At 69.9% G+C, this 56,255-nt stretch carries 50 protein-coding genes (1 of these 50 running past the window's edge); 21 read left to right on the plus strand and 29 right to left on the minus strand.

What is annotated here, in order from left to right; all coding sequences use genetic code 11:
• The 13 genes from tagF to RISW2_RS03195 all read right to left on the minus strand — a co-directional run.
• Positions 1-246, minus strand: a 246-nt coding sequence (tagF, locus tag RISW2_RS24465) for a type VI secretion system-associated protein TagF (protein ID WP_156943772.1), incomplete at its 3' end; no start/stop codon positions are given.
• A 10-nt stretch (positions 247-256) separates the two neighbouring features.
• Positions 257-3,808: a type VI secretion system membrane subunit TssM gene (tssM, locus tag RISW2_RS03140; RefSeq protein WP_043766534.1), complete on the minus strand. Its 3,552-nt coding sequence runs from the start codon at positions 3,806-3,808 to the stop codon at positions 257-259.
• A 6-nt stretch (positions 3,809-3,814) separates the two neighbouring features.
• Positions 3,815-5,179, minus strand: a complete 1,365-nt coding sequence (icmH, locus tag RISW2_RS03145) for a type IVB secretion system protein IcmH/DotU (protein WP_043766537.1) — start codon at positions 5,177-5,179, stop codon at positions 3,815-3,817.
• A 1-nt stretch (position 5,180) separates the two neighbouring features.
• Positions 5,181-6,515, minus strand: coding sequence for a type VI secretion system baseplate subunit TssK (tssK, locus tag RISW2_RS03150; RefSeq protein WP_043766540.1), 1,335 nt, complete (start codon positions 6,513-6,515; stop codon positions 5,181-5,183).
• A gap of 13 nt (positions 6,516-6,528) precedes the next feature.
• Positions 6,529-6,984 (minus strand): type VI secretion system lipoprotein TssJ, encoded by a 456-nt coding sequence (tssJ, locus tag RISW2_RS03155; protein ID WP_084615230.1) that lies wholly within the window; start codon positions 6,982-6,984, stop codon positions 6,529-6,531.
• Between the two features lies 1 nt (position 6,985).
• Complete coding sequence (gene tagH / locus RISW2_RS03160; protein WP_043766542.1) at positions 6,986-8,476, minus strand: type VI secretion system-associated FHA domain protein TagH; 1,491 nt, start codon at positions 8,474-8,476, stop codon at positions 6,986-6,988.
• Complete coding sequence (gene tssG, locus RISW2_RS03165; RefSeq protein ID WP_051491765.1) at positions 8,473-9,543, minus strand: type VI secretion system baseplate subunit TssG; 1,071 nt, start codon at positions 9,541-9,543, stop codon at positions 8,473-8,475. The genes tagH and tssG overlap by 4 nt, the downstream gene beginning before the upstream one ends.
• Entirely contained in the window at positions 9,507-11,384 is a 1,878-nt protein-coding gene (tssF, locus tag RISW2_RS03170; RefSeq protein ID WP_043766545.1) for a type VI secretion system baseplate subunit TssF, read from the minus strand. The genes tssG and tssF overlap by 37 nt, the downstream gene beginning before the upstream one ends.
• Positions 11,384-12,061, minus strand: a complete 678-nt coding sequence (gene tssE / locus RISW2_RS03175; RefSeq protein ID WP_244437497.1) for a type VI secretion system baseplate subunit TssE — start codon at positions 12,059-12,061, stop codon at positions 11,384-11,386. Before tssE ends, tssF begins: the two co-directional genes overlap by 1 nt.
• 65 nt (positions 12,062-12,126) lie before the next feature.
• On the minus strand, positions 12,127-12,636 hold the full coding sequence (locus RISW2_RS03180; protein ID WP_043766550.1) for an Hcp family type VI secretion system effector: 510 nt from the start codon (positions 12,634-12,636) through the stop codon (positions 12,127-12,129).
• Between the two features lie 34 nt (positions 12,637-12,670).
• Positions 12,671-14,176: a type VI secretion system contractile sheath large subunit gene (gene tssC / locus RISW2_RS03185; RefSeq protein WP_043766552.1), complete on the minus strand. Its 1,506-nt coding sequence runs from the start codon at positions 14,174-14,176 to the stop codon at positions 12,671-12,673.
• A gap of 3 nt (positions 14,177-14,179) precedes the next feature.
• Positions 14,180-14,719, minus strand: coding sequence for a type VI secretion system contractile sheath small subunit (gene tssB, locus RISW2_RS03190; RefSeq protein WP_043766554.1), 540 nt, complete (start codon positions 14,717-14,719; stop codon positions 14,180-14,182).
• 14 nt (positions 14,720-14,733) lie between these two features.
• On the minus strand, positions 14,734-15,888 hold the full coding sequence (locus RISW2_RS03195; RefSeq protein WP_043766557.1) for a type VI secretion system protein TssA: 1,155 nt from the start codon (positions 15,886-15,888) through the stop codon (positions 14,734-14,736).
• Between the two features lie 194 nt (positions 15,889-16,082).
• Between RISW2_RS03195 and RISW2_RS03200 the strand changes: the two genes are divergently transcribed.
• A complete protein-coding gene (locus tag RISW2_RS03200; RefSeq protein ID WP_043766560.1) occupies positions 16,083-16,505 on the plus strand; it encodes a DUF6484 domain-containing protein in 423 nt (140 codons plus the stop codon).
• A gap of 8 nt (positions 16,506-16,513) precedes the next feature.
• A complete protein-coding gene (locus RISW2_RS03205) occupies positions 16,514-16,864 on the plus strand; it encodes a hypothetical protein (protein ID WP_043766563.1) in 351 nt (116 codons plus the stop codon).
• 4 nt (positions 16,865-16,868) lie between these two features.
• Here RISW2_RS03205 and RISW2_RS03210 read toward each other — a convergent pair whose 3' ends face one another.
• From RISW2_RS03210 to tssH, 5 genes are read right to left on the minus strand one after another with little or no spacing between them, the layout of a single operon-like run.
• The gene (locus RISW2_RS03210; protein ID WP_043766567.1) at positions 16,869-17,777 is read right to left on the minus strand and encodes a hypothetical protein; all 909 of its coding nucleotides are present in this window, start codon (positions 17,775-17,777) and stop codon (positions 16,869-16,871) included.
• A 37-nt stretch (positions 17,778-17,814) separates the two neighbouring features.
• On the minus strand, positions 17,815-19,173 hold the full coding sequence (locus RISW2_RS23875; protein ID WP_084615231.1) for a PAAR-like domain-containing protein: 1,359 nt from the start codon (positions 19,171-19,173) through the stop codon (positions 17,815-17,817).
• The gene (locus tag RISW2_RS03220) at positions 19,170-20,204 is read right to left on the minus strand and encodes a beta-ketoacyl synthase N-terminal-like domain-containing protein (RefSeq protein ID WP_043766570.1); all 1,035 of its coding nucleotides are present in this window, start codon (positions 20,202-20,204) and stop codon (positions 19,170-19,172) included. The genes RISW2_RS23875 and RISW2_RS03220 overlap by 4 nt, the downstream gene beginning before the upstream one ends.
• Positions 20,201-21,301 carry a DUF2169 family type VI secretion system accessory protein gene (locus RISW2_RS03225; RefSeq protein ID WP_043766572.1) on the minus strand — a complete coding sequence of 367 codons (1,101 nt, stop codon included), beginning with the start codon at positions 21,299-21,301 and terminating at the stop codon, positions 20,201-20,203. The genes RISW2_RS03220 and RISW2_RS03225 overlap by 4 nt, the downstream gene beginning before the upstream one ends.
• Positions 21,302-21,310: 9 nt before the next feature.
• Positions 21,311-24,088, minus strand: coding sequence for a type VI secretion system ATPase TssH (gene tssH, locus RISW2_RS03230; protein ID WP_043766575.1), 2,778 nt, complete (start codon positions 24,086-24,088; stop codon positions 21,311-21,313).
• A 130-nt stretch (positions 24,089-24,218) separates the two neighbouring features.
• Here tssH and RISW2_RS03235 point away from each other — a divergent pair, with 130 nt between their 5' ends.
• Positions 24,219-26,297 (plus strand): serine/threonine protein kinase, encoded by a 2,079-nt coding sequence (locus tag RISW2_RS03235; RefSeq protein ID WP_043766579.1) that lies wholly within the window; start codon positions 24,219-24,221, stop codon positions 26,295-26,297.
• Positions 26,298-26,444: 147 nt separating this feature from the next.
• Here RISW2_RS03235 and RISW2_RS03240 read toward each other — a convergent pair whose 3' ends face one another.
• Positions 26,445-27,503, minus strand: coding sequence for a ParB/RepB/Spo0J family partition protein (locus RISW2_RS03240; protein WP_043766581.1), 1,059 nt, complete (start codon positions 27,501-27,503; stop codon positions 26,445-26,447).
• Positions 27,500-28,810, minus strand: coding sequence for an AAA family ATPase (locus tag RISW2_RS03245; RefSeq protein ID WP_156943773.1), 1,311 nt, complete (start codon positions 28,808-28,810; stop codon positions 27,500-27,502). Before RISW2_RS03245 ends, RISW2_RS03240 begins: the two co-directional genes overlap by 4 nt.
• 371 nt (positions 28,811-29,181) lie before the next feature.
• Between RISW2_RS03245 and RISW2_RS03250 the strand changes: the two genes are divergently transcribed.
• The 6 genes from RISW2_RS03250 to RISW2_RS03275 all read left to right on the plus strand — a co-directional run bounded on the left by RISW2_RS03250 (position 29,182) and on the right by RISW2_RS03275 (position 36,320).
• Positions 29,182-29,877: a hypothetical protein gene (locus RISW2_RS03250; RefSeq protein ID WP_043766583.1), complete on the plus strand. Its 696-nt coding sequence runs from the start codon at positions 29,182-29,184 to the stop codon at positions 29,875-29,877.
• Between the two features lie 78 nt (positions 29,878-29,955).
• Entirely contained in the window at positions 29,956-31,104 is a 1,149-nt protein-coding gene (locus tag RISW2_RS03255) for a helix-turn-helix domain-containing protein (protein ID WP_043766587.1), read from the plus strand.
• Between the two features lie 74 nt (positions 31,105-31,178).
• A complete protein-coding gene (locus tag RISW2_RS03260) occupies positions 31,179-31,967 on the plus strand; it encodes a cyclase family protein (RefSeq protein ID WP_043766590.1) in 789 nt (262 codons plus the stop codon).
• 40 nt (positions 31,968-32,007) lie between these two features.
• Positions 32,008-32,505, plus strand: a complete 498-nt coding sequence (locus RISW2_RS03265; RefSeq protein ID WP_051491766.1) for a MarR family winged helix-turn-helix transcriptional regulator — start codon at positions 32,008-32,010, stop codon at positions 32,503-32,505.
• Between the two features lie 99 nt (positions 32,506-32,604).
• A complete protein-coding gene (locus RISW2_RS03270; RefSeq protein WP_043766594.1) occupies positions 32,605-34,749 on the plus strand; it encodes a thiamine pyrophosphate-dependent enzyme in 2,145 nt (714 codons plus the stop codon).
• Positions 34,746-36,320: an indolepyruvate oxidoreductase subunit beta family protein gene (locus tag RISW2_RS03275; RefSeq protein WP_043766597.1), complete on the plus strand. Its 1,575-nt coding sequence runs from the start codon at positions 34,746-34,748 to the stop codon at positions 36,318-36,320. The genes RISW2_RS03270 and RISW2_RS03275 overlap by 4 nt, the downstream gene beginning before the upstream one ends.
• Positions 36,321-36,324: 4 nt before the next feature.
• On the opposite strand, the gene RISW2_RS03280 is transcribed toward RISW2_RS03275, so the two are convergent.
• Genes RISW2_RS03280 through RISW2_RS03290 form a run of 3 tightly spaced genes read right to left on the minus strand, consistent with a single transcriptional unit; the run spans position 36,325 to position 39,001 of the window.
• Positions 36,325-36,969, minus strand: coding sequence for a class I SAM-dependent methyltransferase (locus tag RISW2_RS03280; protein WP_043766599.1), 645 nt, complete (start codon positions 36,967-36,969; stop codon positions 36,325-36,327).
• The gene (locus tag RISW2_RS03285; protein WP_043766602.1) at positions 36,966-38,195 is read right to left on the minus strand and encodes a BtaA family protein; all 1,230 of its coding nucleotides are present in this window, start codon (positions 38,193-38,195) and stop codon (positions 36,966-36,968) included. Before RISW2_RS03285 ends, RISW2_RS03280 begins: the two co-directional genes overlap by 4 nt.
• Positions 38,192-39,001, minus strand: coding sequence for a UDP-2,3-diacylglucosamine diphosphatase (locus RISW2_RS03290; RefSeq protein ID WP_084615232.1), 810 nt, complete (start codon positions 38,999-39,001; stop codon positions 38,192-38,194). Before RISW2_RS03290 ends, RISW2_RS03285 begins: the two co-directional genes overlap by 4 nt.
• A 276-nt stretch (positions 39,002-39,277) precedes the next feature.
• Here RISW2_RS03290 and RISW2_RS03295 point away from each other — a divergent pair, with 276 nt between their 5' ends.
• The 6 genes from RISW2_RS03295 to RISW2_RS03320 are packed head-to-tail and all read left to right on the plus strand — an operon-like array spanning position 39,278 to position 45,039.
• Positions 39,278-40,357 carry an NAD/NADP-dependent octopine/nopaline dehydrogenase family protein gene (locus tag RISW2_RS03295; RefSeq protein ID WP_043766608.1) on the plus strand — a complete coding sequence of 360 codons (1,080 nt, stop codon included), beginning with the start codon at positions 39,278-39,280 and terminating at the stop codon, positions 40,355-40,357.
• The gene (locus RISW2_RS03300) at positions 40,354-41,385 is read left to right on the plus strand and encodes a 3-hydroxybutyryl-CoA dehydrogenase (protein WP_051491768.1); all 1,032 of its coding nucleotides are present in this window, start codon (positions 40,354-40,356) and stop codon (positions 41,383-41,385) included. The genes RISW2_RS03295 and RISW2_RS03300 overlap by 4 nt, the downstream gene beginning before the upstream one ends.
• On the plus strand, positions 41,382-42,362 hold the full coding sequence (gene dctP / locus RISW2_RS03305; protein ID WP_043766611.1) for a TRAP transporter substrate-binding protein DctP: 981 nt from the start codon (positions 41,382-41,384) through the stop codon (positions 42,360-42,362). The genes RISW2_RS03300 and dctP overlap by 4 nt, the downstream gene beginning before the upstream one ends.
• A gap of 52 nt (positions 42,363-42,414) precedes the next feature.
• Positions 42,415-42,909 (plus strand): TRAP transporter small permease, encoded by a 495-nt coding sequence (locus tag RISW2_RS03310; RefSeq protein WP_043766614.1) that lies wholly within the window; start codon positions 42,415-42,417, stop codon positions 42,907-42,909.
• Between the two features lie 13 nt (positions 42,910-42,922).
• A complete protein-coding gene (locus RISW2_RS03315) occupies positions 42,923-44,236 on the plus strand; it encodes a TRAP transporter large permease (RefSeq protein WP_341872002.1) in 1,314 nt (437 codons plus the stop codon).
• Positions 44,237-44,250: 14 nt separating this feature from the next.
• Positions 44,251-45,039 (plus strand): aspartate/glutamate racemase family protein, encoded by a 789-nt coding sequence (locus RISW2_RS03320; RefSeq protein WP_043766617.1) that lies wholly within the window; start codon positions 44,251-44,253, stop codon positions 45,037-45,039.
• Between the two features lie 41 nt (positions 45,040-45,080).
• Here RISW2_RS03320 and RISW2_RS03325 read toward each other — a convergent pair whose 3' ends face one another.
• From RISW2_RS03325 to RISW2_RS03350, 6 genes are read right to left on the minus strand one after another with little or no spacing between them, the layout of a single operon-like run.
• Positions 45,081-46,706: an AMP-binding protein gene (locus RISW2_RS03325; protein WP_043766620.1), complete on the minus strand. Its 1,626-nt coding sequence runs from the start codon at positions 46,704-46,706 to the stop codon at positions 45,081-45,083.
• On the minus strand, positions 46,703-47,149 hold the full coding sequence (locus RISW2_RS03330; protein WP_043766622.1) for a cupin domain-containing protein: 447 nt from the start codon (positions 47,147-47,149) through the stop codon (positions 46,703-46,705). The genes RISW2_RS03325 and RISW2_RS03330 overlap by 4 nt, the downstream gene beginning before the upstream one ends.
• Positions 47,150-47,173: 24 nt before the next feature.
• Positions 47,174-48,001, minus strand: coding sequence for a tryptophan 2,3-dioxygenase (gene kynA / locus RISW2_RS03335; RefSeq protein ID WP_043766625.1), 828 nt, complete (start codon positions 47,999-48,001; stop codon positions 47,174-47,176).
• The gene (locus RISW2_RS03340; protein WP_043766628.1) at positions 47,998-49,155 is read right to left on the minus strand and encodes an acyl-CoA dehydrogenase family protein; all 1,158 of its coding nucleotides are present in this window, start codon (positions 49,153-49,155) and stop codon (positions 47,998-48,000) included. Before RISW2_RS03340 ends, kynA begins: the two co-directional genes overlap by 4 nt.
• Positions 49,155-49,949, minus strand: a complete 795-nt coding sequence (locus RISW2_RS03345; RefSeq protein ID WP_043766631.1) for an enoyl-CoA hydratase family protein — start codon at positions 49,947-49,949, stop codon at positions 49,155-49,157. Before RISW2_RS03345 ends, RISW2_RS03340 begins: the two co-directional genes overlap by 1 nt.
• Complete coding sequence (locus tag RISW2_RS03350; protein ID WP_043766634.1) at positions 49,946-50,413, minus strand: MarR family winged helix-turn-helix transcriptional regulator; 468 nt, start codon at positions 50,411-50,413, stop codon at positions 49,946-49,948. The genes RISW2_RS03345 and RISW2_RS03350 overlap by 4 nt, the downstream gene beginning before the upstream one ends.
• Before the next feature lie 314 nt (positions 50,414-50,727).
• Here RISW2_RS03350 and RISW2_RS03355 point away from each other — a divergent pair, with 314 nt between their 5' ends.
• The 6 genes from RISW2_RS03355 to RISW2_RS03380 form a co-directional block, all read left to right on the plus strand.
• Positions 50,728-51,558: an alpha/beta hydrolase gene (locus RISW2_RS03355; protein ID WP_043766637.1), complete on the plus strand. Its 831-nt coding sequence runs from the start codon at positions 50,728-50,730 to the stop codon at positions 51,556-51,558.
• 162 nt (positions 51,559-51,720) lie between these two features.
• Positions 51,721-52,905: an ABC transporter substrate-binding protein gene (locus RISW2_RS03360; RefSeq protein WP_043766640.1), complete on the plus strand. Its 1,185-nt coding sequence runs from the start codon at positions 51,721-51,723 to the stop codon at positions 52,903-52,905.
• Between the two features lie 28 nt (positions 52,906-52,933).
• Positions 52,934-53,851 carry a branched-chain amino acid ABC transporter permease gene (locus RISW2_RS03365; protein WP_043766642.1) on the plus strand — a complete coding sequence of 306 codons (918 nt, stop codon included), beginning with the start codon at positions 52,934-52,936 and terminating at the stop codon, positions 53,849-53,851.
• Positions 53,851-54,834: a branched-chain amino acid ABC transporter permease gene (locus tag RISW2_RS03370; protein WP_043766644.1), complete on the plus strand. Its 984-nt coding sequence runs from the start codon at positions 53,851-53,853 to the stop codon at positions 54,832-54,834. The genes RISW2_RS03365 and RISW2_RS03370 overlap by 1 nt, the downstream gene beginning before the upstream one ends.
• Complete coding sequence (locus RISW2_RS03375) at positions 54,831-55,583, plus strand: ABC transporter ATP-binding protein (protein WP_043766646.1); 753 nt, start codon at positions 54,831-54,833, stop codon at positions 55,581-55,583. The genes RISW2_RS03370 and RISW2_RS03375 overlap by 4 nt, the downstream gene beginning before the upstream one ends.
• Positions 55,584-55,686: 103 nt before the next feature.
• Positions 55,687-56,255, plus strand: partial view of an ABC transporter ATP-binding protein gene (locus RISW2_RS03380; RefSeq protein ID WP_043766649.1) — the 5' portion only. It continues 157 nt past the right edge of the window; the window shows 569 of its 726 coding nt (coding positions 1-569); the start codon lies at positions 55,687-55,689; its stop codon lies off the right edge, out of view.

Consider the following 56,255-nt stretch of genomic DNA (forward strand, 5'->3'; position numbering starts at 1 on the left):
GACCGCGGCGAGCGGGAACGCCCGCCCGGCCGCATCGCGGCTCGGCAGCGCCGCCACGAGGAGCGTTCCCTGCCCCGCCCGCATCACGGCGAGGAGCCCCGCACCGGGCCACGCCGCGGGCCGCGCCGCCGCCTCGCCCAGCATCTGCGTGAGCCAGCGGTCGAGCGGCGCCCGCGCGCCCGGCGGCAGGCCGCGCGCCACGAAATCGCCCGCCGCCGGCAGCTTGCCGAAGAAGCCGGTCGTCACGCGGGCGCGCCTAGAAGCCGCGCGGGCAGGAGAAGCCCGAGAACATGGTCAGGTCGAACGGGTTCTCCACCGAATTGGCGCGCAGGTTGAAGCTGGCGGAATAGCCGCCAGCGGACAGCCTGAGCCCGAACACCTCGGGCAGCGCGGTCTCGCTCAACGCGCCCTTCCGCACGAGCCGCAGGAAGGCCCAGCTGCCGGTCTCGGAGGTGATGAGCTCGCCCGTGCCGTCCACGGGCGTGAAGGACAGCGTGATCATGTTGGTGCCGTCCGGGCCCGGCCAAGTCATCGGCGTGGGGCGCGCGGCGGCGTTGAAGTAGCTCAGCACCTGCCCGTCGACGTTCAGCGTGACCCGGCTGGCATTGCCCGACAGGTCCCGCGGTTCGAGATTGAAGGCCATGATCGGCCCCGCGCCGCCCGGGAAAAGCGCGTCGCGCATGGCGCGCGCGTTCTCGAACGGCTGCAGCAGTTCCGCCTCGAGCCCGAAATCCGCCCGCCAGCGCCACGGCCGCACGGTCGTGTCGACATAGGCCTGCAGGTTGTCGTTGATGTAGTTGTCGACGAGGCCGCCCGGCCCGAAGAGCCGCGCGAAGTCGAGGATGTTGACGTCGATCGCCGAGGACTGGTCGAACGGGTAGCGGCCGGCGGTCGCCGAGGTGCAGAACGGCAGGATGTCGGCCCGCCAGCGCGCGTTCAGCTGCGCGATGACCGCCTCGCGGGTGACCGAGATGGCGTCGCCGGCGATCCCGGCGATCCACTGGTCGATCGGGTCGGGCAGGATGCCCGCCTCGTTGGCGATGGCACCGGTCAGCTGCGGCAGGCCGCCGCGGGCGAGAAGCGCCGCCTCCGGGTCGGGGCTCGCCGCCACCGTCTGCAGTTCGTTCGACAGCGCGGTCAGCGCGGCGACCGCGTCGTTGAGGAGCGGTGGCTGGCCGTCGACTTCCTCGACCGCGGCGCGCAGGGGCTGGAAGTGTTCGGAGACCGGCGAGCCCGGCGGCACCGGCGGCGGCGCGTCCTCGCCCGACGCGCTGGCGATGCGCGCACCGGTCTTGACCAGCCGGCCGAGCTTGCCGAGCTTGTTCACCGCCTTCAGGCCGGCCTTCTGCGCCTCGGCCTGCGCGGCGTCGGTGCCGACGCCGTCCTCCTCGACCCGGGCGAGGTGCGTTTCGGCTACCACGGCGGTCAGGAGGCGCGTCAACGCGCTGTCGGTCGTCGACAGGTCCTTGAGGTTCTGCCGCGCCTGGACGAGGTCGCCGATCGGGGCGAGCCGCACGTCGCGCAGGAAGCTGTCCCATTGCGCGATGAAATCGTCGTAGTAGAGCTTGAGGATGTCCGCCTCGAGCGTGTCGACCGAGGCCTCGGCGCTCTCGTTGCATCCCCCCGCGAAGACGGCGCGGTCGAGCTGCGCCTGCGCGGCCACCTCGGGCACGCGCGGCAGCACGGCGTCGTGGAAGGCGTCGTAGGTGAAGGCGCCGGGCAGGCCCACGCGCAGCGACTGCTCGGAGAGCCGGGTCAGCACCCGCGGCCCGTTCGGCCCAGCAACCTCGGCCGGGATCCAGTCGGGCAGGCCCGCGACTGCCGGATCGGACCGGAGCGCCCGGTAGGCGCGCACCGCGAGCGGGATGGTGCAGATGCTCTCGAGCGCGGTGGCGATCAACCCTGCATCGGGCGCGATCTTGTCCTCCTCGGTGCCCATCCGCACGATGGCGGCGAGCTGGTGGTCGATCGCCTCCTCGGTCGGGAACACGTCGATGGGCGCGAAGTCGGGCAGGACGGTCTGCCACCAGACGTTCAGGAAGGCCGCGTCGTAGGGCGCCTGCCCGGTCAGCATCTGGTAGGCCTTGAGCGCGTCGAGCAGGAATTCCGGATCCCGCGCGTGCCGCCACATGGTCGCCTCGAGGAGCGCCACCATCCGCGGCTCGAGCACGTTGCGCAGCGTGTGGTCATAGGCGATGCGATGGATCTGCGCGAGTTCCGGCGCCGCGGTAGGCCCGAGGAAGGTGAGCGGCGTGGGCGCCATCCCGGTCTGCGCGTTCACCGTCTCGACCGCCGCCTCGAGCGCGAGGTCGAGGTCGAGCGGATCGGTCGGCGCCTGCCGCGCCGCCACGTTGGAAAGCCGCGCCGAAAGCCGCGCGAGCTGGCGCTCCTGTTCCGCGAGCGCGCCGTTGTTGCGCAGGAACGAGAACAGGAAGAGCGTGCCGAGGACCGCGACCGCCAGCGCGGTCGCGGCGACCGCCCCCCGCCAGGCCCAGCGGCGGCGATCCTCGGCGCGGGGATCGAACCGGCCGAGCCCCGCCTCGGGGAAGACGAGGTCGGTCAGCAGGTTGCGCAGGAAGAACGACCGCTTCTCGCCGTGCAGCCGCCGCTCCGGCAGCGGGGCCGACAGGCCCAGCGACTGCGCGATGCCCGTCACCAGCCGGTCGATGGGCGAGCCTTCCTGCGTCGCGGAGGTGAAGTAGATGCCGCGCAGCCACGGGCTGTCCTCGTAGCGGCTTTCGCCGAAGGCCGCCTCGACCAGCACCTTGATCGGCTGGGTCAGCTGTTCCATCTGCGCGGGAAAGCGGAAGATCTCGGCGCGTTGCGCGAGCGGCAGGTCCTCGGAGATGCGCCCGACGAGCCGTGCCTCCATCGCCTCCTGCAGCGTCTTCATCTCGCGCTCGACGGTGACGCCGTCGACGCGGTCCTGGGTGCCGAGCGTCGCGCCCCAGACCTGTTCGCGCTGGCGCGAGTTCAGGTCGCCGAAGAACGCCTCGAAGCCCGGCACGAGGTCGACCTTGGTGATCATCAGGTAGACCGGCAGCTTGAGCCCGGTCTGCTGCTGCAGCTCCGACAGCCGCTTGCGGATCTCGCGGCCATGTTCGCGGATCGAGGCGGCGTCGCCCGCAAGTTCCTGCGTCGACAGGGTCAGGATCACGCCGTTCAGCGCGCGCCGGCCGCGATGCCTGACGAGCAGCTTGAGGAACCCCGTCCACTCGGCGGCATCGGCGTCCGGGTCGCTCTGCTGCTGGACGTAGCGGCCGGCGGTGTCGATCAGCACCGCGTCCTCGGTGAAGAACCAGTCGCAGTTGCGCGTGCCGCCGATGCCCTTGAGATCGTCGGCGAGGTCGATGGGGAAATGCAGGCCCGATTGCCGCAGCGCCGTGGTCTTGCCGGTGCCGGGCGGTCCGATGATGACGTACCACGGCATGTCGCGCAGGAACTTGCGGCCGCCGAGCTTCGAGCGCTTCATCTGCTCCATCACGCCGCGGAACTTGGCGTGCACCTCGGCGAGGTTCTCCTCTCCCGGACCGGCGCGCGCCTCCTCGGGGGGCGCGGCCAGTTCGGACACGAAGGCGCGGTTGGCGCGCGCGGCCCGCATCTGCCGGATCAGCATCGACAGGAGCCAGAAGATCAGGATCAGCCCGATGACGACGACGCGGGTCAGTTCCCCGGCCAGCGGCTCTGCGGTGCCGATGCTCACGAGCGGGCCGTAGATCCAGATCAGCGCGCAGAGGATGGCGATGCCGATCGCCGTCCACAGGAGGCGGGAGAACAGGAAGCCGAGGATCTTCTTCAGGAACGACATGCCGGCTCAGACCTTCTTCTGCAGCACGATCTCGACGCGGCGGTTGCGCGCGCGGCCCTCGCCGGTGCCGTTGTCGGCGATGGGCTCGGTCGCGGCCTTGCCCTCGTAGGTCACGAGGCCCGCGGGCACGCCCGCCGCGACCAGCATGTCGGCGATGGTCCTGGCGCGGCCCTCGCTCAGCCCCTGGTTCGACCGGAACGGGTTCGTGCGCTGGACGGGCACGCTGTCGGTGTGGCCCACCACGCGCACCGAGCCCACGAAGTCGACATTGTCGCGGATCACCTGCGCGATGCTCTCGATCAGCGGCGCGTAGACGTCGTTGATGTCGGCCTTGGCGGAACGGAACACCTCGGGCGTCGTCGCCTGCACGACGACCACCGCCAGCGCCACGTCCTCGCGGCCCGTGAGCGCGTTGGCGGTGTCCGGGGGCGCGGCCTCGGCGAAGAGCGGCAGGAGTTCGAGGACCAGCGGTTCGGGCGTCGCCGGCTGCTCGACCGTCGTGATCACGGGGCGAAAGATCTCGGCCCGCTCGGAGGGCGGCAGGAGCGCCGCGACCTCGTAAAGCGCCTCGCCCCGGTTCGACAGGCGCATCCCGAGCGCGACGTAGATGCCGGCGATGAGCGCGACGGCGATGAGCGCCACCGACCAGAGCGGCACGGTGAAGCGGCGTTCGTCGTCGGCCACCGCCACGCCCTGCCAGTTGGGCGAGAGGTCCGCATCCTCGGCGTCGCGGTCCCGCAGGACCCGGGCCATCTGGCTGCGAAGCTGCGCCAGCGCACCCTCCCCGCCGGTGCCGCGCACCCGGTGCTTGCCGCGGAAGCCGAGCGAGAGGCACATGAAGGCGAGCTCGAGCAGTTCCGGATCGCGCTCGGGATGGCGCAGCAGGTCCTCGGAGAGGTCGAAGAACCGCTCGCCCGCGTCGACGTCCCCGTAGAGCTGCACGACGATCGGGTGCCGCGGCCATCCGCTCGCCCCGCCCCAGGGCGTGTTGAGCGCGATGTCGTCGAGCAGCGCCGCGACGAACCATGCCGCCTGGTCCGCACGGGTCAGCGGCACCCCCGCGGTCACCGCGGCGTCGCGCGAATAGGTCAGACCGTCGAGCAGGCTGTTGCGCAGCAGGTCGGGCGCGTTCGGCGGGGTCGCGCGCTCGAGTTCCGGCGCGAGCCCGAGGAGCGGCGCGAAGGCATTGACCAGGGGGTTCCCGCTCGCCCGCCCGCCGCGCAGGCGCACCGAGCGCCCGGGGGCGTCGGTCGCGCCGCCCCAGTGCGCGGCGACCGCCGGCTGCGGCTGCGCGGGGCGGTCCTGCACGCGCGGACGGATCCGGGTGCGGGCGGCATCTGTTTCCAGACCGAACGGGTCGTCCTTGGTCATGTCATCGGCTCACGGCATAGCAGTCGATCTCGGGTTCGCGCTCGAGCGTGCCGGCGACGCCGACGACAAAGCCCGGCGCATCTGCGAGCGCTGCCCAATGTTCGGACGTCCGGTCGAGCTCGAGGCAGAGCCGGTCGCCGTCATAGGGGATCTCGCGCGGCTGGGAATTGAGCGGCTTCAGCGGGATGCCGGTCAGGCGCGACTTCCACAGCGCGTCGAAATCGCCCGCGGCCCCCACCGTCGCCTGGTCGACGAAGATCTTGCGCAGGAATGCCTCGGACAGCGCGCCGCCCACGCGCAGGACGATCCGGCTCGACCGCACGATGTCGGGGTTGTCGATGCGCACGGTCCAGATGTTCTCGGAATGGCGCGCGACGCGCAGCGCCCGCGACTTGGGCTCCACGTGCCGGAGCGACAAGACGAGCGAGCGCAGCGTGTCGGCAAGCTGGCCGAAGGCCGCCTGCGGGTCCCGGTGGTCGTAGGGCGCGATCTCTCCGAGCCGCCGCGCAGACGCGCCGTAGGTGGCGAAGCGCCCGGCGACCGAGGCCAGTTCGAGGAAGAGCTGCGAGGGGTGGAAATCGTTCTGCGCCATGAGGTGCGCGAGCCGCTGGCGCGCGGCGTTCGCCGCCTCGAGGATCAGGAGGTTCTCCATCGACGCGCCGGTGCCGCCGAGGACCATCGCGCCGTGCGCCTCGGCGATGCGGTCGATGCCGGTCACGAGTTCCTTGAGCAGGAGCCCGTACCACGGCACGGCCGCGATCGTCAGCGCCGGCGCGAGGAACCCCTTGTCGAGCGCCACGGCACCTTCGGCGTTCAGCCCCTCGAGCCGCGCTATGGGCAGCGTGACGTAACCGCGCGTCTCCTCCTCGGGCAGCAGGATCTTGGGCGCGAGGCGGGCGACCTCGATCTCGACCGGGTCGGCGCCGCCGCGGATCGCGTCGCGCACCGTCACGATCTGCCCGCGGTAGCGGGCGCCCGACGGGTCCGCGTGCGCCGGGTCGATCAGCGCCGCGCCCGCCGCCTCGGCCGGGACCGCGAGATGCACGAGGCCCGCGTCCGACTTTGCCGTCACGCCGACCGGGGCAAGGTCCGCCACCCCGTCCGGGATCGCGAAGAACGTGCCGTCGGGCAGCACGCCCTCCGCCTCGGACAGCGCGATCTGGCCCGCGTCGAGGGCGACGGGGTCGAGCGCGAGACGGGTGAAGCCGTAGCTCTGCAGGGGAGTCGCGCCGAAGGCCTGGCGCACCAGTGCCTCGGCGAACCTGTCCTGCTGTTGAAGGTGCTGGGTCCGGAGGAAAAGCCCCTCGGACCAGACCACCCTGTTGCGGTCGGTCATGACTGCGTCCTGTTCAGCCCGTGGCCACCGTCAGGCCGCCCGGACCGACGGTGACGATGAGGGCGGCGTCCTCGGTGGGCGCCGCGACGGTGCGGCGCACCTGCTTGCCGGCGGGGTCGCGAAATCCGGCGGTCACGCCGATGAGCGTGGTGCCGGGCTGGATGGTGATCGGCCGCGTGGTCGCACCGCCCGGCGCCAGCACCAGCTGGTCGGCCTTCACGAGGTCCGCGCCAAGCGCCGTCGCCGGGTCCTGCAGCGCGAAATACTCGGCCGTGTTGAAGGCCCCGGCACCTGCCAGCTGCAGCACCTGCACCGTCACCGGGCGGTCGCTGCCGTCGGGGCCGCGGTTCATGCCGGGCTGGCCGCTGGCGCGGACGGTCATCACCGGGGGCGGCGCCTCGCCGCCGCACCCCGCAAGGCCAAGCGCCGCGGCGCCGGAGACCAGGAACAGGCGTCTCTCGATGATCATCTCACACTCTCCTCTGCGTTTCGTAGGCATTCCTGAAATCCGCGCCGACCTCGCCCAGGAACTGCTCCTCGGCGGCGCGCGCGATCTCGCGATAACGATCCTCGTAGAGCTGCCACAGCTTTGCGCTGCGGCCGCCGGCCATGAGGCTCTCGATCAGGCCGACCTCCTCCATCTCCTTGGCGATCTCGGCGGGGTCGAACTTGTCGACCATGCGCCGGAGCGCCGTCTGCAGCGCGCTCCACGTGCGGACCTGGTGATCGGCCAGGTCGCGGAACGCGCCGCTCAGCGCCGCCTCGGGGTCGAGATAGCCGCGCCCGCGGGCCCGGATCACCGCCTCGAGCGCCTCCTCGGTCGTGGCGAGGAACTTGAGCGGGTTCACGTCACTGCTCGAGATGATGGTCTGCGCCACGCGGACCTTCTGGCGCTCCTGCGCGCGTGTCCGCAGAAGCATCATGGTCCCCTCGACGAGCGCGCGCAGGGACCGCCCGATCTGTTCCATCTCGGCCTCGGGGTCGCCGCGCGCGGCGTCGGGGTCGATCCCCATGCCGCGGAAGAGCGCGACCCGGAGCCGCGCCGCCTCCGCATCGGAAAACCCGGGCGCCGCCGGGGCGACCGGCGGCGAGGCGTCGACCGGCGGGGCCGGCATGTCCGGCGCCGGGTCGGGCGGCGCGGCGCGCACGCGGGCACGCTCCGGCGAGGCTCCGAGCTCACCGAAGGGATCGCGCGCGGCGGGTGCCTCGGGCGTCGCGGGATCCCCGGCGTCGGGCGCTTCCGCCGGCGTGGGCGCGGGGTCGCGCGGCGGCGGCCAGCTCGCGAAGATGTCGGGCTTCGGCGCCGGGGCGGCAGGCGCAGACGGCGGCGGGGCCGGCGCGTCCTCGACCGGGTCGTCGAAATATCCCCTGCCCGTCCGCGCGGTCGGCGTCTCGGGCTCGGGGCGCGGCGGTTCGGCCGCCGGGCGGCGCAGGTCGAGGCCGAACGGATCGGACTCGTCGAGCGGGCGCGGCGGCGGCTTCTCCTCGCGCTCCCAGTTCAGCGCGTCGCCGCGATCGCTGCGGATGCCGAACGGGTCGGGCAGCGTGTCGGGGCGCTCGGGCGGCGGTGGCGGCGGCACCTCGGACGGCCCGAAGTCGAAGGCCGCGGGCATGCCCGCGCGTGGCGCCGGCCCCGACGCGCCGGGCGCCGCGCTGTCCACCCGGAAGGTGAAGTCGCCGATCCTGAGCCGCATGCCGGGCTCGACCGGCACCGAGTTCCCGGTCCCGAGCGGGTGCGCCGCGTTGTCGATGTAGAGCCCGCCGCTCGAGGCGTCGGTGACCATCACGCGGCCGTCCTCCTCGGACAGGATGGCGTGACGGCGCGACACGAACATGTCGGGGTCGTCGATCTGCCAGTCGGCATCCGCGCTGCGACCGATCACAAGCTGCCCGCCGTCGAACAGCCGGTCGCCGTCGGGCTGCGGATAGGGTGCGGATTCGAGGACGATGCGCAGTTTCATGACGGTCCTTCCCGCGCAGGCGCGTGCGGCTCGGCGATGCGGGTGAAGCACAGGTCGTCCGCGTCCCGTCCCGGTACCGGGTCGAGCCAGATGCTCCGCCCGAGCCGGCCCGAGCCGAGGCGCGCCTCGGGAACCTCGTCGGCGGCGAGCACCATGCGCAGCACGATGTCGAGCTCCTTGCCCATGGCGAAGACGACGGCGTGGCGCAGCCGCTCCCAGGCGGCGGCGTCGTCGAGGAAATCGAGGAACTGCGCACGGGTTAGCGGGCCGAGGCGCAGTTCCGCCCGCGACTGCCGGTCGAAGACGCGCGCGCCCGCCACGGCGCCGGTGCCGAGCCCGCAATGCGCGACGCCGAGGCGCGTCTGCAGCGGCTCGGGGATCTCGATCCAGCGGCCGACGAATTCCTCGACCGCGACCGGCACCCGCAGCACCGTCTCGAGGAAGCGCGACAGCCGCTCGGGGCTGCGCGGCGCGAGGTCGAGCGAGGTCGCGTGGTGCAGCTTGGCCCCGTCGATGCGCTGGTCGCCCGTCAGCGTCTCGGGCAGGCCGATGCCCGCGATGGCGCGCATCATCGCCGTGATGCGGTCGCCATCGGCGCGGGTCACGTGGATCTCCGGCCGCGCATCGGCCCACGCGCGCCAGTAGAGCCCGATCTGGCGATGCTGCAGCATGTTGACGAAGTCGAGGAACGAGGTGTCCGCCGTCGCGCCCGACGTGTCGCCCGCGAACCAGCGCTGCGACAGCCGCTGCATGATCCAGCGCGTCATGTGCAGGGGCATCGGTCCCTCGGGACCGATGAGGCCGATCACGTTCACGGCGACGTTCGGCGGCAGGCCCTCCTGCCCCGGTGTCACCGCGGCGACGTCGGAGGCCGCGAAGGCGAGCCGCGCCGTCTGGCCGAGCCGTGCGGGTTCGCGCTCCGCACCGCCCGCGCGGCCGAAGCGACGCTCGCGCGTCTCGAGCCGCCGGAGCAGGTCGAAGAAATCCGTCTCCACCGCCGGGGGATCGTCTGCACCCGCGACCGGGCCGCTCAGATCAGGGCGCGCGTGCCTGGCGTCATCGGCCATGTCACCTCCGCCTGTTGCTGGGTCAGCCGGGTCTTCGTCCGGACAAAGGAATTGATCGCCGCGTGACGGGCGAAGAGGCGCGAGAGGATCGCCGACAGCAGCAGCGCGCTGCCGCCCGACAGGATCGTCTCGTTGACGTCGAGCGTGATCTCGGTGCCGTGGCCGAAGCAGATCGGCCCGCCGAGCTGCAGCCGCTCGACCACCTGGCGCGAGGACACGCCGGCAATGCTCTGGCCGTGGCGCCGCAGGTTCGGGTCGCCGCGATCGGCGTAGAGCGCGATCATCGTCCGCAGCGGTTCGCTGCCGGCCGAGCCGTCGGCGAGCGACAGGTGGTTCAGCCCGAGCTGCGCGATCCAGCGCCAGGTCAGCTCGTCGATCCGCCCCTCCCCCGCCGCACCCGAGGGCAGCGTTGCCCTAAGCGACGGGCGCGGGCGGTGCATGCCGCGGAGCGGGCGCACCTCCTGCACCGGGTCGCCCGCCTCGAGCGTGAGCCGCGGCATGTCGTCGAGGATCGGCAGGTCGCGATTCGTGCAGAGCGCGCGGATGTCGAGCCGGCGCAGCGGCTTGGTCGGCGTCTTCCCGTCGGGCTGCCCGATCGAGATATGGAAGTCGTCGCCCGAATAGCGGCTGCGGGTCTGCCCCCGGCGCACCTCCTCGGTGTCGGGCAGGCGCGGGCGACGTTCGGCGGAATAGACAAAGCCACTGTCCGCGGTCGCCTCGGTGGAGAAAAGCGGCTTAACCCTCGCCTGCGGACCCTCGACCTCGGCGTCCTCGACCCGAAGGAGCCGGTAGATCTCGAAATCCTTGGGCCGCGTGCGGTCGGCGTGCACGATGTGCGAGGCGCGGCCGGGGCGCAGCTCGACCACGTTGCATTCGTGTTCGAAGAGGTTCGCGACGGGCGTCACGAAGAGGTGGAAATCCTCGGTGCCCACCGAGACGAGGTCCGGCCGCTGCTCGGTGAACAGCACGACGATCTCGAGGGGGTGCGCGCTGCAGGCCCGGATGACCGGCGCGAGGCCCCCGAGGCGCATGTAGTGGAACCGCTCGGGCATCAGGAAGTATTCGCGCAGAAGTCCGTAGCCCTCGAAGGACGGGCGTACCCGGGGCAACAGCGCATCGTCCGCGCCCATGCCCACCATCTGCGCGTCCGCGACGCGCCGGAACGGCGTGCGGCCATCCGCGGGCCGCGCGGCGACCCCCGCGCCGAAGCCGAACACCGCGTCGAAGATCCCGCCGCCCCGCACGCCCGCGCCGAAGAAGAGGTCGAGCACGTCGAGCGAGAGTTCCGCCAGGCTGCCCGCGCCGGTGCGCTCGAGCCGGATGTGCAGCCCCGCCGCCGCATCGCGCGTCAGGGCCTGCGACACGCCCGCCTGCGCCAGCGCCCCGCGGTCCTGGAGCAGCCGGACGGCGCCGAGCCTGACCGGCCAGAGCGCGACCTCCTGCCGCGTCGTGTAGGTGCAGCGCGTCTGCTGGCCCTCGCGCAGGCCCGAGACCAGCCGCGTGCCGCGCGCGACGCGATGCCCGTCGGTCATCCGCTCGACCTGCGGTCCGGGCGAAAGCGCCGCCATGGTCATCGCGGGCGAGGGCCCCGCCAGGTCGGGATAGAGCATGTCGAGCAGGTTGCGGACGTAGCGGCTCGCCTCCCCGTCGACCTTGAGGCGGGTGCGCGCGGCGAGGTAGGCCACGCCCTCGAGCAGGCGTTCCACGTAGGGGTCGGGACAGGGCACGGATTCGAGCGAGAGGTTGCGCGCGACGTTCGGGTGAAGCGCGCCGAATTCCTCCGCGAGGCCGCGGATATGCGACAGCTCCTCCTCGAAATATTCCAGGAATGCCGCGTCCATCAGGCGTCCTCCAGGACCGTGCGCGCCTGCCCGTTCTCGAGGTCGATCCGGGTCGAGAGGCGCAGCCGTTCGGGCACCGGCGACAGCATCAGGATGCCGTCGACCTCGATCCTGAGGCCGGCGCGGTCCGAGGGGCGCACCTTGACCCGGACGCTGTCGCGCCGGAGCCGCGGCTCGAACGTGTTCACGACAAGCGTCAGCTCGCGCGCCAGTGCATCTGGGTCGATGTCGCTGCCGGTGAGGCCGGCAAAGCAGGGCACGCCGTAGTTCACAACGCTGCGCCGCACCTCGGGGAAGGCCGCCAAAAGGTCGGACGGGCTCTTGTGCAGGAAGGCGTCGCGCTCGGGCAGCAGGAAGGTCGCCTCGAGCCGCTCGGTGTTGAAGAGCATCTCCATGTCGCGGCGCACCGCCTCGCGCAGGACATCCGCCGTCACCACGACGCCGCCATCCTCGAGCCTGCGCCGCGCCGCGAGCAGCCGCAGCAGCCGGTGGGCCAAAAGGCGCGTGTCGTCATCGAGATCGGTGCGGCGCTCGATCTCGCGGGTGCCGCCGGCCACGAGCGCATCGGCCGAGGCCGCGTCGCCCAGGGCGCGCGCAAGGTCGCGCCGCAGCGCCTCGGTCTCCGCGACAAGTCCCGGCAGGTCGTCGGTCAGCCTGTCCCACAGGGATGGCTGCACCGCTTCCTGCCGGGAAACGGTCCGCGTGTCGGCCTTGTCAGACACCGGACTGTGCCATGGGCGCCTCAGGCGCCCTTCGCGATGTCGAACTCGATCTCGTGCTCGTCGCCGGCGGAGTGGTCCTCTTCCTGCACGATGTACTTGATCTTGACGTTCTCGAAGGCGAACGCGATCTCCTCCTGCAGCTCCTGTCCCTCGCGCTCGATCCCCTCGGAATCCGTGATCCGGCCCTTTCCCGTGATCTCGTATTTCGAGATGATCGTGTTCTGCATGGTGATGGTGAGGTAATCGAGGTGGGCGTCGCCGGAATCCCGGCGGATCGTCACCACGACCTCGTCGAAGGACGTCGCCTTCATGGCGCTGAGCGCGATGTAGGGCGAGGACGCGTCGTAGGTCTTCTTGCAATGGAGCGACGACACGTCGGCGCGGGCGCGTGCACGGCCGCGGCCGATCTGCGCGGTGGACGCCTGTTCGATCATCCAGGACACGTCGGAGATGTCGATCTCGTCCTCGTGGTCCGCGCGCTGCGATTCACCCGGGATGTCGGGAATCTTGAGATAGCCGGTAAATGCCATTCTGAACTTCTCCTCTTTTGGTCAATGAATTCAGTTAAGACTTGACCGAGGGCAGCTCGGACACGAGCCGCAGGCTCGCGTTGATGCCCTCGAGTTGGTAATGCGGGCGCAGGAAGAACCGGGCGTTGTAATATCCCGGGCGGCCCTCGACGCTGTCCACCTGCACTTCGGCGGCCGCGAGCGGGCGCTTTGCCTTGGCCTTGTCGTCGGCCATTGCGGGGTTCGACAGGACGTAGCGGTTGATCCACTCGCTGAGCCAGACCTGCATGTCCTTCCGTTCCTTGAAGGTGCCGACCTTGTCGCGCGCGATCGCCTTCAGGTAATGCGCGAACCGGCTGACCGGGAAGAGGTAGGGAAGGTTCGCCGACAACCGCTCGTTGGCCTGCGCGTCCGGGTCCACCAGCCGGCCGGCGCGGGTCTCGTCGTCCTGCAGCGAATGCGCGCCGATGAAGGCCGCGACGTCGGTGTTCTTGCGATGCAGGATCGGCATCATCCCGAGCTTGGCGAGCTCCGCCTCGCGGCGGTCGTCGATGGCGATCTCGGTCGGGCACTTCATCGCGGTCGAGCCGTCGTCGGTCGGGAAGGTGTGCACCGGCAGGTTCATCACCGTGCCGCCCGATTCAACGCCGCGGATCTGCGTGCCCCAGCCCGACAGCTTGTGGCTGCGGTTGATGTTCACGCCCATGGCGAAGGCCGCGTTCATCCAGACGTAATGGTCGTGCTTGCCGTCGATCTGTTCCTCGAAGTCGAAGCCCTTCACCGGCACGGTGTCCGACCCGTAGGGCAGGCGCGCCAGCACCCGCGGCATGGTCAGGCCGATGTAGCGGCTGTCCTCGCTTTCGCGCAGGGACTGCCACGAGGCGTATTCGGGCGAGGACACGATCTGCTGCAGGTCCTGCGGGTTCGGCAGCTCCTGCCAGCTCTCCATGCGGAAGAGCTGCGGCGCGGCGGCGGCGATGAACGGCGCGTGCGCCGAGGCGCAGATGCCCGACAGGTTGCGCAGGAGGCCGACGTCCTTGGGCTTGTGGCTGAACTCGTAGGCGCCGACGATGGCGCCGAAGGGTTCGCCCCCGAACATCGAGTACTCGTCGGAATAGATCTTCTTGAACACCGCCGACTGGTCCCACATCTGGCCCTCGTAATCCTCGAGGTGGTCGGCCAGTTCGTCCTTCTTCATGTTCATGACACGGATCTTGAGCTTCTGATCCGTCTCGGTGTTGTTCACGAGGTAATGCAGGCCCCGCCAGGTGCCCTCGATCTCGCGCACTTCGGGAGCGTGCAGGATTTCGTTCATCTGCTGGGTCAGCATCTGGTCGATGCCGGCGATGAGCGACTTGATCGACTTGACCGCGTTGCCCGAGATGGTCGCGGTGCCGGACCGCTCCTTGGCGGCGAGCGCGAGGTTCGACACGAGCGACTTCAGCTTGTCGCTCTCGTCCTCCCTGACGCGGAAATCCTTCTCGAGGAGGTCCGAGAACTCGCCCAGGTCGAGCGCCTCCGCCTCGGCCGCGCCGCCTGCAACCTGCTTTTCTTCAGCCATGGATCAGCCCTCCGCCTTGTCCTTGCCGGCGGACACGGCCTGTTCGGCAGCCTGCGCAAGAAGGGGTTCGTTGTTCAGGAGCTGCGCGATGCGCTTCTCGGCATCGACCTTGCCGTCCATGTAGCTCAGCAGCTCGACGAGCTGGCGGCGCATCTTCAGAAGCTCGGAAAGCGCCGGCACCTGCTCGGCCACCTTGTCGGGGGCGAAGTCGCTCATGCTTTTGAAGGTCAGGTCGACGAAGAGCTCCTCGTCCTTGTCGGCGCCGTCGGCGGCGGGCAGCGTGTTCTTGACGCGAGCCTTCACCCGCGGCGCGAGCGCCTCCATGAACTTGTTGAACCGGCCCGCGTCGGTCTCGACGAAGTTGCGGTCGCCGACGGCCTTCTTGGCCTCAGGCGTCTCCGACGCCCCCGACAGGTCGGCCATGACGCCCATGACGAAGGGAAGCTCGATGGTCGTCGGGCTGCCGTAATGTTCCACGTCATAGGCGATCTGGACGCGCGGCGCCCGGTTTCGCTCGATGACCTTCTGCTTGCTGTCGCTCATGCTACCTTCCCTTGCTATCTCTTCTTCGTTTCCTCGACGCCCGCGATGTTTCGGAACTCCTTGAGTCCCGAGGGCGCGATCTCTTCCATGAGTTCGAGGAAATCCATCGACACCATGCGGCGCATGCGGCGGGCGAGGTGGGGGATCGGGCTCGACGGTTCGGTCCGCTCGTAGAAGTCGACGATCCGGTCGAGGCACGCCTCGACATCGGCACGGGACGTGATGCCTGCGGGCGCGGCCGCCGCACCATGTGCCCCGTTGAGGGCCGGCGCCGCCATGACCGGCGCAGGCGCGGCCGAGGGGGACGGCGCCGCGGCGCCGTTCGTCGCCGGCACGGGCCGGGGCGGCGCGCCGGCCCCCTGCCCCGCCTCGAGCGACAGCCGGCAGGCCGCGAGGAAATCGGACAGTTCGGGCAGGACGAGGCCAGTGCCCGCGTCGAGCCCCGCCGCGGCGTCGAAGGCCTTGCAGAGCGCCGCGATGCCGGCCTCGGCGGCACGCAGGTCCGCGACCATGGCGCCCGCGCGCTCGGGCTCCTCGGCAAAGAGCGCGCGGCAGGCGGCGGTGACCCGCGTCACGCGGCGGCCATGCGCGGCGACGAGCGCGTCCTTCTCGGCCTGCCCGAGCCCCGAGGCCGCGCGGTTCAGCATCTCGAAATCGCTGAGCCGTCCCGCGGCCAGGTCGTCGCCCGAGATCGGGCCGATGCCGCGCGGCGTCAGCACGTAGCGGAACCGCAGGTCGCCGAGCAGGCCGTTGTCGTCGTTCTCGAGCTGGCGCAGGGCGTTCGACCGCGGCAGCACCGCGGCCTTGGGATCGGGCCGGTCGCGCAGCGCGGGGTGCAGGCTGTACCAGTGCGCCTCGAGCGTCCGGGTCAAGAGCGCGAGCCCCCGCGCGAGCCCGGCAAAGCCATCGTCGGCATGCAGCGCCCGCACCACGACGACAAGGACGCGCAGGTCCCGTCCCTCGCCGCAGAGCGCGACCGCCTCGTCGCGAATCTGCGCCCAGTCGACGCTCGGGGCCGATTCGTTGATGGTTCCGTCGGGGTTCAGGCGCTCCGCGCGCCGCGCCGGCTCGAGCAGCCGCTCGATGCCATGGAACCGGGGATCGTTTCTGAGCTCCACCCCGGACGGTGAGTCGCCGTCCAAGGGAGCGAGAAAGGAATCGATGTCCATCGTGGGACCGCCCGGAAAGAATAAATCAACTTGACCCAACGTTACAGAAGCCAGCGATTCGGGCAATGTCCAGACGGGTATGGAAAACCTTAGGACTCGCTCCATCCGTGCTTGGCCCCGCGTCGAGCGTGCTTGGTGAATCGGCCGGTCCGTGAAATAGTTGAAACATTGATTCAGTCGTTTCGGAGACCTCCATGAACGTGACCGGTCATGTGGACGGCGTGGTGATCGGGCTGTTCCTCGGGTTCGAGGACGGCGCGCCGCTGGTGGTCTTTCCCGGAAACACCCGCGACCACGCGATTCCCGCGCGCAGCCTGACGGCGCTCGGACCAGAGGATTCGGGCAGCGAGGTGGCGCTGCTCTTCGAGGACGGCGCCGTGGACCGGCCGCTCATCGTCGGCCGAATCGTCGAGCCCGTGCGCCGCGATCCGCAACCGCAGGTGGTCCGCGACGGCGAATCGGTGCGGATCACGGCGCAGGATCGGATCGAGCTGCGCGTCGGCAAGGCTGCGATCATCCTCGAGAAGGACGGACACGTCACGATCCGGGGCACGCACCTGGTCAGCCAGGCCTCGGGATCGAACCGCATCCGCGGCGCATCGATCAACCTGAACTGACCGTGCGCATGCGTGTGCCGGTCCTCGAGCACATCGTGCGGCAGCATGCCGAAGAGGCGGCGCACCTGTGGGTCGTCTACGACTGGCACCTGCTGCATCCGGACGAGAACCCGGACATGGACGCCGAGCGCATGGACCGCCTGATCGACCGGCTCGACGCCCATCTCGACGGGCTGCGCATCGCGGGCGCGGACGGCATCCGCATCGCGCAGGACCGCTACGACGACTTCCCCGAGGCGGGCGAACTGTTCGTCCTGCGCATGCTGCAGCCGGGCGCGGCCCGCATGCGCGTACGCGATCTCGACCTGGCCCAGGTCCGCGACTACCTCGCGGCCAAGCTGCCCGACCCGCTCGGGTGAGACGTCAGGCGACGCCGATCTCGTCGATCCGGCTCCAGGTGCCGTCCTCGAACACCATGACGTCCTTCATGCCGAAGCTCCAAAGCGCCGGTCCGGCGCGGGCGAGGTCGTAGAAGCTGGTCCCGAGTTCCATCGCGCCGTGATCGGGCACGAACGCGTCCTCGTCGTTCAGGTAGACGAGGGCGCGATCGAGCGCACCGAAAACGATCCCGTCGATCTCCGCCACGCCCCAGAGATGCGCAAGCTCGGGGTTCGAAGTGACGATCTCGAAGTCGCGGCCCCGGCCGATCGCGAGGGTCGCGTGCTGTCCGCCGACGTAGACCCGACCGTCCCGGCCGCAATGCACCGACAGGAAGGTCACGTTGGTCGCGCACTGGATCGGCGTCCATTCGGTGCCGTCGTAGTGCCAGATGATGCCGTTGTCGCCCGCGACGTAGATTTCGCGCGCCGAGTAGCCGTCCAGCTTCTCGAACCGGGTCGCGCCCAGTTCCGCGCGCATCGCCGCATCCGGCCCGAAGGCCTCCCATGTGCCGTCGGGCCCGCGGCGCCACGCCTCGAGCAGGAGGCCCACCGCCACGAAGGTGTCGCCGAGCCGGCGGAGCGCACGGAACTTTGCATCCTCCACGGGGATCTGTTCCGCGATCACCGTGTCGCCGTCGTAGATGCGCACCTCGCCTGCGTCGCCGAGCGCCATGACACCGTCGCCGGCATCGCGCAGGAACTCGATGTCCACGAGGGCGATGGCGGGTTCGGCGCCGCGTTGCGTGAACGTATCCCCGGTGATCGTCCCCACGATCCCGTGCGGTTCGGCAGGGTCGTTCGCGACGTCATCCATGACGAGGAGAACCGCCAGCGTCTCGTCTGCCGCGGCCTTGCCGGCGATCACGCGCAGCTCTTGCAGTATCGGATACATCGCGCTGTCCTTTCCGTGCGAACGAGGGCCGCGTCCACTATTTCCTGCGCTTGGCGGCGCTCGACGTGGCCGAGCTCAGGCGCCGCTTCGTCGCCGTGCCTGTCTTTTCCACGATGTTGCGCGCCGCCTGAAGGATCTGGTCGATGCGTCCGCTGCGCCGCTTCGCGTCCTCCAGACCACGCCCAGGTCCCGCATCGCAGCGCATGTCGGTGTCGTCACTGATCCCGGCCGTGGTGCTGTGGTATTCCTTGAGCTGCGCCTCGATGCAGTCCGGATTGCAGTCGGAGACCGGAAAGACCTTGGCAACCGATTCCGTCGCGATCTTGCGCGCCTCGGCATGGGTCAGGTTGTAGCTGTCACCGGTCTTCTTGGTCTTGCCTGCGATGGACAGCTTCTTTTTCGGCTTGTGCGTCTTGCCGCCCTTTCCGTCGTCGGCGGCGGACATGAACCCGATGTAGTATTCGCCGTGCATCAGGCCGTGACTGCCCTTGGTATGGCAGCAGCCCTCGACGCAGATCGTCGGCGCTTCCTGGGGATCGTATCCCTTGCAGCCCTTCAGGGGATCGCCGTCGCCGTGGGTGCCGGTCGCAAAGGAAAACTCCGGGATCAGGTGGTGCCCGGTCTGCATGCCGCAGCACTCGCCCTTGTCGGCGTCCTTCTTGGACACCAGCACGCATTTCCGCGCTCTGAGGCACGCATCGTCCTGTGCGCACGCATAGTGCTTCATGCGCATCTTGTTCACGTTCGACACGCCCTTGCCGCCCTTGCCGTCCTTCACCTCGACGCTCGTCGTGTTCATCTGGAGACGGGCATCGCTGGCCTTCGAGGTGTTGTCGACTTCGACGCCTTCCCATTCCTTCTTGAGGCCGGCGTTGGCGCAGACGTCTTCCAGCGACTTGCCGGCCGGGCAGTTGTCGGTGACCTTCTTGAAGTCGTCGACGCAGGGATCCTTGCCGTCCTTGAAGTTCGCCGAGGAGATCTTCGGGAAGGGCGGCGCGTTGGCCGGCGTCGAGGCGTGGTTGTTGGTCTGGATGTCGCTGAAGCGGGTGAGGTTCTCGGCCTCGGCCTTCACGTTCATCGAGAAGGCCTGCGAGTAGGCCTTGCCGGTGTTCTTGGACGTGATGACACCCTTCTTCGCGGCGCAGCCGGCCTCGTCGCCGGTCGTCTTGGTGAAGTAGGACTTGTTCTTCTGGTTGACGGTCTTGCCGCCGATCTTGACCGTCCCGGTGCCCTTGTCGGTGTCGCTGTCGAAGCCGAAATTCGGGTAGGGCACGGGCACGCCCGGGGGCGTTGCGGGGTTCTCGGGCGGCGTCATGCAGACGTCCGGGAAGGCTGCGATCACCATGTTGGCCTGCGCCTTGCACGACACCTCGAGCTTGTTGGCATAGACCGTCATGCGACCGCCCTCGCCCGCGCGGTGCGGAACACCGCGGCGCCGCAGGCCCCGTCGTCGCCCGAGGATTCCACGAGGATGGGGTCGCCCGCGCCGTAGCCGCGTTCGAACGCGTCGAGCGCCCAGCCGACCATGACCGGCACGATCGCCGCGCCCACGTTGCCGATGCAGTCCGTGGGCGTCCAGAGCGCCTGGTTGTCCGTGCGCTGGCGCACGGTGCGCTGCATTGCGAGCGCCGTCTGCTTGAAGAAGAACGCCTCGCCCGTCAGGTCGGACACGCGCACGTCGACGTCGCGCCCGGCGATGCCCGCCGCGTCGAAGGCGTCGCGGTAGGCGCGCACCATGCCGTCGGCGCGCAATGGCACCTCGTCGGGGTTGTAGAGGTAGGCGGGTTCGCGACCGAGCCCAAGCCCCGCGAGCGCGAAATGCTGCGGCGCACCCGCGGCGCAGACGATCGCGGCGGCGGCCTCGCCGGGCACGAAGCCGTTCGCGTTGTCGCCGGTCAGGAGCCGGCCCGCCCGCAGGTAATGCGCGACGGCCGAACCGGTGAGCAGGCTGTCGACGCCGACGATCAGCGCGCGCTCGGCCTCGCCGCGCTCGAACATCCGGCGGACGCGCTCGAGCGCGACGATGCCCGAAGGCCGGCCATGCGCGACCACGTGCAGCGGGCTGCGGAGCGGAAGGTCGGAGAATTCGAGCACCTGCCGGCCGAAGGTTTCGGGCGTGCGCACGGGCCGGCCCGGACGGGTCTCCTCCGCGAGGCAGAGGATGACCGGAAGCGTGCCGTCGCGGACCTGCGGCGCACGCTCGAGCGCGTCTACGACGGCGCCGGCGGCGAGATGCGCCAGCCGTTTCGAGCCGACCCAGTCCCGCGGCAGGGGCACCGGCGCGCCGACGAGCCAGGCGCCCCCCGGCACGACGAACTGCGTCTCGGCGAAACCGTCGATGCCGCAGCGCATGGCGGCGCAGCTCGCCGCGCCCGTCAGCCCGACCGCGGTCACCATGCCCGCGGCGATCACGTTGACCCCGGTCATGTGCCGGCATCCGCCGGCATCCGGAACCCGGCCGGCCCCATGTACACCTTTCCGGCCGCGCGGGCGCGCGTCATGCCCGGCCGCGGCGCGCCGATCCACGCCTCGGTGAACTCGGTGATCACGCGGCGGATCGGCACCTGCACCCGCCAGACGAGCGAGAGGGTCCGCGCCTCGGTGTCGAAGAGCAGCGTGTCGGGCATGGGGGCGCCGTCGAACGCGGTCTGCCATCCGCGGAAGATGCGCAGCGGCAGCGCCGTGCGCGGCAGGCGGAACGCCTCGCGCCCGGCGGGCGTCAGGTTCAGGAGCACCACGTCCGCGCCGCCTACAGGCGGGTCGATCTGCTGGTCGGGGCCGACCTGCTGGTAGTAGCGATCGTCGAAATCGGCGGGCAGGAAGGGAAAGACCTCGTCCTGCCAGCGCTGATCGTAGGTGCCCGCCCATTTCAGCCGGTCCGCCCTGCCCCGCCAGACCGGGCCGAAGGCCATGGGCCGATACGCCTCGTAGGGCGAGGTGACGGGCACGTCCGTCTCCTCGGTGTTGGGCAGCGGCTGGCCGGAGAGCCTGGGCTGGTTGCGGAAATGCGCAAAGCCGCGGCCGTGCGGGTTCGGAAGGTAGGCGGGCGGCTTCGGGTCGTCGGGATCGAGCCGAACGGTCCCGCCGAAGGCCGTGTCGTAGCCGAAGGGCTGGCGGACAAAGGGATAGGGGTCGGTCGCGAGGATGCGCGGGCCGACCACGCGCCATTCGCGGTGGCCCACCACGTCGAACGCCTTGTGCCACCCACCGACGCGGATGCCGACGCGCACGCGCTGCGCCTTCTGTCCGCCGGGCGCGTAGGCCGCGCCCTGCAGGACCACGTCGCAGCGCCCCTTGCGAAAGGCGAAGTCGCTTTCCCAGAGCGTCGCGGAATAGCCCGGCGCGCCGGTGTGCCGGTCGGCCATCACCAGCTCGGCCTGAACCGGCGACCGTTCCGCCACGCGGCCCTCGGCCCCGGGAAAGGCGAAGGTGCCCTTGACGACGAAGACGAGGAACTCGCGGCCCGCCACGTCCATGCCCATGGTGAACTGGTGGACGAAGCCCGGCCGGTTGAAGACCTCCATGGCCGGTGCCTACTCGAAGGCGTAGGCGAAGCCCGCGCCGTCGCCCGTGACCGTGACCTTCTTCAGCTCCGCCCCCTCGAGCCGGTAGGTCAGGATGCGGCGGCTGAGCTCGGGCATCAGCGTGTTGGTGAGGATCGCGTCGATCATTCGGCCGCCGCTCTCGATCTCGGTGCAGCGCGCCTTGATCACGTCCATCGCGCCGTCGCCGATCACCAGCTCCGCGCCGTAGCCCTCGCCGAGACGCCGGGCGATCGCGCGCAGCTTGTGGCCGGCGATGGCCTCGATCATGGCGTCCGACAGCGGGTAATAGGGGATCGTCACCACCCGGCCGAGCAGCGCCGCCGGAAAGACGTCGAGAAGCGGCTTGCGCAGGGCGGCGCTCAGTTCCTCCTCGTCGACGCGTGTGGTTCCCCCCGCGGTCATCGAGATGATCTCGTCCGAGCCCACGTTCGAGGTCAGCAGGATCAGCGTGTTCTTGAAGTCGATCCGGCGCCCCTCGCTGTCGTCCATCATGCCCTTGTCGAAGACCTGAAAGAAGATCTCGTGCACGTCGGGATGCGCCTTCTCGACCTCGTCGAGCAGCACGACGGAATAGGGGCGGCGGCGCACCGCCTCGGTCAGAATCCCGCCCTTGCCATAGCCCACGTAGCCCGGCGGCGCGCCCTTGAGTGTCGAGACGGTGTGCGCCTCCTGGAACTCGCTCATGTTGATCGAGATCATGTTGTCCTCGCCGCCATACATGAGCTCGGCCAGGGCAAGCGCGGTCTCGGTCTTGCCGACGCCCGAGGGCCCGCAGAGCATGAAGACGCCCACGGGCTTTTCCGGGGCCTTGAGCCCCGCGGCCGAGGTCTGGATACGGTTCGCGATCATCTCCATCGCGTGATCCTGCCCGACCACCCGTTCGGCGAGGTTGCGCGCGAGCGCGAGCGCCTTTTCCGTCTGGCTGGCCAGCATCCGGCCCATGGGAATTCCGGTCCAATCCTGGACCACCGCGGCGACCGCCTGCGCGTCGACCGCCGGCAGGATCAGCGGCGTCTCGCCCTGGGCATCCGAGAGGGCGGCCATGCGCTCGCGCAGGCGGGCGAGCGTGGCCTCCCGGTCGAACGGGGCCGGTGCGGTCCTGTCGGTGACGGGCGGCTCGGCGAGCGCGATACCGCCCTCCCCTGCCGGGGCCGCGGCGGCCTCGGCCGCGCGCGGGGCAGGACCGGCGTCGGGGGCGACGTCCCCCAGCTCTCCGGTCGCGTCGAGCCGCGCGCCCGCGCTGCGAAGCTGGGAGCGCAGCTCGAGGATCTCGTCGACGATGGCCTTCTCGGCGTCCCAGCGGACCTTCGCGGCCTCGAGACCGGCGCGGGCCGCGGCGAGCGCCTGGGCGAGATCGGCCTTGCGCTCGGCGACCTCGATGCCGATGGCCTCCTCCCGCTCCACGATGCCCTCCTCGACCTCGAGCGCGGAGACGCGCCGCTCGCAATCCTCGACCTCGGCGGGCGTCGCGTGCTGGGACACCGACACCCGCGCGCAGGCGGTGTCGAGCAAGCTGATCGCCTTGTCGGGCAGCTGCCGCGCGGGGATGTAGCGGTGCGAGAGCTTGACCGCCGCCTCGATCGATTCATCCAGCAGCTCGACCTTGTGGTGCTTTTCCAGCACGCCCGCGACACCGCGGCACATCAGGATCGCCTTGGCCTCGTCCGGCTCCTCGACCTGCACGGTCTGGAACCGGCGGGTGAGCGCGGGGTCGGGTTCGATGTGCTGCTTGTACTCGGCCCAGGTGGTCGCCGCGATGGTGCGCAGCTCGCCACGGGCGAGCGGCGGTTTCAGGAGGTTCGCGGCGTCCCCCGTGCCGGCCGCCCCCCCTGCCCCGATCAGGGTATGCGCCTCGTCAATGAAGAGGATGATCGGGATGTCCGAGCTCTGAACCTCCTCGATCACGGATTTCAGCCGCTTCTCGAACTCGCCCTTCACGCTCGCACCCGCCTGCATGAGGCCGATGTCGAGCATGTGGAGCTGGACGTTGCGCAGCTGCGGCGGCACGTCGCCGCGCGCGAGCCTCTGGGCGAAGCCCTCGACCACGGCGGTCTTGCCGACGCCGGCCTCGCCGGTCAGGATCGGGTTGTTCTGCTTGCGCCGCAGCAGGATGTCGACGACCTGCCGGATCTCGGGGTCGCGCCCCACGACCGGGTCCATGCGGCCCGAGCGCGCGCGCTCGGTCAGGTCCGTGGCATATTGGGCGAGCGCCGACTTGCCCCCCGGTACGGGCTTCTTCGCCTCGGCGGCCACGGGCGCATCGGCCCCGCGTTCGGTCGACGTGGCGAGCAGCGTGTCGAGCTGTCCGGCCATCGCCGCCGGGTCGATCTTGTCGAACTCGAGGCTGATCTTGAACAGCAGCCCCTCGAGCACCGGCACCTGCAGCGCGGCGAGCAGCACGTAGGCCGACCGCACTTCGTGGTCGCCGTATTCCAGGGCGCCGAAATTCCATGCTTCCTGGATGGCACGGAAGATGTGGTCAGAGAACTCCTCGACCGATCCCGCGCCGTGTGGCAGCGCATCGGTGGCGCGCAGCACGTCGCCGTCGAAGCGGTGACGGTCGACGCCCGCCGCGTCGAGCAGGATGTGGAAATCCGACCGGTCCGCGTCGGCCAGGGCGGTCACGAAGTGCACGAGTTCGACGTAGGGGTTGCCGCGGCGCTTGGCGGCCTGTGCCGCCTCGGAAAAGGCCTTCAGGCAGGTCGGGTTCAACTTGCCGACGAGTTCCTTGCGCTTGATTGTCTCCTGAGATCCGCGTGCGGCCATGCGATCCGTTCCCTGAAATAATTTGCCGCCCGGGGTTGGCGGAGAAATAATCCACCCGAATTTCCCGTCATGATAGACTGGTTTTGTTTCTGAATCGACTTCATTTGCATCGCTGCCCGACGAGGATCATTTGACCGCGCCCCCCCTGCCCTCCGACATTTTCAGGACCGGCCAGGTCCTCAACAACACCTACGAGATCCTCGGCGTGCTCGGGCGTGGCGGCACCGGCGAGGTCTACCTCGCGCGGAACCAGGTCACGGAACGCGACCTCGCCATCAAGGCCCTGAACGCGCAATTCTCCGGAAATGCCGACTATGTCGAGCTGATGAAGCGAGAAGAACAGATGCGGAACATCGTGCACGACGCGGTGGTGCGCTACGCGGAATGCTCGCGCTCCGGCGACGGTCACGTGATCCTCGTGATGGACTATGTCGACGGGCCGTCGCTCAACGACCTCATGTTCGACCGCGGGCTTTCGGACCGCGACCTCCTGATCGTGGCGCACCGGGTGCTCGAGGGGCTCGTGGCCACGCATGCGCAGGGGATCGTGCACCGTGACCTCTCGCCCGACAACATCATCCTGCGCGGCGGCCAGCCGGACCGGGCGACGATCATCGACTTCGGCATCGCCAAGGACACCGCGGCGGGGGCTCGCACCATCGTCGGCAACCAGTTCGCCGGGAAATACGAGTACGCCGCGCCGGAACAGCTGGACGGTCACGCCGATGCCCGGTCGGACCTCTACGCGCTCGGTGCGTCGCTCCTCGCCGCGCGGCGGCGCGCGGTGCCCGAGATGGAGAGCCACCCGACGGCGGTCGTGCGGCGCAAGGCGCAGCCGCTCGACACGTCGGGGATCGAGCCCCCGCTGAAGGACCTGATCGACCTGCTGTCGGCGGTCGATCCCGCGCGCCGGCCGGACAGCGCCGCGGCGGCCCTTGAGCGGCTCGACGCCTGGCTGAAGCCGTTCGCGGCCCGGGACGCGACGCCCGGCACGAAGCGCGGCCGGACGCTCGCGCTGGCCTCGGTGGCGGTCGTCGCCATCGGGGGCGCGGCGCTCTGGGGGACGGGCACGCTCGATGCCCTTTTCGTGCCGCCCCTGCCGGTGGCCGATCCCTATACCCTGACCGCGTCCGCCGGTGAAGGCGCGGCGTTTGCGGGCCACGCGCCCACGGCGGAGGACGCGACCCTTTTGCGCGACACATACGAACGGGCGAGCGGGGTCGCCCCGCCGGACGATGCGCTGGTCCTTGCCGCCGGCCTGCCCTTCGACGGATGGACCGGCGAGGTCGCGGCGCTCATGGGCGCGCTCGACCCGCTCGAAGAGTGGGTCATCGCGGTCAGCGGCGACGCGGCGGAGGTCGCAGGGCTTGCGCCTGACGGCGCCACGCGGGACGCGGTGCGCGCGGCGCTGTCCGCCACGCCCGGCTCGCTGCGCCTGGCGACGTCGCTTCGGGCCGGTCCGCGCCTCCTCGATCCATCGATCCTGGGCCCGGTGCTGGACGACCATGCCGATTGCGGGCCGCTGCAGGTCGGCAGCGACGCGGAGGCCCCCTACCCTCTCGACGCGACGCTGCGCATCACCGGCGACGTCGCGGACGGGGCCACCGACGCGGCCCTGCGCGAGGCGATCCTGCCGCGCATCGGCGACCGCACTCTCAGCCTCGAGACCCGGACGCTGAATCCCGAACTGTGCGCGATCCGCGCCGTGATGCCGACCGTGCCCGCGGGCCCGGTATCCATCTGGCTGGGTCGCGGCGACAGCGACGAGACGGTGCTGACCGGCGTCTACCGCACGGGCGAGAACCCGGTCGCCGAGGTGCAGCTGCCCGAGACGCTGACCGGCGCGTGGCTCTGGGTCATGGTGGTCGACAATACCGGCAAGGTGTTTCACATCCTGCCCAACATCAATCGCGAGGAAACGGCGATCGACCGGCTCGGGTCCGTGCGGAACGGCGTGCGCACCATCCCCGTGCTCTGGCCGATCTCGTCGCTCGGGGAAGATCCGACGCGGCTGGCCGTCGAGGTCACCGAGGGCGATTACGGCAAGTCCGAGATCGTTGCCATCGTGTCGACCGAACAGCTGTTCGACATGCGCCGGCCGCGCGACGAGAGTGTGAGTTCGGTCGCAGAGGCGCTGGCCGAGGCGCTGCAGGGCCGCGAGGACGTTGTGCTGGGCGTCGCGTCCAGGATCATCGATGCCCGACCGTGATTTCGGCGCCAATTTCTTTCTGAATCAACCATTTGCGTCGACGGGAATCGAAAAAGGGCGGCGCCGGCGCGCCGCCCTTCGACCTTCCCCCACTCCGGGGTAACCCACGGGTTACCGGAGCGACCCACCGGGCGGGTAACCCGTGGGTTACGCCCCCTTCAGCACCGCCTCGAAGGCCTCGATGGCCTTCTGCAGCCGCGCCCGGTCGACCGACGAGAAGTCCGTGTCGGACAGGATCCGGCATTCGCCCTTGCGCGCGGTAACCTTGGACCGACCGACGTGGAACTCGTACTTCACGCTCTTGGTGCGCACCGGACGCGCGGCCGTCGCGGCGGGCCGATCCGCCGTCGCCACGAACTGGCGCAGCGCCTCGGCCTGATCGTCCGGGCCCTCGACCGAGGCAAGCCTGGCGCGCAGCGTCTCGACCTTGTCTGGGCGGGCCTGCAACGCGCGGGCGGCATCGACACCGAGGTTCCGCGACAGCGCCTTGGGGAACCGCAGGTCGTCACCGAGCGCTTGCAGGAGGTACACGAAACTCCGGATATAGGAGCGTTTCATCTTGTGCAGCGAGGCGTAGAGCCGGCCCACCGCCGCGTCCGCGCCCTGCCCCTCGAACGCCGGGTCGTCGGCCGCGCGGATCGCAACCTGCGCCATCTCGGCAAAGGTCAGGTCCTCGCGGATCACGTTCTCCTCGACCATGTCGATGTAGAGGTCGATGCGGCTGCCGGCTTCCTCGTTGACCCGCGCCACGACCGCGGCAAAGCGGTCCTCGCCGGTTTCCTCGTGCAGCTGCCGCAGCGCGGTCAGGCGGCGCCAGCCCTTCTTCAGCTGGTAGGTGTCGGGACCCGAGCGGAAGACCTCGATCGGCTCCTTCTGTCCGCGGGCGCGGATCGAGGCCTTGAGCTCTTCCATCTCGTCCGAGGCCGCGACGCTGTCGAGATCGAGCCGGTCGCGGGGCAGGTCGTCCATGCGGATCTGCCCGAGCGGCAGCGTGGTCAGCACCCGACCCTCGCCCTGCGCCGCGCGCCACGCCTTGGCGTCGGCCGCGTTCTGGCGGCGCTGCTCGACCAGCGACTCGGTGCTTTCGGCCATGCTCGAGGCGGCCTCGCGCACCGCCGCGCCCATGGGCCCCACCTCGCGGCGTCGCTTGCGCGACGGCTCGGGCGTCTCGACCGGATCGAAACCGAACTTGTTCCTGCTGCTCATGCCTCAACCTCGATCTTTGCGGTCCGCGCTTCCCATGCTCGCAGCATGACCTCCCGGAACTCGGTGTAGGCGTTGTCGAAGCTCTGCCGCGCGCGCTTCCACGTCTCGCGTGTCATCTGCCGGTAATCCTGCTCGTAGACCGACATCTGGAACCGGCCGGACTGTTCGACCGCGCGCGTCATCTCGATGGCGTTGTTGCAGACATCCGCACCGAACACGTTGCGGAACGCCTCCATCATCGCGACGTGCAAAGGGTTCGACGTCTCGAAGCGCGTCATCAGGAGACGCACGTCATCGAATCGCTTTGGCAGCCGGATGCCCGCATCCTCGGCAACCTTGGCGAAGCCCGTCGAGATGTCCTCGAGCGCGTCGCCGAGCTGGCCGAGGAAACTCGTGGTGGAATCGTATTCCCAGTAGCCCGGGCCCGACGGGATGTAGAGGATGTCCGCCGCGAAGGCCGCGTTCAGGGACTGGTAGCCGATGGCCGGCGGGCAGTCGAAGATGATCACGTCGTACTGGTCGTCCGGAAGCTCGTCGAGATAGCGCGCCACGCAGCCGAAGAAGCTCCACGCCTTGTGCAGCGCGCGGTACTGGGCCGAGGCGAATTCGACGAAGGCGGCATTGGCGCAGGACGGAATGATGTCGATCGTGGGCCACGCCGTCTTCTGGATGAAGTCCTGCACGCGCTGCGCCCCGATCGATTGCACGTCTTCGGGCAGTTCCTCGGACGTGGGGTAGGGGCAGTCGGCGGGGTCATCATAGGCTTCGGCGATGCGGTCCGCCTCGCGGCAGAGATCGCGGCACATGATACCCCAGACCGTGTGCCACTCCTTCACCTCCACGAGGCCCATGGAATGGGTCATCGTCGCCTGCGGGTCGAAATCGACCACCAGCACACGGTAGCCGTCGAGCGCCGCGGCATTGGCCAGGTGCTGTGCGACCACCGTCTTGCCGACGCCGCCCTTGAAGTTCGACACTGCCACCCGCATCGCCCGGCCGGCGGGACGCTTGGGCAGCAGCGATCGCCCGCGGAACCGCAGCCTGCGGCGCAGCTCGTTGATCTCGGCGAGGCTGAACCACCGCTGGCGGCCATCCTCCTCGACGGTGCCCTGGGGCAGGGACGGGTCGTCCGACAGCTTCTTGCGCAGCGTGTCCGCCGGGACGTCGAACATGAACTGGCTGATTTCCCAGATCGAGAAGGTGCGGAGCGTCTTTTCCTCCGCCGGAGAGAACGTCGCCCTCCGCACCGCCGCCTGCTGCGCAAGGCTGCGTTCGTTCATGGATTGAAGATCGGAATGATCGCGCATGTGCCTGCTCTTGTTTTATGCCACTGGCCCCTCAATAACGCGAACTCGCCAAATCTCAAATCGCCAATGTTCGGATTTTCCGTTTTTCCTGTCATCTTGGCGAAGAACGGGACATGGCAGCGGCGCCGCGGCGAGTTGGGGTGACACACACGGACCGTCAGGAAACTTTAGGGTGTCAGAGGGGGCATGATAGGGGGACGCCAGAGGGTCACCCATTACCAATCTTACCAGGATTCTTGATCCGATCAGGATTTTCGCCCTGATCCCGTATTTATCAAATCGTTGACAAACGACGGGATTACGCGACACTGGAACAAGTTCGCGGAATCGGCCGTCAGAGCCGGACCGCAGAGGCGAAACGAGCGACGATCATGGACCCCAAGCGGATGACCGGCCCTCAGGCCGGGGTGATGAAATATGACCTGCTCACGGCGATGGCGGTTGCCGGGCTGAGCGGGTCGCCGGGATTTCAAACCTCGATGATGCGATTGATCGCATTGGTGACCGCGCGCTACAACTGGCGCAACGACGAGCTGACGGTCGGCCAGCGCGAGATGGCGCGCATGTGGTCCGTCGACGAACGCACCGTGAAGCGCGAGGTCAAGCGCCTGACCGCGGCGCGCATCCTGCTGCAGCTGCGGCCCGGCGTCCGGGGCAGGGTGGCCGCCTACCGCCTGAACCAGATGGAGATCCAGCGCCTGAGCGCACCTCTCTGGGACAGGGTCGGTCCCGATTTCTCGGCCCGGATGGAGGCGCAGGCGCCGATGGAGACCCCGCCGGATGCCAAGGTGGTGCGGCTCGATTTCGGCGCGAAGAGCGGCGGCACGGAGGAGGGCGGGGCGACGCCCTGGGACCGCACGCGCGACCGGCTGGCGCTGTCCGATCCGGCCCTTTTCCGCAACTGGTACGCGGGCCTCGTCTTTCACGCGCTCGAGGGACCGGTCCTGCACCTGCGGGCGCCGTCGGGATTCGTTGCGCAATACGTCAAGACGCATCACCTGCGGCCGCTTCTCGATGCGGTGCGGATCGACATGCCGGGGGTGCACCGGGTCGAGATCGGGGGCTAGTCATCCCGCACCGGGGTAACGGAAAATGTAGCGAAGTTTGTTTCCGCAACGCCGGGCAAACCGAACAGGGACGGGCGGATGTCGCAAAACCAACCTGGACTGCTCGACACGCTTCTCGGCCTCGAGGTGGCGGCGGGCCGCATCGAGGGCGCGTTCGCCGCGGATCCGGATCTGGGCCGTCTCTGGCGCATGCAGGCGGCGTTGAGCGAGGCGTGCCGGTCGGTGGGGCTCGAGGACATCCATCTCTCGGAGGGCGACCTGGCACTCCGCGCCTTCGAGACGCCGCTGACGGCCTTCGAACCCGCCCGCGGCGGGTGGCACGCGGAGCGGCTCTTGCGGGTCATCGTGGCGCCGGGCGACATCGCCGCGGAGCCGGGCGCGACGATCGCCCGCTGTCTGCGGGCGGGCCTCGTGGACGACGGCGAGGCCGCGGGTACGCCCGAGGACCTCGACATCCTGGCGCGCGACGTGGCGGTCGCCGTCGCCGCTGCCGCCACGCCGTGCCTCGCGGGCATCCGTGCCGCGGCCCTCGTGCGTGCCGCCACCGGCGGGACGCAGCCCTCGGCGGAACGGCTGGTCTTTCTCGCCGCCGATCACGCGCTGCGGCGGGGCAGGGCAGGGGGGCGCGGCCCGTCGCCCGGCGAGGGGGCCGAGGGCATCCTACCGGCGCTGTCCGCCGACTGGGTGCTCCTGCCGTCCATGGCGCTGTCGGCGCAGGGGTTCCGCGCCTGGTCGCCCCTGTCGCCCACGGGCATCGCCGATCTCCTCTCGGGGCTGCGGATCGAGACCGGGCGCACGCTCGGCGACCTGCCGGTTCTCCGCCGGTGGCGCGACCGGGCGCAGGGCGCCTGCTCCGGGCGGCACGGCAAATCGCGGCTGTCCGATCTCGTGGCGCTCTGTCTGCGCCGTCCGATTCTCACCGGCCGCGGCATCGCCGACGCGCTGGCCGTGACCGACCGGACCGCGCGCAACCTCACGGCAGAGGCGGTGGAGGCCGGCATCCTCGCGCAGCTGACCCCGCGCCGGACGTATCGCGCCTGGGCGCCGGTGCCGCTGGCCGACCGGTTGCGCCGCCGCAGCCAGCCGGTCGCGCGGTCGGTCACGGTGTCCCGCGCCGGCCCCACGAGAGACGCGCTGTCGGTCGATGCCGCGCTGGCCGATCTCGATGCCGCGCTCGCGCAGGCCGACCGCGTGCTCGCCCGCTACGGAACGCGGGACGGCACCTGACCGTGCGGAGATATTTCCATCTGCATGTTTTTTCGTCTACCGTTCCCCGAAACGGTGCGAAGCGGGAGGATGCCATGTCGACCAATGACACGTTGAACGAGCTGGGCGCAAAGCTTCTGGCGGGCGAGATCCGGGTCGTGGACCTGTCGAGCCCGCTCGGGCCGGACACGCCCATCCTGCAGCTTCCGCCGGATTTCGCGAAGAACACGCCGAGGGTCGAGATCCACAAGATCAGCGAATACGATTCGGACGGCCCGTTCTTTGCCTGGAACTGGATGGTCCTCGGCGAGCATTCGGGCACGCATTTCGACGCGCCGCATCACTGGATCACCGGCAAGGACTACGCCGACGGCTACACTGATTCGCTCGACCTGCAGCGCGTCGTGGCCCCGGTGAACGTCATCGACTGCTCGAAGGAGGTCGCGGAGAACGCGGATTTCCTCCTGACGCCCGACCACGTGACGGCATGGGAGGCCGAGCATGGCGAGATCGGCGCCGGCGAATGGGTGGTGCTCCGGTCCGACTGGGACAAGCGCGCCCATGACGAGGCGCTGTTCCTGAACGCCGACGAGACCGGCCCGCACTCGCCGGGGCCGACGCCCGAATGCGTCGAATACCTCCTGTCGAAGAAGATCGTCGGCTGGGGATCGCAGTGCATCGGCACCGATGCGGGACAGGCCGGCGCGATGGATCCGCCGTTCCCGGCGCACAACTTCCTGCACCGCGACAACTGCTTCGGCCTCGCCTCGCTCGCCAACCTCGACCAGCTGCCGCCGAAGGGCGCGGTGCTGATCGCGGCCCCGCTCAAGATCCGCCGCGGCACCGGCAGCCCGATCCGCGCCATGGCGCTGGTTCCGCGCTGATCGCGTGGCCCCGGCCCTTTCCCGCAAAGGCGCGCTGACGATGGCAGAAGACCGGGCACCGGACATGGGTACCGACCTTCCGAAACCCGAGCGCACGCTGGGCGAGATCGGGCTCTGGCAGTTCGCGCCCTACCTGATGAACCGCATCATGGGGCGCTACAACGCGAACCTGCAGGGCGAGCTCAGGACCGCCAACCTGACCACCGCCAAGATGCGCACGCTTGCCGTCCTCGCGGTGGTGCCGGGGCTGACCATCAACGAGCTGTCGGTCTATGCGGTGACCGAACAATCGACCATGTCGCGCACGCTCGAGGCGCTGGAAAAGGCCGGCCTCGTGCGGCGCGAGGCGCGGGCGAGCGACGCCCGCGTGCGCGAGATCTACCTCACCGACGCGGGGCGCGCGGAGTTCGACCGCGTCTGGCCGCTGATGCATGCACGCTACGAAGAGATGTTCCACGGCATCGACGAGGCCGAGCGTGCGGCCTTCGTGGCGATCCTGCAGCGCATCCTCAAGAACATCCGGCGTCACGAGATCTGACCGGGCTCTGCCGCCCGTTCGGATGCGGGGGCACATTCACGCTTCTCAAGATATATGCAAATGGATATAGTTTGACGAAAGGGCCACAGGAGGGATCCCATGGCGGAACGGTCGTTCAAGAAAGAGGTCGAGCACCTGCGCATCGGTGCGGGCGAGACCTTTCGCGGCGAGGGCATCCTCGCCATCACCAAGGCGCTGCTCGAGAACGGGGTGGGCTACGTGGGCGGATACCAGGGGGCCCCGATCAGCCACCTGATGGACGTGCTCGCCGATGCCGAGGACCTGATGGCCGAACTCGGCATCCGGTTCGAGGCGAACGCCTCAGAGGCTGCCGCGGCCGCGATGCTCGCGGCGAGCGTGCATTACCCGATCCGCGGCGCGGTGACGTTCAAGTCGACCGTGGGCACGAATGTCGCGTCCGACGCGCTGGCCAACCTCGCCTCGGGCGGGGTGAAGGGCGGCGCGCTGATCATCGTCGGCGAGGATTACGGCGAGGGATCGTCGATCATGCAGGAGCGGTCGCATGCCTTCGCGACCAAGTCGCAGATCTGGCTTCTCGACCCGCGGCCGAACCTGCCCTCGATCACCGACGCGGTGCGCCATGGCTTCGAGCTGAGCGAGGCGTCGAACACGCCCGTCATGTTGATGGTCCGAATCCGCTGCTGCCATGTGCACGGCTCGTTCGAGGCGCGCGACAACGTCCCGCCGAAACTCACGGTCCGTGATGCCCTGAAGAACCCCCAGCGCGACACGGGCCGCATCGTGCTGCCGCCCGCCTCGTTCCTCCACGAGAAGGAGAAGGTCGAGAAGCGGTGGCCCGCCGCCGTCGACTACATCCGCAAGCACCGGCTCAACGAGCATTTCGGGCCGAAGGAGTCGCGGGTGGGAATCGTCCTGCAGGGGGGGATGTACAACGGCGTGATCCGCGCGCTGCAGCGCCTCGGCCTTGCCGACGTGTACGGCGACTCGGCCGTGCCGCTCTACGTGCTGAACGTCACCCACCCGCTGCTCGACGACGAGGTGCTGGATTTCTGCGCGGGCAAGGACGCGGTGCTCGTGGTCGAGGAGGGTCAGCCCGAATATCTCGAGCAGGCGCTGCGCGCGATCCTGCACAAGGCCGGGGCCACGGCAAAGCTTGCCGGCAAGGACGTGCTGCCGATGGCCGGGGAATATACCGGCCGCGTCATGCTCGAGGGGCTCGAGGCGTTCATGGCCGCGCACGCGCCGGACATCCTGCCCGACCGCGGGCGCGCGCCCAACACGCCCGCGCCGGTGCCCGACCTCACCAAGGTGGTGCCGGGCCGGCCGCCCGGTTTCTGCACCGGCTGCCCCGAGCGCCCGATCTTCGCGGCGATGAAGCTCGTGGAGGAGGAGATGGGCCCGCACCAGATTTCGGCCGACATCGGCTGCCACCTCTTCTCGATCATGCCGCCCTTCGAGATCGGCGGCACCACCATGGGCTACGGGCTCGGCCCGGCCTCGAACGCGGCCTTCGACGGCGGCGGCGAGCGGCGGCCGATCTCGATCCTGGGCGACGGCGGGTTCTGGCACAACGGGCTCACCTCGTCGATCGGCAACGCGGTGTTCAACAAGTCCGACGGCGTGACCATCGTGGTCGACAACTACTATTCCGCGGCGACCGGCGGACAGGACATCCTGTCCTCGCGCGCCACGAACCGCACCAAGGCGACGAAGCATCCGATCGCCGAGGCGGTGAAGGGCGTGGGCGTCACGTGGGTCCGCCAGATCGACCGCACCTACGACGTGGGAAAGATGCGCGAGACGCTGAGGGACGCGCTGACCACCGATCACGAGGGACCCAAGGTCATCGTGGCCTCGTCGGAATGCATGCTGAACCGCCAGCGGCGGGAGAAGCCCCTCCTTGCCAAGGCGGTGCAGGAAGGCCGGCGCGTGGAACGGCCGAAATTCGGCGTCGACGAGGAGGTCTGCACCGGCGATCACGCCTGCATGCGCCTGTCGGGCTGTCCGTCGCTGACGCTGAAGATGCCCGACGACCCGCTGCGCGACGATCCGGTCGCCCATATCGACCAGACCTGCGTGGGCTGCGGCAATTGCGGCGAGGTCGCGGACGCCGCCGTGCTCTGCCCCTCGTTCTACCGGGCCGATCTCGTGCACAATCCCGGGCGGTTCGAGAAATGGTGGGCACGCTGGCAGACGCGGGCCATCGACTGGCTGATCGCGCGGCGCGCGTCGCGGCGGCTCGCGCGGGAGGTGGTGCGATGACCGAGGTGCTTCCGGTACAGTCTGCCGCGCGCGACCCGCGCCTCGACGACCTCGTCAAGCTCGCGGTCATGGCCGTGGGCGGGCAGGGGGGCGGCGTCCTCACGAACTGGATCATCGACCTGGCCGAACGCAACGGCTACGCGGCGCAGGCGACGAGCGTCGCGGGCGTCGCGCAGCGGACGGGCGCGACGATCTACTACGTCGAGATGCTGCCCGAGGCCGCGCGCCAGCCGGTCTTCGCTCTTTCCCCGGCAGAGGGCGACGTCGACATCCTGATCGCGGCAGAGATGATGGAAGCCGGGCGCGCCATCATGCGCGGCTTCGTGACGCCCGACCGCACCACGCTCATCGCCTCGACCCACCGCGCGCTCGCGGTGAGCGAGAAGGTCGTGCCGGGCACCGGGCTCGCCGATGCCGAGGCGGTGCAACGGGCCGCCGAGGAGGCGGCGCGGGCCGTCGTGGCCTTTGACATGGAGGCAATCGCGCAAGGGGCGGGCAGCGTCATCTCGGCCTCGCTCTTCGGTGCGCTCGCCGGATCGGGCACGCTGCCCTTCCCGGTGGAAAGCTACCGCGAGACCATCCGCGCCTCGGGCCGCGGCGTCGAGAAGAGCCTCGCCGCCTTCGAGGCGGCGCGCGAGGCGGCCGCGTCCCGGCACCGGGACCCCGCGCCCGACCCGGAACCGGTGGCGGAAGAGGCGGAGTTCGTCGGCCCCGCGCCGCTCCTTCGGGACTGGGAGGCGCTCGGCCGACGGATCGCGGCGCTGCCCGATCCGGTCCGGCCGCTGGCGCGCGCCGGGCTCGCGCGGGTCGTCGACTACCAGGACGTGGCCTATGGCGCGGAATACCTCGACCGGCTCGAGGCGCTCCTGGCCGAGGACCGGGCGCAAGACGGAGCGGCGCGGGGCTTCGACTTCACCGCCACCGCGGCCAAGTACCTCGCGACCGCGATGGCTTACGACGACATCCTGCGGGTGGCGGACCTCAAGACCCGCGCGGGCCGGCGCGAACGTGTTGCGGCCGAGATGCGCGCGGGCACGGGCACCCTCGTGCAGGTCACCGAGTACGTGCATCCCGGCGCCGCCGAGGTGGTGAGCGCCCTGCCCGTGCGGCTCGGCGCCTATGTCGAGGCGCGGCCGGGTCTCATGCGCATGCTCGACCGCGTGGTGAACCGGGGCCGGCGGATGCGCACCGACCGGCTGAGCGGGTTCCTTCCGCTCTACGTGGCGGCGGGTCTGCGGCGCCGGCGGCGCACGCTCCTGCGGCACGGGCGCGAGATGGCGCATGTCGACGGATGGCTCGACGCCGCGCGGGCGCGGCTGCCCCTGGACTACGCCCACGCGGTCGAGACGCTGAAGATCCGAAGGCTCGTGAAGGGCTATTCCGACACCCATGCCCGCGGCCTCGCCAAGTTCGACCGGGTCATGTCCGGCGCGGCGCTGGTCGAGGGGCGCGCGGATGCCGCCGACTGGACCGCGCGGCTGATCACCGCCGCACTGAAGGATCCGAAGGGCGAGGCGCTCGACGGCGCGCTGCGCACCATCCGCTCCTTCACCACCGCTGGAGAAGCGTGAGGCCTCAGGCCGGCCGTTTCAGGACGGCCGCCTGCGCGTAGCCGCGGTAGAGCGTCACGTGGTCGACGGCGCAGCCGGTCTCGACGCCGATGCGCGCGACCGCCGCGCCGAGGTCGAGCCGCGGCGTCACGTGGAAGCGCGACAGCCACGCCCGGTGCGCGCGCCTGAACGGTGCGGGATATCCGCCGAGATCGTGGAAATCGACGACGTGCAGCGCGCCGCCCGGGGCGAGGTGGCGCACGCCCTCGCGCAGCGTGCCCGCCCAGTCGGGGATCATCGACACCGCGTAGGAGATGAGGATGCGATCGAAGCCGTCGCGCCCGAAAAGCGCCTGCGCATCGAATTGCGTCGCGTCGCCCGCGGCCAGCATGGCGCGCGACCCGAGCCGCGCGCGCGCCGAGCGCAGCATCTCCTGCGAGATGTCGAGCCCGTAGAGCCGGCAGCCCGGAACGAGCGCGTCGATGCGGGCGAGGTTCCGCCCCGTGCCGCAGGCGATCTCGAGCACCGAGCCCCCCGGCGGCGGGTCCATCGCGCGAATCGCGTGGTCGCGCCCGAACAGGAAGAACCGCCGCGTCAGGTCGTAGATGTGACGCTGCCGGCGGTAGGTCCGGTCCATGAGCGCGGCATGACTGTCGGCCACGGAACTCATCCCTCGAACCGGTAGAGATGCACGCCGCCGTAGATGGCCGAGCGGTCCTCGGCCAGCGCGAGGGCGGATGCCCGGCCATCGTAGCGCCAGCGCCCGAGGATCTCCGGCGGCACGCGGCCCGGCAGGATGTCGGGCGTCCCGCCGGTGCGGAATAGGACGCGCGCTCCGGGCCGCGCGGTGCGGGACAGTTCCCGCCAGAGATCCGCAAGCTGCCCGTCGCTCATCCAGTCCTGCGCGTCGAGGAGCGTCGCGCAATCGACCGATGCCGCGGGCCGCGCGGCCAGCAGGTCGGTCAGGCTGCGGTTCTGAACGTCGACATGCGCCGCGCCCGCGCGCACCGCGTCGAAGGCCCGCGGGTCGAGATAGGGCGGGACGGCGCGCCCCGACCGTCCGCGGTAGCGCCGGTGGCAGGCCTGCTGCAGGAAGTAGTTCTCGGCCGCGGGGAAATCGCAGGCGAGCTTCCGGGTGCGCTCGCGCAGCACCGCGACGATGTCGCCGTCGGCATCGGCCGCCAGCTTGCGCTGTTGCGCGGGCGGGATGCCGAGACCGAACAGCATGACCGGCCTCCGGGCCAGCCAGCGGATCGCCCGGTTGTCGTAGATCGGCGCGATGCGGGAATCGAAGAACCCCTTCTGGTCGCCGAGGGTCGGCGCATCGGCGAGCTCCCGCAAATCGGCGCCGCAGAATCGCGCCACCGCACCGAGGATGCCGAGGAACCGTCCGAGCGCCCCGTGGCGGTAGAGGCCGCGGGCGACCATCTCGATCCGCCGCGTCCCGGTCAGGCCGCGGTCCTCCCAGAACGCGCGGGTCGCGGTGTCGAGATGCGGTGCCAGGTGGATGTCGTAGGCCGCCACGCTGGAGGCGCGGTCGGCATGGCCGAACATGGCGAAGAACGTGTCGTGGTCGGGCAGGTGACGCGCTGCCGCGAGTTTCAGCCGCAGGAGCGCCACGTGTGCGGGCGACAGGTCGGCGGCGGCGATCTCGCCCGGCCGGCGGGTCAGGTAGGACATGACGTTGCAGCCGCCCGAGGCGATGCAGACCAGCGCCTCGCCCTCGGCGATCCCGAGCGCGCGCATGTCGGCCTCGGGGTCTTCCCAGATCTGGGCGTAGACGAGCCCTGTGAAGAGACGCGCGAAGATCCGTTCCTGGACTCCGGTGGGGCTCAGCGGCCGGCCCTCGTGGACGGCGGCGCCGAGCTGCGCGCGGACGGCGGACATATCGCTCATGCGACGCGGCTCCCGCGGCGGGCGCGACCGATGCGCGCGACCTTGCGGTCGGCCTCGAGCGCGGCGCGCGCACGGATCTCCTCGGCCCAGTCGATGAGCTGGAGCCGTCCGTCGGGATGCTCCACCACCGCGGTGCAGCTTTCCACCCAGTCGCCGGTGTTGACGTAGTCGAGATCGCCGATCCGGCGCATGGCGGCCGCGTGGATGTGGCCGCAGACCACCCCGTCATAGCCGCCGCGCCGGGCCTCGGCGGTCAGCACCTTCTCGTACTCGCTGATGAAGTTGACCGCCTGCTTGACCTGCTGCTTGGCCCAGTTCGACAGCGACCAGTACTGTCCGCCCCAGAGCCGGCGCAGCCGGTTCAGCCGCGTGTTGCACCAGAGCGCCGCGTCGTAGGCGCGGTCGCCCAGATGGGCGAGCCAGCGCGCGTTCACCACGATCGAATCGAACTGGTCGCCATGCGTCACGAGAAGCCGCCGGCCGTCCGCGGTCACGTGGCAGGTCTCGTGCCGGACCTCGATGCCCCCGAAGTGGGTGCCGGGATAGTGGCGGAGCGCCTCGTCGTGGTTGCCGGGAATGTAGATCACCTTGCAGCCGGCGCGCGCCTTGGCGAGCACCGCCTCGATCACGTCGTTCTGCGGGCCCTTCCAGAACCATCCGCGCCCGAGCTTCCAGCCGTCGATGATGTCACCGACGAGGTAGAGCCGGTCACTTTCGTGCCGGGTCAGGAAGTCGAGCAGCATCTCGGCCTGGCAGCCGCGCGTGCCGAGGTGCACGTCGGAGAGGAAGATCGTCCGCACTTTCATCTGATCACCGCCGGTTGTCCCCATTTTCCGGACCGCATAGGCGGCGGGTGCGACAGGCGGGTAACGCTGGTGCGACAACGCGGTGACGTGTCCCCGAGGTCACCCGCCGCTGCCCGTTCCGGCGCCGGACGCCCCGGCGGCGTCCCGCCTTTCCTTCAAGCCTAAAACAAAATTCTTGCAATTGCAGGCAAGCTCTGTAGCCATGTCAGCAATAGCAAACGTGAAGATGGCCAATACGCATGCAAATGCATGTGATGAGGCCACGCAGGGGGCGAGATGGTCAGGATTGCGGTTCTCGGCGGGGGCAACGGTTCCTACGCGGCGGTGGCCGATGCGGTCGAAGCGGGACATGACGTGCGCTGGTGGCGCCGCGACCGGGCGAGCTTTGCCCCGCTCGGCGATCCGGCGACGCTGCGCGTCACCGACCACGAGGGCAGCCGGGACCTGCCGGTCTCCGTCACGGGCAATCTCGGCCGCGCGCTCGACGGCGTGCAGGTCATCCTCGCGCCGATGCCGGCCTTCGGTCAGTCCGACCTCGCAGAGGCGCTCGCACCGCACCTGGCCGACGGGCAGGTCGTCTATCTCTCGCCCGGCTCCTTCGGCGCCTGGATCATGATGGAGCGCGTGCGCGCCGCCGGTTGCACCGCCGACGTCGCCTTCTGCGAGACCGGCACGCTGCCCTGGCTCTGCCGCAAGAAGGGCGAGGCGGAGGTCCGCATCACCACGCGCGCCTCGCGCCTGCCGACCGGCGCCTATCCCGCGCGGCTGACCGACCACGCGCTCGATCTCCTGGGCCAGGTGTTCCCCGGCGCCATCGAGCGGTGCGAGGACGCGCTGTCGGCCGCGCTGATGAACGCGGGCCCGATCATCCATCCGCCGCTCATCCTGATGAACGCGGGCCCGATCCAGCATTTCGACCGCTGGGACATCCACAACGAGGGCACGCAGCCGGCGATCCGCGCGGTGCACGACGCGCTCGACGCGGAACGCATGGCGATCCGCGAGGCGCTCGGCTACGGCGCGCCGCATTTCCCGCTCGCCGACCATTACACCACGTCGAACTGGATGTACGGCAACCTCGCCCACGACAAGCTGGTGGATTCGGGCGACTGGCACGAACATCTCGACCTCAAGACGCACCGCTACATGACCGAGGACATCGCCGTGGGCCTGGCGCTGCTCGTGTCCGTGGGCGACTGGGCGGGCGTGCCGACGCCGGTCGCCTCGGGGCTTCTCGCCCTCGCGGGGGCCGTGACGGGCCGCGACCTGCGGAAGGAGGGCCGGACCTTCGAGGCGCTCGGCCTCGCGGAGCGCAGCCGCGAAGACCTGCAGGCCACGCTGAGGGACGGCGCATGATCCCCGCCGCCGCCTGCATCGGGGCGGGCCGCATGGGGCGCGGCATCGCTCAGGCACTGGCCTATGGCGGCGGACGGATCGCGCTGCTCGATTCCCGGCCGCGCGGGGCGGACGCCTTCGCGGCCTACCGCGACGACGTCCTGGCCGAGGTGCAGGCCGGTCTCGAGATGGTCGCGCGCCTCGGAGGGTTCGACGCCGATGCGGTCCCCGCGCTCATGGCGCGGGTGTCGGTGCATCCCTTGTCCGACGCGGCCCGCGCGCTCGGGGGGGCCGAGATCGTCTACGAGGCCGTGCCCGAGATCCGCGCGGCCAAGGCCGAGGCGTTCGGGCTCTTCGATGCCCATGCGGACGCCGACGCCATTCTCGCCTCGACCACGTCCACCATGCTGTCGACGGACCTCGCCGCGCTGACGAGCAGGCCCGAGCGGTTCCTGAACGCGCACTGGCTGAACCCCGCGCTTCTCGTCCCGCTGGTCGAGGTCAGCCCCTGCGACGAGACGCTGCCCGACGTGACCGACAGGCTCTGCGCGGTGCTCGAGGCGATGGGCAAGGTGCCGGTCCTCTGCAAGGCCTCGCCCGGATACATCGTGCCGCGCATCCAGGCGCTCGCCATGAACGAGGCGGCGCGCCTCGTGGAGGAGGGCGTCGCCACCCCCGAGGACGTGGACCGCGCGGTGAAATACGGCTTCGGGCTGCGCTTCTCCGTTCTGGGGCTGCTCGAATTCATCGATTGGGGCGGGGGCGACATCCTCTATCATGCATCGCGGTACATGGCCGACGCGACGGGCGAGGACCGCTTCGCCCCGCCCGCCATCGTCGCGCGTCACATGGAGGAGGGCGCCATCGGCATGAAGAGCGGGCGCGGCTTCTTCGATTACGCAGGGCGCGATGTCGACGCGTACCGCACCGACCGCATGGGCGCCTTCCTGAACGCGCTCAGACAGGCGGGACTGTTCAGGCAACCGGCCCTCGAGGATCCCGCGACGACCGGGACGGGCCAAACAGCAACGGGGAGTTCGCAACCATGAAGACCATCCGGACCATCGCGGGCGCGGCGCTCGCGGTGACGCTCGCCCTTCCGGCCTCCGCGCAGGAGGTGATCCGCGCGGTCACCGCCTTCCCGAGCCAGCTCGCGTTCAGCCAGTCCTTCCTCGGTTTCGTTGATCTCGTGAACGAGCGCGGCGAGGGCGTGGTGCGCATCGACTACATCGGCGGGCCCGAGGCCATCCCGCAGAACCAGCAGCTCGATGCCGCGGCGCGCGGCGTCGTCGACATGCATTACGGCCCCGCCTCGTTCCACCTCGGGACCATGCCCGAGGCGGATGCCTGGGTCGGCTCGACTGTGACCTCGATGGAAGCGCGCGAGAACGGCGGTTTCGCCATCATGCAGGAAGCCTTCGCCGACCGGCTGGGCGTGGAGCTTCTCGCGCATATCGACAGCGGCATCCAGTTCCACATCTACACGGTGGACGAGCCCGGGCGCGCCGAGGACGGCACGCTCGCGCTCGACGGCGCGCGGCTGCGCAGCCAGCCGATCTACAAGTCGTTCTTCGAGACCCTGGGCGCCGTGCCGATCTCGGTTCCCGTTCCGGACGTCTATACCGGGCTCGAGCGCAACACCTTCGACGGCGCGGGCTGGCCGATCGTCGCGATCCAGGACCTGAGCTGGGACAAGTTCCTGAAGTACCGGGTCGATCCCGGCTTCTTCCAGACCGACCTCGCCGTCGTGATGAACCCCGCCAAATGGGAGGGCCTCAGCGCCGAAGCGCAGGAGATCCTGACGCAGGCGGCCGCTGACTACGAGCAGATCTCCTACGACAATTTCCAGAAGGTGATCGCCGACACCGACGCCAAGGTTCAGGACGAGGGCATGACCGTCATCACGCTCGAGGGCGCGGCGCGCGAGGCCTTCCTCGACGCGGCCTATGACAGCGCCTGGTCGCGCATGGAAGCGGCGGGCACCGACCGCTACGACGCCCTGCGCGACGCCTACTACGACCGGTGACCGACCACGCCTGGCGCCCGGCGACGGGCGTCGGGCCGACCAGGGGAGACTCATGCTGACACGCATCTACGACGGTGTGATCCACGGTTTGGCGGCGCTTGCGGCGCTGACCTTCGCGCTCATGGTGGTGGGCATCGTCGTCGACGTGGGCTTGCGCAATTTCGGCATGCGGCCTGTCCAGGCCACCAGCGCGCTGATCGAATACGGGCTGCTCTTCGCCACCATGGCGGGAGCGCCCTGGCTGATCCGCGACCGCGGCCACGTGGCCATCCGGGCGCTGATGGGCCTTCTGCCCGCGGGCCTGTCGCGCATCATCGACCGCGCGGCCCTTGTTCTCTGCGTCGCGATCCTCGCGCTTCTCGGCTGGCGTGCGGCGGTGGTCGCGTGGGAGGCGGTCGAGGCCGGCGCGGTCGACATCCGGTCGATCGGCCTGCCGGGCTGGATCCTGCCCGCCATGATCTGCGCGGGCTTCGTGCTGATGGCGACCGAATTCCTGAGACTATTCCTGAGGGGCGAGACCTACGACGCCTCCAACGCACAGCATTGAGGGGCGGTCCGCGATGATGTCCTGGACCCTTGCCACGGCGCTGATGATCGGGGGCGTGCTGGCGCTCATGGGCCTCGGCCTGCCGGTGGCGCTCGCCTTTCTCGGCATCAACATCGTGGGCGCGTGGCTCTTTCTGGGCGGCATGCCCGGGATCGACCAGCTGATCGCGAACGCCACCGACAGCGTGACATCGTTCAGCCTCGTGCCCGTCCCGCTCTTTGTCCTGATGGGGGAGCTGCTGTTCCAGTCGGGGCTCGCGATCCGCGTCTTCGACGCGCTCGACAAGTGCCTTGGACGCGCGCGGGGGCGGCTGAGCTACATGACCGTGGCGGGCGGCACGCTCTTCGCGACGCTGTCGGGGTCGTCCATGGCCAATACCGCGATGCTCGGCACCACGCTCATGCCCGAGATGCAGAAACGCGGCTACAAGAACGCGCTCGTCATGGGGCCGATCCTCGCGACCGGCAGCCTTGCAATGATCATCCCGCCCTCGTCGCTGGCGGTTCTGCTGGGCTCGCTGGCCCGGATCGACGTCGGCGCGCTGCTGATCGCGGGGGTCCTGCCGGGGCTCGTGCTGGCGGTGCTCTTCGCCATCACGATCCGCACGCTGATCGCGCTCGATCCCGAGGCGGCCCCCGCCTACGACGCCGAACGCGCGTCGCTTGCCGAGATCGCGGCGGCGCTCCTGCGCGACGTGCTGCCCATGGGGCTCGTGATCTTCGCGGTGATCGGCCTGATCCTCCTGGGTTGGGCCACGCCCACCGAAAGCGCCGCCTTCGGCGTCGTCGCGGTGCTGATCCTCGCCGTCGCGTACCGGCGGCTCGATCGCGCGGTGCTGGTGCGCTCGCTGCGCGGCACGCTCGCGGTGTCGGCCATGATGCTGACGATCATCGTCGCCTCGACCACCTTCGCGCAGATCCTCGCCTTCTCGGGCGCCTCGCGCGGGGTCGTCACCTGGGCCACAAGCTTCGAGGTGTCGGGCTACGTCATGCTCGTGTTCATCTTCCTCGTCCTGCTCGTGATGGGGATGTTCATGGACCAGCTGTCCATCATGATGCTGTCGCTGCCGATCTTCATGCCGCTGGTGATCCATTTCGGCTTCGACACCGTGTGGTTCGGCGTCTTCATGCTGGTCGCTCTCGAGCTCAGTCTGGTGACGCCACCGTTCGGGCTCCTGCTCTTCGTCATGCTGGGCGTGGCGCCGCGGGGCACGACGCTCTGGGACGTGACCAAGGCCGTGTTTCCCTACATCCTCTGCACGCTGATCCTGCTGGTCCTGCTCGTGCTGTTCCCGCCGCTCGCCACCTGGCTGCCGTCCGTCGGCTAGAGAAAGGACCGATCATGCGCATCTGGTACCAGAGCTACGTGGACCGCGAGAACGGCGGCCGCTACTGGACGGAGCTCCAGGCGCATCTGGACGCGATCGCCCGCGACGGCACCGAGATCGTGGTGCACGGGATCACGCCGCACGACAGCTACGCCCACCCGCTGGTGGAGTTCCGGTGTGCGCGCGAGATGATCTGCAACGCGATCCAGGCCGAGCGCGAGGGCTACGACGCCTTCGTCATCGGGCACTTCCAGGATGCCGGTCTCTACGAGGCGCGCGCGGCGGTGGACATCCCCGTCATCGCCCTTGGCGAGGCGTCGATGCTGCATGCCTGCACGCTCGGCCAGCGCACGGGCATCGTGACCATCAACCGCCGGTACATCCCGTGGTTTCACCACCAGATCACGCGCTACGGGCTCGGCCAGCGGATCACCGGCGTGCACGCGATGCAGTTCGAGCCGGGCCAGATCCTTGGCGCCTTCGGATCGGACGCGCGCCGCGACGAGGTGTCCGACCTGTTCCGCGCGCAGGCGTTGCCGCTGATCGAGGCGGGAACCGACGTGCTGATCCCCGGGGGCGGGATCCCGATGCTGCTGTTCGCCCAGATCCACGGCCACCGGATCGAGGGGCTGCCGGTGCTGAACGGCATCCCGGTCGCGGTCAAGATGGCCGAGATGGCGGTGGAGCTCAAACGCGATTTCGGCCTGTCGGTCAGCCGCGTGTCGGATTTCGTCATGCCGCCGCGCGACGTGCTGGACGAGTTTATGACCCATCCCGCGCGGCATCCGGCGGCGGATCTCTAGCTACCGCGGGGGGCGGGCCGGTCTCCCGGCCCGCAACTGCTTCAGGCGGTCTGCTTCAGCCGGAAGCGCTGGATCTTCCCGGTCTCGGTCTTGGGCAGTGCCTCCACGAACAGCACCGAACGGGGATACTTGTAGGGCGCGATCGCCGCCTTCACGTGGTCCTGCAGCGCCTTGACGGTCTCGGCGCCGGGCGCGAAACCCGCGGCCAGCACCACGTGCGCCTCGACGATGGCACCGCGTTCCTCGTCCGGCCGACCCACCACCGCGCATTCGGCGACCGCATCGTGCGACAGGAGCGCCGCCTCGACCTCGGGTCCGGCGATGTTGTATCCCGACGAGATGATCATGTCGTCGTTGCGCGCGGCAAAGTGCAGCCGGCCGTCCGGATCCATGACGAAGGCATCGCCGGTGATGTTCCAGCCACCTGAGACGTAATCGCGCTGGCGGTCATCGGCGAGGTAGCGGCATCCGGTCGGCCCGCGCACCGCCAGCCGTCCGACCTCGCCGCGCGGCAGCTCCGCCCCGTCCTCGCCGATCACGCGCGCCTCGTAGCCGGTGACCGGGCGACCGGTGCAGGCCGGGTGGTGGTCGTCGAAGCGGTTCGAGATGAAGATGTGCAGCATCTCGGTCGCGCCGATGCCGTCGAGCATTGGCTTGCCGGTCTTGGCCATCCATTCCTCGTAGACGGGGGCGGGCAGCGTCTCTCCGGCCGAGACCGCGGCGCGGAGCGAGGAGAGATCCGCGCCCTCGTCCATGGCGCGCAGCATGACGCGGTAGGCGGTCGGTGCGGTGAAGCTGACGGTCGCGCGGTACTTCTCGATGATCTCGATCATGTTCGGCGGCGAGGCGTTCTCGAGCAGTGTCGCCGCCGCCCCGAAGCGCAGCGGAAAGACCGCGAGCCCGCCGAGGCCGAAGGTGAAGGCCAGCGGCGGCGACCCCACGAAGACGTCGTCGGGCGTGACGCCCAGCACTTCCCGCGCATAGCCGTCGGCGATGATCAGGAGGTCGCGGTGGAAATGCATGGTGGCCTTGGGCGCGCCGGTCGTCCCGCTGGTGAAACCCAGCAGCGCCACGTCGTCGCGGCCCGTCGGCACGGGATCGAAGAGCACCGATTTCTCGAGCGCCAGCCGGTCGAGTTCCGCGTCGTGGTTCGACGTGCCGTCGAAGCCCACCACGGTCTTCAGGAACCGGCTGTCCTTGGCGCAGGCGACCATCTCTTCCATGAGGCGCGTGTCGCAGAGCGCGAACTGCACTTCGGCCTTGTCGACGATCTTGGTCAGTTCCCCCGCGCGCAGGAGCGGCATCGTGTTGACGACGACCGCGCCCGCCTTGGTCGCGGCGAGCCACGCGGCCACCATGGCCGGGTTGTTGGCCGAGCGGATGAGGACGCGGTTGCCGGGCTTGACGCCCAGGTCCTCGACCAGCGCGTGGGCGAGGCGGTTCGTCCAGTCCGCCAGTTCCTTGTAGGTGCGGCGACGCCCGTTGCCGATGAGCGCCGTACGGTCGCCGAACCCTTTGGCAACCATCGCGTCGGTCAGTTCCACGCCCACATTGATCCGCTCGGGATAGTCGAAGCCGTCCATGAGGAAGTCCGGCCAGAGATCCGCGGGCGGAAGGTTGTCGCGGGTATAGGTGTCGACATGCGCCGACGGCCCGAGGGCGCTCATGCGTTGGCCTCCTCCGGCAGGAACTCCACGTCGTGCTGCGCGGACAGTTCGACGATGCGCGCGATGTCCGTCAGATCGTCGAGCGCGGCGAAGAGGTCGCGCAGCTTGCCCGCGGGTGACACCCAGAACAGCGCGCGGCAGGGCTTGTCGGACTTGTTGAAGTAGCCGTGCGGGATGCCCTTGGGCATGCGCACGAGGTCGCCCGCGCGGGCCTTGCTCCAGACGCCGTCGAGCTTGAGGTCGAGCTCGCCCTCCTGCACCAGGATGAACTCGTCCTGCGTGGGGTGGATGTGCACCGGCACGAACTGGCCGGGCTCGGAATTCGTCTCGAAGGCGAAGGTCGTCTCGCACACGGCCTTGGGGTAGTAGGTCTGGCCGAGGATGTTCCAGACGGTCCCGCCATAGCCGGTGCCGTCTTCGGTGATGCCTTTCTCGAGGTCCATGGGGTCTCTCCTGTCGGGGTGGCGTCAGAGCGCCGTCCTGACGTGCCAGAGCTCGGGGAAGAGCTCGACCGCCAGCATTCTTTTGAGGTAATCGACCCCGGCAGTGCCGCCGGTGCCGCGCTTGAAGCCGATGACGCGCTCCACGGTCGTGACGTGGTTGAAGCGCCAGCGGCGGAAGTAGTCCTCGAGATCGACGAGCTTTTCCGCCATCTCGTAGAGCGTCCAGTGGGCGCGCGTGTCCCTGTAGACCTCGGCCCACATCGCCTGAACGGCCGCGTCGGGCGCGTGTGCCGTGCGGGCGGGCGTGTGGAGCAGTGCCGCCGGCACCGCCATGCCGCGCCGGTCCGCGAAGGCCAGCACCTCCTGGTAGAGGCTCGGACGTGCAAGCTCGGTCTCGAGCGCGCGCGTTGCGTCCGCGTCATGCGCGTGCGGCTTCATCATGCCCGCGTTGCGATTGCCGAGCGCGTATTCGACCAGCCGGTATTGCAGCGACTGGAATCCCGACGACTGGCCCAGCCGGTCGCGGAACGTGGTGTAGTCGGAGGGCGTCATGGTGCGCAGCACGTCCCACGCGGAATTGAGCTGTTCCATGATGCGGCTGACGCGGGCGAGCATCTTGAACGCCTCGTCGGGGCGATCGTCGGCGAGCGCGCGGCGCGCGGTGTCGAGCTCGCTCAGCATCAGCTTCATCCAGAGCTCGGAGGTCTGGTGCTGGATGATGAACAGGAGCTCGTCGGGCGCGTCGGTCAGCGGGTGCTGCGCGGACAGCAGCGTGCCAAGCGACAGGTAGTCGCCGTAGGACATCCGGCGGGCAAAGTCGGTTTCCGCGCCGTCGTCCGCCGGGTCTCTCATGGCTGCGCCTCGGCGAGGGCGGCGCGCGCGATGATGACCTTCTGCACGTCCGACGCGCCCTCGTAGATCCTGAGTGCGCGGATCTCGCGGTACAGCCGTTCCACCACCTGCCCCGAGCGCACGCCGTCCCCGCCATGCAGTTGCACGGCGGCGTCGATGACCTTCTGCGCCTCGTCCGTGGCGTAGAGCTTGGCCATGGCGGCCTCGCGGCTGACACGTGGCGCACCCATGTCCTTGGCCCAGGCCGCCCGGTAGACGAGCAGGGCGGCGGCATCGACGCGCAGCGCCATCTCGGCGATGTGGGCCTGCACCATCTGCAGTTCGGACAGGGGCTTGCCCTGCACCTCGCGCGCCTGCACCCGCGCCAGTGCCTCGTCGAGCGCGCGGCGGGCAAAGCCGAGCGCCGCCGCGGCGACGGTGGTGCGGAAGACGTCGAGCACCGACATGGCGATCTTGAAGCCCTGACCGGGCGCGCCGATCAGTGCGGATTTGGGCAGCCGCGCGCCGTCGAACCTGAGGGTGGCCAGGGGGTGCGGGGCGATGGTGTCGAGCCGTTCGGCAATGCCGAGGCCGGGCGTGGTCGCGGGCACCACGAAGGCCGAGAGGCCCCTGGCGCCCGGACCCTCGCCGGTGCGGGCAAAGAGCGTGTAGACATCGGCGATCCCGCCGTTCGAGATCCACGTCTTCTCGCCGTCGAGCACCCAGGCGTCGCCGTCGTCGCGCGCCGTCATGGTGGAATTGGCCACGTCCGAGCCCGATTGCGGCTCGGTCAGGGCAAAGGCCGAGATCGCCTGGCCCGACCGGGTGAGGGGCAGCCATTCGGCGCGCTGCGCGTCCGAGCCGAAGAGCGAGAGCGCGCCGGTGCCGAGCCCCTGCATGGCGAAGGCGAAGTCGGCGAGCCCGTCATGGCGCGCGAGCGTCTCGCGCGAGAGGCAGAGCGTGCGCACGTCGAGCGGGCGGGGGTCCGCGGGATCGGCCGCCGTGGCCTCGAGCCATCCGTCGGCCCCGAGGCGCGCGACGAGGTCGCGGCAGGCCGCGTCGGTGTCGTGGTGGTCGATCGTCCCGAGCGTACCCGCCCAGGCGTCGAGCGCCTTAGCCCGGTCGCGGTGCCGGTCTTCGAGAAACGGCCAGGAAAGGTAGGAGCGGTCCGCCATCAATCGCCCTCGAACACCGGTTTCTCCTTCGCGACGAAGGCGTTGTAGGCGCGGGTGAAATCCTGCGTCTGCATGCAGATGGCCTGTGCCTGCGCCTCGGCCTCGATCGCCTGGTCGAGCGACATGGACCATTCCTGGTTCAGCATGGTCTTGGTCATCATGTGCCCGAAGGTCGGGCCGGCGGCGATGCGGCGGGCCATCTCCTGCGCGGTGTCCTCGAGCGCGTCCCTGTCCACCACGCGGTTGAAGAAGCCCCACGTCGCGCCCTCTTCGGCGGACATGGCGCGGCCGGTATAGAGCAGTTCCGCCGCGCGACCCTGTCCGATGAGGCGCGGCAGCATCGCGCAGGCGCCCATGTCGCAGCCCGCGAGGCCCACGCGGGTGAAGAGGAAGGCGGTCCTGGCCTCGGGCGTGGCGATGCGCAGGTCGGAGGCCATGGCGACGATGGCGCCCGCGCCGACGCAGACGCCGTCGACTGCCGCGATCACCGGTTTTCCGCAGTGGATCATGGCCTTGACCAGATCGCCGGTCATCCGGGTGAACGCCAGGAGCTCCTTCATCGACATCTTCGTCAGGGGGCCGATGATGTCGTGCACGTCGCCGCCCGAGCAGAAATTGCCGCCGTTCGAGCCGAAGACCACCGCCTTGACGGTATCGTCGTAGGGCTGTGCGCGGAACCAGTCGCGCAGTTCGGCATAGCTGTCGAAGGTCAGCGGGTTCTTGCGGTCGGGACGGTCGAGCCGGAGCGTGGCGATGCCGTCCGAGACGTCGCAGCGGAAATGGGTGGGGCTCATGCGTCCTCCTCCTTGGCGGACACGGCGTCGAACCGTGCCGCGAGCGTTTCGGCCTCGTCCGGCGCGAAGCCGGTCAGAAGCTCGTCGATCCAGCGCGCGTGCGCCTCGGCCTGGCGGGCGAATTCCTGCTGTCCGCGGCGGGTCAGGCGCACGAGCGAAGCGCGCCGGTCCCCGGGGACCTGGACCCGCACCACGTGCCCCTCGTCCACCAGCCGGTCGACGATTCCCGTGACATTCCCGTTGGATACGCGCAGCACGCCGGACAGCGCCGACATCTTGAGCCCGCCCTCGTAGCGGGCGAGCGCCGCCATCACGTCAAAGCGCGGCAGGGTGGTCCCGAACTCGGTGCGGAACCGGTCGCGCAGCACCGCCTCGACCTGGCGCGTGCTCTTCAGCATGCGCAGCCAGAGCCTGAGGCGCGCGCGGCTGTCGGGGGCGACGGCCGGACGCGTTCCGGGCGTCATGGCGCTGTTCCGGGGAAGGTCGCACAGGTCACGCGCAGGGTCCCTCTCGTCTCGGGCGGGGCGGCCGTGCCCCGCGAAACGAGGCTATGGGGGCCCTTTTTTTATTTCAAGCAAAAAATGTTTTGGCTTGAAATATCTCCGGAGCTGCGCCAGCGTCGATCCCGGACCAGTGTAGACGGTCGGTCCCGGCGGCGATACGGTTTCCGTATGGCTGGCGTATGGCGCGCGTCCGGCTCCGGTCACCGGGGCGGTCGCGGCGCGATCCGGGGTGCAGGCGGGGCGTGTGCGCGGGCCATGACGAGGGGAGGAATGCCGTGATCGTCTTTCCGACGCACGACTGGGACGACGCCTACGAGAACGGCCGGAACATTCCCGGCGGCACCGAGTACCCGGGCCCCTGGGTGGCGCCGGCCGAGGCGTTCCGCGCCAAGGCGCGTGCCGAGCTCGACGTGGCCTACGGTCCGGGCGCGCGGCACCGCTACGACCTGTTCCTGCCCGACGGCACGCCGCGGGGGCTCTTCGTGTTCGTGCATGGCGGCTACTGGATGGCGCTCGACAAGTCCTACTGGTCGCACCTGGCCGCGGGCGCCGTGGCGCAGGGCTGGGCCTGCGCGATGCCGTCCTACGACCTCTGCCCCGACGTGCGCATCGCCGAGATCACCCGCCAGATCGGCGCGGCCGTCACCCATGCCGCGGGTCGGGTCGACGGCCCCCTCGTGCTGTCGGGTCACTCGGCGGGGGGGCATCTGGTCGCGTCGATGATGTGCCACGATTCGCCGCTGCCCGCGGCGGTGCGGGACCGGCTGAGGCACGTGGTGTCGATCTCGGGTCTGCACGACCTGCGCCCGATGCTGAAGACCGCGCGCAACGACACGCTGAAGCTCGACCTCGAGAGCGCCGAGGCCGGCAGCCCGGCGCTCAAGCGGCCGCTGCCGGGGGTGCGCGCCACCGCCTGGGTCGGCGGGGGCGAGCGGCAGGAATTCCTGCGGCAGGCGCGGATGCTGCCGGTCATGTGGCACGGCCTCGGGGGCCCGGTGGTCGACGTGGTCGAGCCAGACCAGCACCATTTCAACGTGATCGACGGGCTGGCCGATCCCGCGTCGCCGCTGATGCGGCACGCGACCGGCGGCATCGCCGCGCAATGAGGCAGACGCGGACGGCACCGCAGGAGGCGCCCGAGAAAACTCTTGCGAAAAGGAAAGCTTCAAGCCTTAAATATTGAAGCAATAAATATCCGTCGCCCGGGAGCGGTCGCAAAGGCCGCCCCGAAACCGACAAGAAGCGGCGGATCAACACGGGAGACCACAATGACACTCAAGACGCTTCTGGCCGGTTCCGCGCTCGCCGCGCTGGCCGCGCCCGCCTTTGCGCAGGACGTTCCCGCCTCGGCCGAGGACGACGTGCTGAAGATCGGCCTGATCTACACCCTGTCGGGCCCGGCCGCGGCCCTGGGCGAGCAGGCGCGCAACGGCTTCATGCTGGCGGCCGAGAGCATCGGCGAGATCGGCGGCATGGAGACCGAGATCGTCGTGATCGACGACGAGCAGCGCCCGGACAAGGCCGCGGACGATGCCCGCGAGCTGGTGCAGCGCGAGAACGTCGACTTCGTCGTCGGTCCGATCTTCTCGAACATCCTCGTGGCGATCCACCAGCCGGTGACCGAGACCGGGACCATCCTGATCTCGACCAATGCCGGCACGTCGAACTTCGCCGGGGCCGAGTGCAACCCGAACTTCTTCGTCACCTCCTACCAGAACGACCAGAACCACGAGGTGATGGGCGCCTATGCCGAGCAGCAGGGTTACCAGAACGTGTTCCTGATGGCGCCGAACTACCAGGCCGGCAAGGACAGCCTCGCGGGGTTCAAGCATTCCTATACCGGCGGCGTCGCGGGCGAGGTGTTCACCGAGCTCGGGCAGCTCGACTTCTCCTCGGAACTGGCACAGATCGCGGCGTTCCAGCCCGACGCGCTCTTCACCTTCATGCCGGGCGGCATGGGCGTGAACCTGGTGAAGCAGTACGCGCAGGCCGGCCTCTCGGGCATCCCGTTCCTGTCGGCCTTCACGGTCGACGAGACCACGCTGCCGGCGACGCAGGACGCGGCCGTGGGGCTTCTGGGCGGCGCGAACTGGGCGCCCGACATGGACAACGCGGCGAACGAGGCCTTCGTGTCGGCCTACATGGAGAAATACGGCGCGGTGCCCGGCACCTACGCCATGCAGGCCTACGACGCGGCGCAGCTGATCGATTCCGCCGTGCGCAAGCTCGGCGGCGACCTGGCCGACCGCGACGCCCTGCGCGCCGCGATCAAGGAAGCCGACTTCGACAGCCCGCGCGGCGACTTCTCCTTCGGGGTGAACAACTACCCGGTGCAGGACTTCTACATCGTCGAGGCGGTCAAGCGCGACGACGGGTTCTACGGCACGTCGGTGCGCGAGAAGATCTTCGACGACTACGTCGACACCTACGCCGACGCCTGCACGATGCAGTGAGCCAAGCCGCGCCGGGGGGATCACGCCCATGACGAACCTCTTCGTCCTGCAACTCCTGAACGGGCTGCAGCTCGGGGTCCTGCTGTTCCTGATCGCGGCGGGCCTGACGCTGGTCTTCGGGATCATGGACGTGATCAACCTGGCGCACGGCGTCCTCTACATGGTGGGCGCCTACCTGATCGCCACCTTCGCGGCGGCGACCGGCAGCTTCTGGTGGGGGCTCCTGCTGATGCTGCCGGCCGCGGTCGCGGTCGGGCTCGCGCTCGAATGGGTGGTGATGCGCAGGCTCTACGCGCGCTCGCATCTCGACCAGGTGCTGGCGACCTTCGGACTGGTGATGATGGCCAACGAGGTGGTCAAGATCGTCTGGGGCGTCTCGCCCCTGTCGGTGCCGCTGCCCGGCATCCTCTCGGGCTCGGTGCCGCTCATGGGCCCGCTGCAATACCCGGTCTACCGCATCGCGATCATCGTCGCGGGGCTTGCCGTGGCGCTGGGGCTCTTCCTCATGGTGAACTACACGCGGATCGGCATGCTGCTGCGCGCGGGCGCCACCAACCGCGACATGGTCTCGGCGCTCGGGGTCGACATCGGGCGGCTCTTCGCGGTGGTCTTCACGCTCGGCGCGGTGCTGGCCTGCCTCGCGGGGGCCCTCGTGGCGCCGATCCTGTCGGTGGACACCGGCATGGGCGAGAGCGTCCTGATCCTGACCTTCGTCGTCGTGGTCATCGGCGGCATCGGCTCGATCAAGGGCGCCTTCCTCGGCGCGATCCTCGTCGCGGTGGTCGACACGCTCGGCGGCGTCTTCGGGCCGATCCTGCTGCGCCAGGTGCTGGACCCGGCGGCGGCGGGCCAGGCGGGGCGGACGCTGGCGCCGATGCTCGTCTACATCCTGATGGCGGTCATCCTCTTCGCGCGGCCCGCGGGCCTCTTCGGGAGGCGCGGCTGATGGCGGAGGCGGCGATCCCCGCGCCCGCGCGGCGCCCCGTGCTCGCGGGCCGCGTCAAGGCGGCGCTCGTGCTCTTCGGGCTCTTCGCGGCGCTGCCGCCGGTGGCGGCCGCGGCGGGCGACCCGTTCCTCGTGCTGATCGCGACGCGCATCCTCGCCTACGCGATCGCGGCGATGGCGCTCGACCTGATCCTCGGCTTCGGCGCCATGGTCAGCTTCGGCCACGCCGCCTATCTGGGCTTCGGCGCCTACGCGGTGGCGATCCTCGCGAGCTTCGGCATCACCGACATCTTCGTGCAGATCGCCTGCGCCGCGGGGGTGTCGGCGCTCTTCGCCCTCGTGACGGGCGCGATCTCGCTCCGGACGCGGGGCGTCTACTTCATCATGATCACGCTCGCCTTCGGGCAGATGGCGTTCTTCTTCTTCATCTCGCTCTCGGCCTACGGGGGCGACGACGGGGTGGGGCTCCGGTCGCGCTCGACGCTCTTCGGCACCGACCTTCTGGAGAACGACGTGACGCTCTTCTACGTCACGCTGGCCGTCCTCGCCGCGCTCTTCCTCGCCTGCCACCGCATCGTCGGCTCGCGCTTCGGCCGGGTGCTGACCGGCATCCGCGAGAACCCGGTGCGGATGGAGGCGATCGGCTTCACGCCCTTCCGCTACCAGCTGACCGCCTTCGTGATCTCGGGCATGATGACCTCGGTCGCGGGCGTGATGCTGGCGAACCAGGCTGAATTCGTGTCGCCCGCCTTCATGTCCTGGCACCGCTCCGGCGAGCTGATCGTCATGGTGGTCCTGGGCGGCATCGGCACGCTCGCGGGCGCGATCGGCGGCGCGGTGGCGGCGCTGGTCCTCGAGGAGGCGCTCGGGATGATGACCGAGCACTGGCCGTTCTGGTTCGGGCTCTTCCTGGTCCTCATGGTGCTCTTCAGCCCGCGCGGCATCACCGGCTTCGTGGAAAAGCTCGGACGGAGGCGCCCGTGAAGCTCGAGATCGCGCACCTGTCGAAGAGCTTCGGCGCGCTCAAGGTCACCGACGACGTCTCGCTCGCGGTGGCGCCGGGCGAGATCCACGCCATCATCGGGCCGAACGGCGCGGGCAAGACCACGCTGATCGCGCAGCTCTCGGGGCAGCTCGCGCCGGACGCGGGCCGGGTGATCCTGGACGGGCAGGACATCACCGGGCGGTCCATGGCCGAGCGCGTGCACATGGGGCTCGCGCGGTCGTTCCAGATCACCCAGGTCCTGCCCGGGTTCACGGTCCTCGAGAACGTGGCGCTGGCGGTGCAGGCCCGGCGGGGCTCGTCGTTCCGGTTCTTCGCGCGCGTGGCCGAAGAGGCGGCGCTGAACCGCGCGGCGCTCGACGCGCTGGCCGAGGCGGGGCTCGACGACCGCGCGCACGTGGTCGCGCGCGCCCTCAGCCACGGCGAGCACCGCAGGCTCGAGCTCGCCATCGCGCTCGCCACCGGGCCGCGCGTCCTCCTCCTCGACGAGCCGCTCGCGGGCGTCGGCGGCGAGGAGGCCGACGCCTTCGTCGCGCGGCTGAAGGCGCTGAAGGGCCGGCTGACCATGGTCCTCATCGAGCATGACATGGAGGCGGTCTTCGCGCTCGCGGACCGGGTGTCGGTGCTGGTCTACGGCCAGGTGATCGCCACCGGCGCGCCCGACGCGGTCCGCTCGGACCCGCAGGTGCGCGCCGCCTACCTCGGCGAGGAAGAGGAGAGCGCCGCATGATCCCGGTCCCCGCCCGCGCCCGTCGCCCTGCTTCTTCTTGGCCGAAATATCCCCGCCGGAGGCCCCGGCCCGCCGCGTGGCACCCGGCCGGGGGGAGGCGCCCATGCTGAGGGTCGAGGGTCTCGAGGCCGCCTACGGCGAGAGCCGCATCCTCTTCGGCGTCGACCTCGCGGTCGATGCGGGCGAGGTCGTCACGCTGCTCGGCCGCAACGGCATGGGCAAGACCACCACGGTCAGGTCGATCTTCGGGATGCTGCGCCCGCGCGCCGGCCGCGTCAGCGTCGACGGCACCGACCTGACCGGGGCCGAGCCGCACCGGGTGGCGCTGGCGGGGCTCGGGCTCGTGCCCGAGGGGCGGCAGATCTTTCCCACGCTGAGCGTCGAGGAGAACCTGCGCGCCACGGCGCGGCCCGGCAAGTGGACGCTGCCGCGCAGCGCCACGGCGCGGCCCGGCAAGTGGACGCTGCCGCGCATCTACGGGCTCTTTCCGCGGCTCGAGGAGCGGCGGCGCAACATGGGCAACCAGCTGTCGGGCGGCGAGCAGCAGATGCTGGCGATCGGCCGGGCGCTGATGACCAACCCGCGGCTCGTGGTGCTCGACGAGGCGACCGAGGGGCTGGCGCCGCTCATCCGCGCCGACATCTGGGCCTGCCTCGAGCGGCTCAAGAGCGA

This window comes from Roseivivax isoporae LMG 25204 (assembly GCF_000521865.1).
Lineage (GTDB): Bacteria > Pseudomonadota > Alphaproteobacteria > Rhodobacterales > Rhodobacteraceae > Roseivivax > Roseivivax isoporae.

Bases quoted from the DNA above. Each gene is read 5' to 3' on its own strand.
- tssM (WP_043766534.1), bottom strand. From the start codon at position 3,808: ATGTCGTTCCTGAAGAAGATCCTCGGCTTCCTGTTCTCCCGCCTCCTG.
- icmH (WP_043766537.1), bottom strand. From the start codon at position 5,179: ATGACCAAGGACGACCCGTTCGGTCTGGAAACAGATGCCGCCCGCACC.
- tssK (WP_043766540.1), bottom strand. From the start codon at position 6,515: ATGACCGACCGCAACAGGGTGGTCTGGTCCGAGGGGCTTTTCCTCCGG.
- tssJ (WP_084615230.1), bottom strand. From the start codon at position 6,984: ATGATCATCGAGAGACGCCTGTTCCTGGTCTCCGGCGCCGCGGCGCTT.
- tagH (WP_043766542.1), bottom strand. From the start codon at position 8,476: ATGAAACTGCGCATCGTCCTCGAATCCGCACCCTATCCGCAGCCCGAC.
- tssG (WP_051491765.1), bottom strand. From the start codon at position 9,543: ATGGCCGATGACGCCAGGCACGCGCGCCCTGATCTGAGCGGCCCGGTC.
- tssF (WP_043766545.1), bottom strand. From the start codon at position 11,384: ATGGACGCGGCATTCCTGGAATATTTCGAGGAGGAGCTGTCGCATATC.
- RISW2_RS03180 (WP_043766550.1), bottom strand. From the start codon at position 12,636: ATGGCATTTACCGGCTATCTCAAGATTCCCGACATCCCGGGTGAATCG.
- tssC (WP_043766552.1), bottom strand. From the start codon at position 14,176: ATGGCTGAAGAAAAGCAGGTTGCAGGCGGCGCGGCCGAGGCGGAGGCG.
- tssB (WP_043766554.1), bottom strand. From the start codon at position 14,719: ATGAGCGACAGCAAGCAGAAGGTCATCGAGCGAAACCGGGCGCCGCGC.
- RISW2_RS03195 (WP_043766557.1), bottom strand. From the start codon at position 15,888: ATGGACATCGATTCCTTTCTCGCTCCCTTGGACGGCGACTCACCGTCC.
- RISW2_RS03200 (WP_043766560.1), top strand. From the start codon at position 16,083: ATGAACGTGACCGGTCATGTGGACGGCGTGGTGATCGGGCTGTTCCTC.
- RISW2_RS03205 (WP_043766563.1), top strand. From the start codon at position 16,514: ATGCGTGTGCCGGTCCTCGAGCACATCGTGCGGCAGCATGCCGAAGAG.
- RISW2_RS03210 (WP_043766567.1), bottom strand. From the start codon at position 17,777: ATGTATCCGATACTGCAAGAGCTGCGCGTGATCGCCGGCAAGGCCGCG.
- RISW2_RS23875 (WP_084615231.1), bottom strand. From the start codon at position 19,173: ATGACGGTCTATGCCAACAAGCTCGAGGTGTCGTGCAAGGCGCAGGCC.
- RISW2_RS03220 (WP_043766570.1), bottom strand. From the start codon at position 20,204: ATGACCGGGGTCAACGTGATCGCCGCGGGCATGGTGACCGCGGTCGGG.
- RISW2_RS03225 (WP_043766572.1), bottom strand. From the start codon at position 21,301: ATGGAGGTCTTCAACCGGCCGGGCTTCGTCCACCAGTTCACCATGGGC.
- tssH (WP_043766575.1), bottom strand. From the start codon at position 24,088: ATGGCCGCACGCGGATCTCAGGAGACAATCAAGCGCAAGGAACTCGTC.
- RISW2_RS03240 (WP_043766581.1), bottom strand. From the start codon at position 27,503: ATGAGCAGCAGGAACAAGTTCGGTTTCGATCCGGTCGAGACGCCCGAG.
- RISW2_RS03245 (WP_156943773.1), bottom strand. From the start codon at position 28,810: ATGCGCGATCATTCCGATCTTCAATCCATGAACGAACGCAGCCTTGCG.
- RISW2_RS03250 (WP_043766583.1), top strand. From the start codon at position 29,182: ATGGACCCCAAGCGGATGACCGGCCCTCAGGCCGGGGTGATGAAATAT.
- RISW2_RS03255 (WP_043766587.1), top strand. From the start codon at position 29,956: ATGTCGCAAAACCAACCTGGACTGCTCGACACGCTTCTCGGCCTCGAG.
- RISW2_RS03260 (WP_043766590.1), top strand. From the start codon at position 31,179: ATGTCGACCAATGACACGTTGAACGAGCTGGGCGCAAAGCTTCTGGCG.
- RISW2_RS03265 (WP_051491766.1), top strand. From the start codon at position 32,008: ATGGCAGAAGACCGGGCACCGGACATGGGTACCGACCTTCCGAAACCC.
- RISW2_RS03270 (WP_043766594.1), top strand. From the start codon at position 32,605: ATGGCGGAACGGTCGTTCAAGAAAGAGGTCGAGCACCTGCGCATCGGT.
- RISW2_RS03275 (WP_043766597.1), top strand. From the start codon at position 34,746: ATGACCGAGGTGCTTCCGGTACAGTCTGCCGCGCGCGACCCGCGCCTC.
- RISW2_RS03280 (WP_043766599.1), bottom strand. From the start codon at position 36,969: ATGAGTTCCGTGGCCGACAGTCATGCCGCGCTCATGGACCGGACCTAC.
- RISW2_RS03285 (WP_043766602.1), bottom strand. From the start codon at position 38,195: ATGAGCGATATGTCCGCCGTCCGCGCGCAGCTCGGCGCCGCCGTCCAC.
- RISW2_RS03290 (WP_084615232.1), bottom strand. From the start codon at position 39,001: ATGAAAGTGCGGACGATCTTCCTCTCCGACGTGCACCTCGGCACGCGC.
- RISW2_RS03295 (WP_043766608.1), top strand. From the start codon at position 39,278: ATGGTCAGGATTGCGGTTCTCGGCGGGGGCAACGGTTCCTACGCGGCG.
- RISW2_RS03300 (WP_051491768.1), top strand. From the start codon at position 40,354: ATGATCCCCGCCGCCGCCTGCATCGGGGCGGGCCGCATGGGGCGCGGC.
- dctP (WP_043766611.1), top strand. From the start codon at position 41,382: ATGAAGACCATCCGGACCATCGCGGGCGCGGCGCTCGCGGTGACGCTC.
- RISW2_RS03310 (WP_043766614.1), top strand. From the start codon at position 42,415: ATGCTGACACGCATCTACGACGGTGTGATCCACGGTTTGGCGGCGCTT.
- RISW2_RS03315 (WP_341872002.1), top strand. From the start codon at position 42,923: ATGATGTCCTGGACCCTTGCCACGGCGCTGATGATCGGGGGCGTGCTG.
- RISW2_RS03320 (WP_043766617.1), top strand. From the start codon at position 44,251: ATGCGCATCTGGTACCAGAGCTACGTGGACCGCGAGAACGGCGGCCGC.
- RISW2_RS03325 (WP_043766620.1), bottom strand. From the start codon at position 46,706: ATGAGCGCCCTCGGGCCGTCGGCGCATGTCGACACCTATACCCGCGAC.
- RISW2_RS03330 (WP_043766622.1), bottom strand. From the start codon at position 47,149: ATGGACCTCGAGAAAGGCATCACCGAAGACGGCACCGGCTATGGCGGG.
- kynA (WP_043766625.1), bottom strand. From the start codon at position 48,001: ATGAGAGACCCGGCGGACGACGGCGCGGAAACCGACTTTGCCCGCCGG.
- RISW2_RS03340 (WP_043766628.1), bottom strand. From the start codon at position 49,155: ATGGCGGACCGCTCCTACCTTTCCTGGCCGTTTCTCGAAGACCGGCAC.
- RISW2_RS03345 (WP_043766631.1), bottom strand. From the start codon at position 49,949: ATGAGCCCCACCCATTTCCGCTGCGACGTCTCGGACGGCATCGCCACG.
- RISW2_RS03350 (WP_043766634.1), bottom strand. From the start codon at position 50,413: ATGACGCCCGGAACGCGTCCGGCCGTCGCCCCCGACAGCCGCGCGCGC.
- RISW2_RS03360 (WP_043766640.1), top strand. From the start codon at position 51,721: ATGACACTCAAGACGCTTCTGGCCGGTTCCGCGCTCGCCGCGCTGGCC.
- RISW2_RS03365 (WP_043766642.1), top strand. From the start codon at position 52,934: ATGACGAACCTCTTCGTCCTGCAACTCCTGAACGGGCTGCAGCTCGGG.
- RISW2_RS03370 (WP_043766644.1), top strand. From the start codon at position 53,851: ATGGCGGAGGCGGCGATCCCCGCGCCCGCGCGGCGCCCCGTGCTCGCG.